Source organism: Candidatus Desulfosporosinus nitrosoreducens, assembly GCF_030954495.1.
Lineage (GTDB): Bacteria > Bacillota > Desulfitobacteriia > Desulfitobacteriales > Desulfitobacteriaceae > Desulfosporosinus > Desulfosporosinus nitrosoreducens.
Genome location: NZ_JAVHUW010000084.1, coordinates 57,672 through 115,342, shown reverse-complemented (window position 1 = coordinate 115,342; position 57,671 = coordinate 57,672). Strand labels below are relative to the sequence as shown.

Annotated in this window: 45 protein-coding genes (2 of these 45 cut by a window edge); 8 read left to right on the top strand and 37 right to left on the bottom strand. The window is 43.5% G+C overall.

Going from position 1 to position 57,671, the window contains the following annotated elements; all coding sequences use genetic code 11:
- On the top strand, positions 1–564 hold the 3' portion of the coding sequence (locus REC12_RS26215) for a DUF6385 domain-containing protein (RefSeq protein WP_308899367.1). It extends 459 nt beyond the left edge of the window; only the last 564 of its 1,023 coding nucleotides appear in the window; its start codon lies beyond the left edge, outside the window; its stop codon occupies positions 562–564.
- Between the two features lie 69 nt (positions 565–633).
- Here REC12_RS26215 and REC12_RS26210 read toward each other — a convergent pair whose 3' ends face one another.
- The 5 genes from REC12_RS26210 to REC12_RS26190 all read right to left on the bottom strand — a co-directional run bounded on the left by REC12_RS26210 (position 634) and on the right by REC12_RS26190 (position 6,957).
- Positions 634–2,325, bottom strand: coding sequence for a putative hexosyltransferase (locus REC12_RS26210; protein WP_308899366.1), 1,692 nt, complete (start codon positions 2,323–2,325; stop codon positions 634–636).
- Positions 2,326–2,455: 130 nt separating this feature from the next.
- Positions 2,456–3,373 (bottom strand): UTP--glucose-1-phosphate uridylyltransferase GalU, encoded by a 918-nt coding sequence (gene galU / locus REC12_RS26205; protein WP_308899364.1) that lies wholly within the window; start codon positions 3,371–3,373, stop codon positions 2,456–2,458.
- Positions 3,370–3,816, bottom strand: a complete 447-nt coding sequence (locus tag REC12_RS26200) for a GtrA family protein (protein ID WP_308899361.1) — start codon at positions 3,814–3,816, stop codon at positions 3,370–3,372. The genes galU and REC12_RS26200 overlap by 4 nt, the downstream gene beginning before the upstream one ends.
- Positions 3,809–4,777, bottom strand: a complete 969-nt coding sequence (locus REC12_RS26195; protein WP_308899359.1) for a glycosyltransferase family 2 protein — start codon at positions 4,775–4,777, stop codon at positions 3,809–3,811. Before REC12_RS26195 ends, REC12_RS26200 begins: the two co-directional genes overlap by 8 nt.
- A 17-nt stretch (positions 4,778–4,794) precedes the next feature.
- The gene (locus REC12_RS26190) at positions 4,795–6,957 is read right to left on the bottom strand and encodes a glycosyltransferase family 39 protein (protein ID WP_308899357.1); all 2,163 of its coding nucleotides are present in this window, start codon (positions 6,955–6,957) and stop codon (positions 4,795–4,797) included.
- Between the two features lie 607 nt (positions 6,958–7,564).
- On the opposite strand from REC12_RS26190, the gene REC12_RS26185 reads away from it, so the two are divergent.
- Positions 7,565–8,668, top strand: a complete 1,104-nt coding sequence (locus tag REC12_RS26185; protein ID WP_308899354.1) for a polysaccharide deacetylase family protein — start codon at positions 7,565–7,567, stop codon at positions 8,666–8,668.
- A 106-nt stretch (positions 8,669–8,774) separates the two neighbouring features.
- Here the strand turns inward: REC12_RS26185 and REC12_RS26180 are convergent, their stop codons facing one another.
- The 3 genes from REC12_RS26180 to REC12_RS26170 all read right to left on the bottom strand — a co-directional run bounded on the left by REC12_RS26180 (position 8,775) and on the right by REC12_RS26170 (position 13,348).
- Positions 8,775–9,098: a DNA-directed RNA polymerase subunit alpha C-terminal domain-containing protein gene (locus REC12_RS26180; RefSeq protein ID WP_308899351.1), complete on the bottom strand. Its 324-nt coding sequence runs from the start codon at positions 9,096–9,098 to the stop codon at positions 8,775–8,777.
- Between the two features lie 289 nt (positions 9,099–9,387).
- Complete coding sequence (locus REC12_RS26175; RefSeq protein WP_308899348.1) at positions 9,388–11,175, bottom strand: SulP family inorganic anion transporter; 1,788 nt, start codon at positions 11,173–11,175, stop codon at positions 9,388–9,390.
- A gap of 898 nt (positions 11,176–12,073) precedes the next feature.
- Positions 12,074–13,348 (bottom strand): M48 family metallopeptidase, encoded by a 1,275-nt coding sequence (locus REC12_RS26170; protein ID WP_308899346.1) that lies wholly within the window; start codon positions 13,346–13,348, stop codon positions 12,074–12,076.
- A gap of 285 nt (positions 13,349–13,633) precedes the next feature.
- Between REC12_RS26170 and REC12_RS26165 the strand changes: the two genes are divergently transcribed.
- Both REC12_RS26165 and REC12_RS26160 read left to right on the top strand, forming a co-directional pair.
- Positions 13,634–14,647: a G1 family glutamic endopeptidase gene (locus REC12_RS26165; protein ID WP_308899344.1), complete on the top strand. Its 1,014-nt coding sequence runs from the start codon at positions 13,634–13,636 to the stop codon at positions 14,645–14,647.
- 285 nt (positions 14,648–14,932) lie between these two features.
- Positions 14,933–16,078 carry a hypothetical protein gene (locus REC12_RS26160; RefSeq protein ID WP_308899341.1) on the top strand — a complete coding sequence of 382 codons (1,146 nt, stop codon included), beginning with the start codon at positions 14,933–14,935 and terminating at the stop codon, positions 16,076–16,078.
- A 70-nt stretch (positions 16,079–16,148) separates the two neighbouring features.
- On the opposite strand, the gene REC12_RS26155 is transcribed toward REC12_RS26160, so the two are convergent.
- The 12 genes from REC12_RS26155 to REC12_RS26100 form a co-directional block, all read right to left on the bottom strand.
- Complete coding sequence (locus tag REC12_RS26155) at positions 16,149–16,541, bottom strand: nucleoside/nucleotide kinase family protein (protein WP_308899339.1); 393 nt, start codon at positions 16,539–16,541, stop codon at positions 16,149–16,151.
- A gap of 347 nt (positions 16,542–16,888) precedes the next feature.
- Positions 16,889–17,950 carry an ABC transporter substrate-binding protein gene (locus tag REC12_RS26150; RefSeq protein WP_308899337.1) on the bottom strand — a complete coding sequence of 354 codons (1,062 nt, stop codon included), beginning with the start codon at positions 17,948–17,950 and terminating at the stop codon, positions 16,889–16,891.
- A gap of 23 nt (positions 17,951–17,973) precedes the next feature.
- Complete coding sequence (locus REC12_RS26145) at positions 17,974–18,741, bottom strand: ABC transporter permease (protein ID WP_308899335.1); 768 nt, start codon at positions 18,739–18,741, stop codon at positions 17,974–17,976.
- Positions 18,738–19,538, bottom strand: coding sequence for an ABC transporter permease (locus REC12_RS26140; RefSeq protein WP_308899332.1), 801 nt, complete (start codon positions 19,536–19,538; stop codon positions 18,738–18,740). Before REC12_RS26140 ends, REC12_RS26145 begins: the two co-directional genes overlap by 4 nt.
- Before the next feature lie 2 nt (positions 19,539–19,540).
- On the bottom strand, positions 19,541–20,311 hold the full coding sequence (locus REC12_RS26135) for an ABC transporter ATP-binding protein (RefSeq protein WP_308899329.1): 771 nt from the start codon (positions 20,309–20,311) through the stop codon (positions 19,541–19,543).
- A gap of 177 nt (positions 20,312–20,488) precedes the next feature.
- Positions 20,489–22,000 carry an NAD-dependent dihydropyrimidine dehydrogenase subunit PreA gene (gene preA, locus REC12_RS26130; protein WP_308899328.1) on the bottom strand — a complete coding sequence of 504 codons (1,512 nt, stop codon included), beginning with the start codon at positions 21,998–22,000 and terminating at the stop codon, positions 20,489–20,491.
- 42 nt (positions 22,001–22,042) lie between these two features.
- On the bottom strand, positions 22,043–23,407 hold the full coding sequence (hydA, locus tag REC12_RS26125; RefSeq protein WP_308899327.1) for a dihydropyrimidinase: 1,365 nt from the start codon (positions 23,405–23,407) through the stop codon (positions 22,043–22,045).
- Positions 23,408–23,475: 68 nt separating this feature from the next.
- Positions 23,476–24,864 carry a M20/M25/M40 family metallo-hydrolase gene (locus tag REC12_RS26120; RefSeq protein ID WP_308899325.1) on the bottom strand — a complete coding sequence of 463 codons (1,389 nt, stop codon included), beginning with the start codon at positions 24,862–24,864 and terminating at the stop codon, positions 23,476–23,478.
- A gap of 63 nt (positions 24,865–24,927) precedes the next feature.
- Entirely contained in the window at positions 24,928–26,244 is a 1,317-nt protein-coding gene (locus REC12_RS26115; protein ID WP_308899323.1) for a M20/M25/M40 family metallo-hydrolase, read from the bottom strand.
- Between the two features lie 22 nt (positions 26,245–26,266).
- Entirely contained in the window at positions 26,267–27,391 is a 1,125-nt protein-coding gene (locus REC12_RS26110; protein ID WP_308899321.1) for an iron-containing alcohol dehydrogenase family protein, read from the bottom strand.
- Between the two features lie 8 nt (positions 27,392–27,399).
- Positions 27,400–28,740, bottom strand: coding sequence for an aminotransferase class III-fold pyridoxal phosphate-dependent enzyme (locus REC12_RS26105; protein ID WP_308899319.1), 1,341 nt, complete (start codon positions 28,738–28,740; stop codon positions 27,400–27,402).
- 314 nt (positions 28,741–29,054) lie between these two features.
- Positions 29,055–30,212 carry a PucR family transcriptional regulator gene (locus REC12_RS26100; RefSeq protein WP_308899317.1) on the bottom strand — a complete coding sequence of 386 codons (1,158 nt, stop codon included), beginning with the start codon at positions 30,210–30,212 and terminating at the stop codon, positions 29,055–29,057.
- 426 nt (positions 30,213–30,638) lie between these two features.
- On the opposite strand from REC12_RS26100, the gene REC12_RS26095 reads away from it, so the two are divergent.
- Positions 30,639–31,034, top strand: a complete 396-nt coding sequence (locus REC12_RS26095) for a response regulator (protein ID WP_308899315.1) — start codon at positions 30,639–30,641, stop codon at positions 31,032–31,034.
- A gap of 103 nt (positions 31,035–31,137) precedes the next feature.
- Here REC12_RS26095 and REC12_RS26090 read toward each other — a convergent pair whose 3' ends face one another.
- From REC12_RS26090 to REC12_RS26070, 5 genes are all read right to left on the bottom strand, one after another.
- On the bottom strand, positions 31,138–31,356 hold the full coding sequence (locus REC12_RS26090) for an aspartyl-phosphate phosphatase Spo0E family protein (RefSeq protein WP_308899311.1): 219 nt from the start codon (positions 31,354–31,356) through the stop codon (positions 31,138–31,140).
- Positions 31,357–31,795: 439 nt separating this feature from the next.
- Entirely contained in the window at positions 31,796–32,347 is a 552-nt protein-coding gene (locus REC12_RS26085) for a hypothetical protein (protein WP_308899309.1), read from the bottom strand.
- A 500-nt stretch (positions 32,348–32,847) separates the two neighbouring features.
- Positions 32,848–33,198, bottom strand: coding sequence for a hypothetical protein (locus REC12_RS26080; RefSeq protein ID WP_308899308.1), 351 nt, complete (start codon positions 33,196–33,198; stop codon positions 32,848–32,850).
- 361 nt (positions 33,199–33,559) lie between these two features.
- Positions 33,560–34,114: a hypothetical protein gene (locus REC12_RS26075; RefSeq protein WP_308899306.1), complete on the bottom strand. Its 555-nt coding sequence runs from the start codon at positions 34,112–34,114 to the stop codon at positions 33,560–33,562.
- A 73-nt stretch (positions 34,115–34,187) separates the two neighbouring features.
- Positions 34,188–34,700: an acyl-CoA thioesterase gene (locus REC12_RS26070; protein ID WP_308899302.1), complete on the bottom strand. Its 513-nt coding sequence runs from the start codon at positions 34,698–34,700 to the stop codon at positions 34,188–34,190.
- 379 nt (positions 34,701–35,079) lie between these two features.
- Here REC12_RS26070 and REC12_RS26065 point away from each other — a divergent pair, with 379 nt between their 5' ends.
- On the top strand, positions 35,080–36,246 hold the full coding sequence (locus REC12_RS26065) for a glycoside hydrolase family 18 protein (RefSeq protein WP_308899300.1): 1,167 nt from the start codon (positions 35,080–35,082) through the stop codon (positions 36,244–36,246).
- Between the two features lie 790 nt (positions 36,247–37,036).
- Here REC12_RS26065 and REC12_RS26060 read toward each other — a convergent pair.
- Together REC12_RS26060 and REC12_RS26055 are read right to left on the bottom strand one after the other, a co-directional pair.
- On the bottom strand, positions 37,037–39,418 hold the full coding sequence (locus tag REC12_RS26060) for a transglycosylase domain-containing protein (protein WP_308899298.1): 2,382 nt from the start codon (positions 39,416–39,418) through the stop codon (positions 37,037–37,039).
- A 474-nt stretch (positions 39,419–39,892) separates the two neighbouring features.
- Positions 39,893–41,008: an alanine racemase gene (locus REC12_RS26055; RefSeq protein ID WP_308899295.1), complete on the bottom strand. Its 1,116-nt coding sequence runs from the start codon at positions 41,006–41,008 to the stop codon at positions 39,893–39,895.
- 555 nt (positions 41,009–41,563) lie between these two features.
- On the opposite strand from REC12_RS26055, the gene REC12_RS26050 reads away from it, so the two are divergent.
- Positions 41,564–42,043 carry a hypothetical protein gene (locus tag REC12_RS26050; RefSeq protein WP_308899294.1) on the top strand — a complete coding sequence of 160 codons (480 nt, stop codon included), beginning with the start codon at positions 41,564–41,566 and terminating at the stop codon, positions 42,041–42,043.
- A 180-nt stretch (positions 42,044–42,223) separates the two neighbouring features.
- Here REC12_RS26050 and REC12_RS26045 read toward each other — a convergent pair whose 3' ends face one another.
- The 8 genes from REC12_RS26045 to REC12_RS26010 all read right to left on the bottom strand — a co-directional run bounded on the left by REC12_RS26045 (position 42,224) and on the right by REC12_RS26010 (position 54,777).
- A complete protein-coding gene (locus REC12_RS26045) occupies positions 42,224–44,077 on the bottom strand; it encodes a sensor domain-containing diguanylate cyclase/phosphohydrolase (protein WP_308899292.1) in 1,854 nt (617 codons plus the stop codon).
- A gap of 171 nt (positions 44,078–44,248) precedes the next feature.
- Positions 44,249–44,416: a Spo0E family sporulation regulatory protein-aspartic acid phosphatase gene (locus REC12_RS26040; protein ID WP_308899289.1), complete on the bottom strand. Its 168-nt coding sequence runs from the start codon at positions 44,414–44,416 to the stop codon at positions 44,249–44,251.
- A 323-nt stretch (positions 44,417–44,739) separates the two neighbouring features.
- Positions 44,740–46,824 (bottom strand): methyl-accepting chemotaxis protein, encoded by a 2,085-nt coding sequence (locus REC12_RS26035; RefSeq protein WP_308899287.1) that lies wholly within the window; start codon positions 46,822–46,824, stop codon positions 44,740–44,742.
- A 349-nt stretch (positions 46,825–47,173) separates the two neighbouring features.
- A complete protein-coding gene (locus tag REC12_RS26030; protein WP_308899285.1) occupies positions 47,174–47,785 on the bottom strand; it encodes a response regulator transcription factor in 612 nt (203 codons plus the stop codon).
- A gap of 233 nt (positions 47,786–48,018) precedes the next feature.
- The gene (locus REC12_RS26025) at positions 48,019–50,049 is read right to left on the bottom strand and encodes a methyl-accepting chemotaxis protein (RefSeq protein ID WP_308899283.1); all 2,031 of its coding nucleotides are present in this window, start codon (positions 50,047–50,049) and stop codon (positions 48,019–48,021) included.
- A gap of 102 nt (positions 50,050–50,151) precedes the next feature.
- A complete protein-coding gene (locus REC12_RS26020; protein ID WP_374214252.1) occupies positions 50,152–52,311 on the bottom strand; it encodes a GGDEF domain-containing protein in 2,160 nt (719 codons plus the stop codon).
- 370 nt (positions 52,312–52,681) lie between these two features.
- Positions 52,682–53,836 carry a VanW family protein gene (locus REC12_RS26015; RefSeq protein WP_308899279.1) on the bottom strand — a complete coding sequence of 385 codons (1,155 nt, stop codon included), beginning with the start codon at positions 53,834–53,836 and terminating at the stop codon, positions 52,682–52,684.
- Positions 53,837–53,961: 125 nt separating this feature from the next.
- On the bottom strand, positions 53,962–54,777 hold the full coding sequence (locus REC12_RS26010; protein ID WP_308899278.1) for a methyl-accepting chemotaxis protein: 816 nt from the start codon (positions 54,775–54,777) through the stop codon (positions 53,962–53,964).
- A gap of 396 nt (positions 54,778–55,173) precedes the next feature.
- Here REC12_RS26010 and REC12_RS26005 point away from each other — a divergent pair, with 396 nt between their 5' ends.
- Complete coding sequence (locus tag REC12_RS26005; protein ID WP_308899276.1) at positions 55,174–56,664, top strand: B12-binding domain-containing radical SAM protein; 1,491 nt, start codon at positions 55,174–55,176, stop codon at positions 56,662–56,664.
- 245 nt (positions 56,665–56,909) lie between these two features.
- Here REC12_RS26005 and REC12_RS26000 read toward each other — a convergent pair whose 3' ends face one another.
- Complete coding sequence (locus tag REC12_RS26000; RefSeq protein WP_308899275.1) at positions 56,910–57,251, bottom strand: hypothetical protein; 342 nt, start codon at positions 57,249–57,251, stop codon at positions 56,910–56,912.
- Positions 57,252–57,602: 351 nt separating this feature from the next.
- Positions 57,603–57,671, bottom strand: the final stretch of a protein-coding gene (locus REC12_RS25995; RefSeq protein ID WP_308899273.1) for an MFS transporter. Its footprint extends 1,326 nt past the window's final position; only the last 69 of its 1,395 coding nucleotides appear in the window; its start codon lies off the right edge, out of view; it ends in the stop codon at positions 57,603–57,605.

Sequence of the window (57,671 nt, the reverse complement as noted above, 5' to 3'; positions counted from 1 at the left end):
ACAGTTACTGCCTCTGCCGATGGTTTAGCGATCACTCCGCCAACAAACGGTTTAACCATTACCAGCACCGGGCTCGCTGTGACGGCCCCGGTGAATGGCCTGACGGTTACTGCCTCTGCCGATGGTTTGGCGATCACTCCGCCAACAAACGGTTTAACTATTACCAGCACCGGTCTTGCCGTAACGGCCCCGGCCGACGGACTTTTAATAACCTCAACCGGACTCGCCATTTCCAGAGGAACAACCGATGTCTCGGCTACCCGGGCCAATATTACGGATACTGCAGGCAGTCCTGACACCACTTATGATGTCATTGGTGTACAAACTTGGACCTTTGGCGTAGTCAACGCCTCCACTGTGGCCAATGCCCAGGCCTTAGTCTCGCTGCAAATCAGTCCGGATTCTACAACCTGGATTAATGAAGCCGGACCGGTTACCCTCAGTCAAAACGGTTTGGCGACTTTGGTCTCCTCTATATTCCTCAAGTACGCCCGTGTTTACTATAGTGCGGTTAACGGAGCAAGTGCCGTCACTTTAAACATTTTCTTCCAGGGTGAACTTTAACCGCAAAAAAACCCCTACATTCTCTACTGAATGTGGGGGTTTGCGCTCTTTAAACATTCCCCGCGCTTGTCAGCCCCTGAGAGCAGAAGCCTTACAAGCGCGGCTTTTTTTAACTGAAAGCTCGACCATAATTTTTAACAAATATAGGAACAGCCCCACATTCAAAACCGACGTCACTAAGGGGATAAAGCTCAAGGCTGCCTGATTGCCGCCGTTGTTGCTTTGACAAAGAATACTATAGGTGTTGACAAAGGATGTTACACTAAAGCCTGCCGCGAGAAGAATTATCCTTTTATCCTGCAAATAAATCCAGGCCAGCATTGCCAAAGCCACTGCCGGAAACAAATAGCGTTCGTGCATTCTGGTCGAAAAAATAAACACGCCGGCTATCAGGATCAAAGCCGCTGCCGCAGCGAAGGTTTTACCCTTCCCTCGGGCAAAGACAAACCAAGCTATTAAGGTTGTGAGAACAATGAAGATCATGCCCCAAGCATGGTAGCTGAGCAGGAAGAACTTGGCAGAATCATTAGCATAATTGGCCCCCAGCAAATAAAAGAGGTTAAAGGCGTTCACCGAGGCGTAAGGGTATTCTCCCAAGGTACTTGTAAAGAGTTTAATGATCCAAAACACGTTTAGGTTGCTCGAAAATGGAAATACAATTAAAAGCGCCGCCAATGCCGACATTAAGAGAGCCTGAACAATAGTCTTTAAACTTCTGCGCTTTACCAGTTCAAAAAACAGAACAGGCAGGAAAATGATCCCCTGCGGCTTCATCAGGACCGCCGCTGTAAAAAAGATTGAGGAATAGACCGGTTTTTCCTCCGTTAACAGGACAATCCCGGCCATAACTATGAGCGTAAAAAACGAATCCACTTGCCCCCAAATCGTTGAATTGACAAAAACAGCCGGATTAAAAATATAAAAAGCCGCTGCCAGAATACTTAGTTCTGCGGAAAGGTATTTTCGAGCCAGCTTCGCTAAAAGAAGAGCCGTCCCCATATCCGCAAGAATTGAAGGGAGCTTCAACAATATCGTAAAATAAGGATTCAAGGCTGTAAAACTGCCGGCTTTGCCGATAATATAGAGCACGTAAATATACAAGGGAGGATAATCACTGGAATTGCGTCCTGAATAAAATTGCGCAAGATTATTCGCCGCGGAGGTAGCCCAGGATCTGAAAAGACTGAGGTCGGAAGAATGACCTGAAAACATAATACCCAGCGCAATTCTCAGCAAAAAGCCCACACAGAACAGAGTCACCACTAAAAGCTTGCGGTTGCCGGCAGGAATTTCCAACCTCTTCCCTGCTTTCCGGCGCGCCAGGGCAAAATAAACCGCAAGAACCGCCAGGAAAAACAGGAGAGAGTAAACTACAATTTGAACGCTGTAATTGCTGCCTGTACTGCTCCCTTTTCCGCCTGCCATAGGAAACCCGCCCTGACCTGAGGGCCGCCCCTTAAATCGGCCATTGCCGGGAACCCGACTACCGTCACCATTACCATCACCGGGCATCGACTTGAACTGATTTTGACCTTGTGGAGAAATCTGCCCTCCTGAAGATGGGCCCTGGCTTCCTCCCTCTGAATTTTGGCTGTTCAGAGAATTATTTTGGCCTATGTCCTGATAACCTTGGACTCTTGTGCTTTGAGCTGCCGCACCGCCGGTACCATGGCTGCCTATCACATAAAGACACCAAGAAAGCGAGATTATGATGGCCAGAGCCGCGCCTATTTTCAATACCAAGCTGCTTTTAAATTTCACTGTTCCTTCTCAACTCCTTTGCTCTAAAATGCCGGCGCTGCTGCGGCCATGTCTGCGGCCGGAAACTTTCTCCGGTCGCTAGACTTTCTGTTGCCTTCCGACACATCTTTGCCAATTTGAGACGATAGCCTTAAAAACTGGCACATAAGGTTTTGCTCTTTGTCCTGGCAGCTTTGCCCTGTCTTTGCGCTAGCAATTGCTCTAAATAATCCATGAGCTGCGGTTCCAATTCTTCCCGCTGCAGCCCCATTTCCACGATCGCTTTTAAATAGCCGAACTTATCCCCGATATCATAACGCGCACCGATCAATTCCCAGGCCAAAAGACCCTCCCGCTGACATACCTGCCGCAAAGCATCGGTCAGCTGATATTCGTTTCCCGTTCCTTTCTCCAGGGTGTGCAGGATTGAGAAAATGGATGGCTTTAAGATATACCTCCCCATAATTGCCAGGTTGGAGGGCGCCTGAAAAGGAGTCGGTTTTTCAATCAAATCTTTAACCTTATAAGTCTGTTTTTTATAGGATTGAGGTGAAACAATGCCATATTTTTGCACTTCATCGGTTGGCACAGGCTGAACACCAACGACCGTAGTTTGGTGTCTGTCAAAAACATTAATCAGTTGCCTCAAGCCCGGCGGATCAGAAACCATAATGTCATCGCCCAGCAAAACGGCAAAGGGTTCATTCCCCACAAATTGCTCGGCACAAAGTATGGCATGGCCTAATCCCAGGGGTTCTTTCTGGCGTATATAATGAATACTGGCCATTTCATTGATCTTTTGCAGCTCCAGCAATAACTCTGTTTTCCCTTTATCCTTCAAGGTTTGTTCGAGCTCAATGGATTTGTCAAAATGATCTTCGATAGATTTCTTGTTGCGTCCGGTAACAATAAGAATGCTTTCAATACCTGATTTTACTGCTTCTTCCACGATATACTGAATCGCCGGTTTATCGACAATCGGCAGCATTTCCTTGGGTTGCGCTTTGGTGGCCGGTAAAAATCTTGTTCCCAAACCGGCCGCCGGAATAACAGCTTTCCTGATTTTCATACCATTTCACTCCTTAATCTGGGTTGCCGAAAAACCCATAAGCGGCTGCCGGCAAAATTAATCACTAAACTTACGACTATTGCACATAGCCTGCTTACAAGCATGGGCCAGCCCCAATTTTCATGAAACCACAGTAACAGTTCGTAGGTTGCTATTAAGGTAACGAGATTTAAGACGGTAAACTGAAGCATTTGCCGGATTGGTTGGTTCGTTGGCTTTGCTTCGGCCGGAGATGAACCCTTTGCTGTTTTACGAAAGGTCCATTTCCGGTTTAGCCAAAAGCTGTTCAAAATACCGCAGCAATAGGAAAAGGTGTGGGCGGGGAGTAAAGGAACTCCCCAAGCAAACAGCAGCGCAAAAACTCCAAAATCAATCCCGGTATTAATTCCCCCAACCACGCAAAATCTAAAAAATTCCAAGTGCCGTTTTACTAGTTTAACCAACTTTGATCACGTTCCGTTCTTTCTCTTCTTTACGGTAGAATTCACCTACTATATAAAGAGGGCGGTTTCTTGCTTCATCATAAATGCGTCCCAGGTATTCACCCATGATTCCCATGATGATGAGCAAAAATCCCGTCAAGACTAATTCACTTGCCAATACCAGATTCCAGCCGCCGATAACTGTACTGCCGAAGACTTTAAACAGGAGTAAGAGAAGCCCGTAAACGAATCCCAAAGCCGTAAGCAGAACTCCCGAATAGCTTGCCAATTTAATTGGCTTAAAGGAAAAGGAAGTGAGACCATCAAGAGATAATTTAATCATTTTTTGCAGCGGATATTTGCTTTCTCCAGCTAAGCGCGGGTCTCTGTCATAACTGACCGCCGTTTGCCTGAATCCGACCCAGCTTACTAAGCCGCGAACATAACGGTTTTTTTCCGGCAACTCTTTTAAGACATCACACACCTTGCGGTCAATCAGGCGGAAATCGCCGGTATCAACAGGAATATCTATCTCCGTAGAAGCGCGCAATAAGCGGTAAAACAGATGAGCGGTTTGTTTCTTGAAAAACGTTTCGCCGTTGCGGTGGTTGCGTTTAGCATAGACAACCTCATAGCCCTCTTGCCACTTGGCAATCATTTTTAAAATCAACTCAGGCGGGTCCTGCAGGTCCGCGTCAATCACCACAACCGCCGCTCCGGCTGAGAAGTCCATCCCTGCTGTGATGGCTACCTGGTGTCCAAAATTTCGGGAAAAAGAAATCAGTTTGACAGACTTGTCTTTATCACAAAAACTTTTGATGACCGCCACCGAATGATCGGAGCTTCCGTCATTGACAAAAATCAGTTCATAGGTCTCCCCCGTCGAAGTCATCACCTGCTTCAAACGGCGGTACGTCTGTTCCAGGACAGCTTCTTCATTGTAGACCGGAATGACAACGGAATAACGAATATCACTGCTCATAGCTTTACCTCCTTTTTTTAGGGGTTGACTTCATATAAGGTTCCGGCTCCGTTCCGGCCCATACCATCAACGTTACTGCCGGTATCAACATTGCTGCCGGTAGCTGATTGCCACTCTGATTGGGGTATTTCAGTGCCATTTTCCTGAATCCAGGTTTGTATATCTGAACTGCCTCCACCGGGGCCGTCCCCTGAGAGCAGGAAATATTTAACTTCTTTGTTGGCCACCATTTGCTTTAATTTATCAACTGTCAGAATCGGATCTGAACCGGAGAACCCACCCATGGCCATGACAGCTTGACCGGTTTTAATGATATAAGCTTCCGCCGTACCGGCATTGGTGGTAGCAAACAAGAATTTCTCTCCTGTATTGTGTGCTTCTAAATAGGTTAAAAGCTGAGTATTGACATTTTCCTGCATCTGGCCTGCTCCCTGGCCTCCGCCTCCATCCCGCGCTTGCCCCAGGCCTGAGCCTTGTCCTGACATCAGGCGATTACTTGCGAAGGTCTCCTGCGGCCCTGCTGCCGGCATCATGGCATTGTCTCCATAGAGGAGAGGGGTAGCGGACCAATACAGCGGCCCGGCCAGTAACACTACTATCCCAGCCACAGTTGCAGCCTTTGCCAGCTTTGTACGAAGATTTGAGGTTTGCTGACCAGTGCTTTCTTTTTTTCTCAAGGGCAAGCTGAAATAGAGTGTAAGGAGACTTCCTAAGATTCCGATTGAAGCCGGCAAGGCCCATCCGATTTGACTGCGATAGGGTAGGAGAATATAAAGCTGAAATGCGGTTGTTCCAAGCATACCGAGGGGGAAGAGCCATTGTTTCCAGCCCTCACGGCGGCAGTTAAACCCTGACAACTCAACCCATCCCGCCCCTGTCAAGGCTGCTATAGCCGGGGCCAGCATAACAAGATAATATTGATGGAAAAAGCCTGCGACACTAAAAAATCCCATCATCGGCAATAACCAGGCGAACCAAAAGATACTTTCTTTTTGTTTGTCCGTTAAAGGCCGTTTTCTGCGTATCCCCACTAATAAGCCAAGTGTGGACAATAAAGCGAAGGGTAACATCCAACTAATTTGTCCGGACAGTTCCGATTGGAATAGGCGGAGCGGACCCGCTGTCCCCGTGTTGAACATACCGCTTCCACCCTGGCCGCCTCCGGGTCCTCCGCCTCCCATCATGCCCCGAAAATTGCCGTCGCTACCTGGCATCGACCTATTGCCGTCTTGCCCGGAACCGTCTCCTGAAGGCGGGGTAAAACCATTGGGGAATTGGCTGCTGCCCGTTTGCCCTTCTTCCGAGTTTTGTTGCCACTGCTGAACGTTGTTGGCATGATTCCCGTCAGCCTGCCCTTGTCCGAAACCTCCCTTGCCCCCGCCTCCCGGTCCGTTCTGGCCGGTCAGGCGGGATACGCCGTTATAGCCAAAAGCCAGTTCCAGAACCGAATTCGTCTGACTGCTGCCGATATAGGGCCGCTCTGCTTGAGAAATATTGTCTACAATCAAGGCCCAGGAAAAGGAGAGGGCCAGCATAACTGCCGTTGAAGCAGCTAAAACTGCAACTTTTTTCTTCCAATTTACTTTAAAAGCCAGCCAATAGAAGACATAAAAGGCGGGAAGCACCATATAGGCCTGAAGCATTTTGATATTAAAGGCGACACCGATGAGGGCAAAAGCTCCTATAAACAAACGAGTTTTGCTTCTTTTTACGGCTCTGAATAACATCCACGTCGCTAACAAAAGCGTAAAGACTAACAAACTATCCACGTTATTGGAGCGGCTGACTGCAGCAGCGATGGGGGTACATGCCATTACTAAAGCCGAAATTCGGGCGGCTGTTCGTCCGAAGCTTGGTTTAATCAGGAAATAAACCAACAGAACAGAACCGACTCCAGCCAGAGCTTGAGGTAAAATTACGCTCCAACCGTGAACCCCAAATACTGAGGCGAAAAGGGTCTGAACCCAAAAGGCAACCGGCGGTTTATCGACAGTTACGAATCCTCCCGGATCAAAGGAAGCGAAAAAGAAATTGTGAAAGCTTTGCAGCATACTTGTCACGGCTGCGGTGTAATAGGCGTTAGCATATTGGTCCTGCCAAATCCCGTAGATATTGAGAAACGCGGCCAGTAAGGCGATTCCAATGAGAAAAGGATCAAGGCGTTTTACCTTTAATTTCATAAATGGTTGCTCCTTTGCCATAGTTTTATAAACAAGGATAATTGCTACGTTCATTACTATAACCTGTGTTGCTGAATTGCATCTAAACGCCGGCTGAAAGTTTACTGAATTTCAAGCCTCAGGCACAAACGCTGCTATTCGCATTTATGTCACTATGTTTTGAAAATTATTTCATAAAAATTGCACTTCCTTGCAGGCAAAAAGCTTTCTTACAGCCAAACCATTTCACGGCCGCAAGAAAGCTTTTTGTCTTTTTATAAAAAGTCACCTAATAAAGAAAACTTGGCTGGGCGTCCGAAGACACTATCTTCGCACGGGTTAGCGGAGCGGGAAAGTGCCGACATGAATCTTCAAGTATCCCTGAAGCCAAGGATGGCGGGAAGGGCCCCTCGGCGAAGTCAACTGCCTGGTTACCCTTATAAAAAGTTCGTCATATTATGGCGATAAAAATACCCCGCATAATAAAAGGGTATTTCCATAATTTAGCGAAATAATTATCATTGTTATATTATGGAAGAAAAGAGTTGTATCACTATTGATGAGGAAACAAAACCAGGCAAAATCAAGCGTCTCTCATCTTAAATATCTTCAATTGGGGAGTTTTCTTTTGGTTATTATTCTTGTCAGTTCCCTTGGATTTTGTCTAAACACATCAGGAGTCAACGAACAAAAAACGATCGCTTCTCCTCCTTCAAGCAACAAAGCGCTGGATGACCAACGCTCCGAGTCCTTAAGACAATTAACGCCCTCTTCAGCTTCAGCGGGACCAATCAAGGTGGTTTACGATTTGCCGGTGAAGCAGCCGGTCGTCTTTATTACCATTGATGATGGCTGGTATCCCAATGAAGAAGTAATAAAATTAATGCAGCAATATCATTTACCTATTACTACCTTTTTGATAGAACAAGCTGCTCAGGAACATACGAATTTTTGGGATGAGTTCAGCAAAGCCGGCGGGCATATACAGGACCATACCATCAACCACCCTTATTTGACCCATTTGTCCCTAGCGGACAAGAAAACTCAGATCTCTCAACCTATGGATTATTTCAGCAAATACAATTCCCCCGTTGATCAATTGAGGCCGCCTTACGGCGACTTCAATACCGAAGTTGGGCAAGCTGCCTGGGATTCAGGAATTAAATATATTGTGATGTGGGACGCCGAAATGAAAAACTCCATTCTCAGTACAAGAAGCAGCCAAGGGTTAAAATCAGGCGATATCATCCTTTTACATTGGGTACCGGGTTTGGATCAGGAACTGTTAATGCTTTTGAACATCCTGCAGAAGCAAAATTTAGGTGTTGCGGATTTGACACAAGCCTTAAACGGAGAGCCTTTAACCATAAGCTGGTTAAAGACTCCTCTTCCTCTTCCTAAACCCCTGCCCACGGGAACCGCAAAAGCAGGCGAGCTCGCTGGAAGTTCCAACAATCCCGCCACTAAGAACACTCCTGGTACCACAGGCAATACCGAAACTACAACTGTTCCTCCTGCCACACCCTCCCCCGGCGGCACCGTCACTCCCGGCAATACTGCCCCATCTGGCAGCACTGCCTCTCCCGGCAATGCTGTCCCATCTGGCGGCACCGCCTCCCCCGGCAGCACCACTTCATCGGAGAACGCAAACCAACCTGGAAACGCAGGTACTTCCGGAACCTCAAATACACCTGAACCTTCTGATAATAATTCAAACCTTTCGGGCGCCTAACAGCCTTGATTCCTCTTTGCCACTTTAAGACGTGCAATTTGTATAAGATTGAAGAAGTATTCAAAAGCCGACAGGCAATAAAAATAGCCCCCTAAGGAGCTGGAGTTCAGGATTCACTTGAGGGATCGGCGTTAGCGTGTTGCCCTTTAAGAAGCTTCAGGCGATAATGTAAATCCTCCAGACAGGCCGGCCCAAAACCTTTAAGCTTTAATAAAAATCCGTCTGTTGTTTCCCGCACATCGTCGATTGTATCTATTCCGGCGATTTTAAGAATGTTATAAGTTCTCGCATTTAAACCCAAAATTGATATATCAGGAGATTTGAGTAACTTGCCACAGAGAGTTTCGCATTTTTCAGCGTCTTCCCTTCGGGTATACTTCCTCTGACATAGAGAACAGGCGTATGTGGTAGTTTGTATTTCCATAACCATTTTTACCCTCTCCTATTCCCTGTAAACTCATTCCTGTTTGGTTATATTTTCTCGACTTTAACTTTTTATGACCCCTATTTTCTCTAATTAAGCTGATGATCGCTTTAAACTTTAATTTAACGTATTATCGCTCTGCACTCTACGAGACATATCCCATCATCAACCGCTACATAATTACTTTGTCTGAGAGGTGAGATTTATAGAAAGACACTTTTCCCACCTCTCTTTAGTCTACATTAAAATTATTCGTTTCATGGATCAGCCAGCTCTGGGGCAGATTTGACGATTCTTAAAGCGGACTTACACCCGTAGTATTAACTCCTGAAACAGAATCCATTACTGTCTGAGCTGCTGATTTCAGACCGCCGGCACCGGCTAATACAACTCGTGCCCTCTCTAACGCATTCGTTGTCGATGCCAAAATTTCATTTTCTGCCATGAAAATATTTTCCGAGCCAATGTCGGACTCAAGACTCGCCTTTTTGAGAACCACCTCGAGCTCAGGACTTACACCGCTGATAATGATAGTTCCTCCGGCTTCTTTAACATTTCTGGCAAAAACCTTCAGAGAAGTAATCAATGTGAAATCAATCTTCGTCACATATTTCATTCTTACAATGAACACTTTAGATTTATTGGTTATACGACTAAGTCTATCATTAAAGTCTGCCGCAGCACCGAAGTACAAGTTTCCTTCCGGTTGGATGATTAAGATATCAAGGTTTTCATTGACGGATTTAATTTCTCGTTCAACAATTTGAGAATCGTTATTCTGGGCTGGAACAAGCAGTTTAAACGGTGCTTTGTTCGTATCTTTCAGATACAAAATAATGGAGAGGATTATTCCTGCATAAATCGCGTTGTCAAGATTCGGCAGTACAATTACTAAAATGCAGGTCACCCACATGGCAATCGAATCTGAAGTGAACATGCCCATTTTAACTATTTTTTTGAATTCTTTTTTGTCAATCAGACCGTAGCCGGTATAAATCAGTACCGCAGCAAGGCCTGCACTGGGTATATATTTAGCGTAGGGAGCAAAGAGAACAAGAAGTATAGCCACAAACACACCTGCAAGGATTCCCGAGAGCCTAGTGACTCCTCCGTTGATATAGTTGATCGCTGAACGTGTGAAGGAGCCGGATGAGGGAAAACATTGGAAGAAAGATGCTATAGTATTGGCTATCCCCTGTCCGATAAACTCCTGATTCGAATTAATTTCTTGTCGTGTGTTGCTGCCAATAGCCTTGGAAATCGAGATAGCTTCTACCAGTCCGATGATGGAAATTGCAAAAGCTCCGCTAAGCATATCCTTCATGGAAGCAAAACTGAATTTTACCATCGTAAAGGGAGGCAGAGAGGAGGGGATCGTGCCTGTAAGTTTTACACCTTTTTTATCTAAAGCAAAAGCTAAGATAAAAAAGATAGGAATAATAATCCCAAGGAGCGCTCCAGGAAGATTCTTACTAATCTTTTTGCAAATTATGATAATCGCTATGGTCGCTACCCCAACTCCCAGAACATAAGGGTTGGTGTGGGTTATATGAGTAATATTATAAAGAGTCTTTTCTAAGGTTGACATTGATGCCGAGTTGGGAATGCTAATACCCAAAAATCCGTTCACTTGTCCAAGGGCGATAATTATTCCCGCGCCGGCTGTAAACCCTACCAAAACGCTATGAGACACGAAATCTATAATCTTGCCCAATCTAAAAACTCCATAAAGTATTTGCAGGATACCAACCATAAACGTCATTAGGAAGAGCATCTCCATGGCATTAGGAAGTTTCATATACCGAATCATAGCACTCGCCGTGAGCAAACAGATGGCATTGGTCGGTCCGGTAATCAGTTGATTTGAGCAGCCAAACGCCGAACCAAGTATGCCGGCCACTATACCCGTATATAAACCATAAACCGGGTTGACACCCGCAATCAGTGCATAGGCCATATACTGGGGAAGTCCCACAACTGTTACAGTCAAAGCCCCAATAATGTCCTTCTTAAGATATTCCCGTTTATATCCTCTCATCATTTCCATAAAAGGAAGTAATCTTCCAATCGCTACGGTAGACATAGGAATCCCACCCTTCAGGTTTTTTGTAACAACTTGCCAAAGAATCGGTGAATTTAACATGCCTAAAACCTATCAAAGCAACACAGTAAGCTCAATAAGGCAGATCTTTTATCAGGAATTTCACTCACTGCCGGCAAATCAAGTGATTAATAGTACAAATATTGCGATAATAACGTGAACTATTTCACTAAGTTCACAGTCCCCACCGATCCTCTTCTGCCTTTTTCATTGTTAGATTTGATCTTGAATGAAAGGAATTTTGTGCACCTACTAGTACTCAAGGATGATTTCTAAATATAATTTCATAGTCACATTTTTTAGCGGCCTTTCAGGCTGCTTTTCTTATCTCTTTAGCATATATTTATAGTTGTATTACAAAATTAATATTTATTTGGGTTTCCATGACCTGACTTTAGAACACGGAGTTGTTCCCGGCCTTGTCATTTTCCTTCATCTCCTTTTCAAGATTTACTTTTTATTCACAAGTAAAGAGTAGCACCGCGGACAGAAGTGTGTCTATAGGAAATCAGTATGTTCACCATCTTTATTTTTTATGGTATAAATCGGAAATTACCCCTACCATTTAAGCCACTGTTTTATTGTGTCAAACACAACAACCAGTGGCTTAAATGCATTGTCTCTCCTCAAGCCTTATCCGCTGACTATCCGGGAATTAAATCAGGCCGGCAGCAGGCTTCCGGGAAAGACAACTGCCTAGTTTCGCTTATGCCGGAAGAAATGGGCAAGGAAATTAATACTTTTAGACTGGTGCAAAAAACATCCTCCACTTAGTAATTATCTAAGGTAGGAATAAAAGCTCCGTATCACTAAAACACGGACTAAATAATATTTGCAGCCCGGAAACTCTTTGGGGAATTTGAGCAGGAATAACTCCCGGCTATTTCTTAGAGGAAGCGGAAGATCGGTAGTACTCCGTCTCCAAAGCATGAATCCTGGTTAAGACAGGGGGATGATCATAACTGAACCAAACAATAAAGTTTGGAGGGGATAAGTCGGCTAAACTGGTGCCGGCCAAATCTTTCTGAAGTTGGATTTCCGCAGAGAGGTTTCCCGTTAGCTGCAGCGAAAAAGAGTCCGCACGCAGTTCCATTTTTCTCGATATGGCGTTCTGAATAGGGTTACTGACAAAAAGCAGCAGCAGCAAGGTCAATTGTAAAGCCGCCCACAGCTCGGGCGGTTTTTGGTTGATTTTGGGCAACCAAGGTTTCAGGAAAAAAGCGAGCAGCCCACAGACTATGAAGCCGCCTAACACCCCGGCGATGAGACCATGAATGACATCGCCATGTTTCCAGTGTCCCATCTCATGGGCGAGCACAGCTTGTATTTCCGACAAAGAGTAATTATGCAGAAGGGTGTCATAAATCACAATCCGTTTGCTGCTCCCTATCCCTGTGAAATAGGCATTGGCCAACGTTGTTTGCTTGCTGGCATCCATGACGAAAATGCCGTTGATATGTAATCCGGCTCGTTGTGCCAAAGTATTAATCATAGTTATAGTGCCAGGATCAGAGATAGGTACAAAATGATTAAAAAGCGGAGATATCAGAATGGGCCAGAACAAATATTCAACTACAAGCCATATGCCAAAGAAGGCAGCCCCGACTACCCACCAATAGCGTGAGGCCCGATTGACCAAAGCAAAAAAAATGAGTCCTCCCACTAGAGTAATGAGCAAGTCAATTCCCGCATTTTTCCCATAATCCATCAACCAGGCTCCCAGGCTTTGTGTACTGAAGCCCCAGATTTTCAACCAGTAGTACCCGTAATAGGAGAAGGGCAACGTAACCAGCTGCACTAATATCCAGACACTTATTACGGATAAAGCAGTAATTGACCAATAATGCCGTCCAACTTTGCGAATGCGGCTGTAAAGGCTCCGACCTTTGGAGCTTAAGAGCAGCCAGCCTAAAAGAGCGACCTCTAAAACAAACTGGACTATATACAGGACGCGGAGGGGAAAATTGAAGGCCCTTGCTTTCTCCGCCAAACTGAGGGGAAAATATTGCTTTACAGAAGGATCAATCCCCCCGGGAAAAAGGGAATATCTTAAATATAAAAATGCGAAAAGCAAGGCTAATCCCAGGAGGAGAAACCAACCGGCCCTAAAGCCGGGAGAACCTCCCTTGAAGTCAAACATAACATTCCTTTTCATAAAAAGAAGCCCTCCTTCACCTTCGATGCTGATATCCGGCACGATAAACTATATTACTGAAACCCTGATAACTTGTTACCACATTGTGAAGGTTATCTTAAGAAACTGTGAATAATCTTTTGGCATAAAGGATTATTTGATTTCGTAGAGAATATTACAAAGCAAATCATACTCTTAAATTGAGAGGGGGCATTCCATCATTCGATCTGACATAAAAGCTCAAAAAGATACTTTTACCGAAAAAGTTTTGGTTCTTTCAAAATAATATGGAAAGGAGAAACTATCATGCGAATCAAGCAACTTAAGATTAAACTGGTATCGCTGGCAACACTTTTAGTACTGGGAACCTGCTCTCTTGTCAATGGCATACCGGTAACAACTGCGGTCAGCAACCAGGTGGCTTCTAATTTTGTTTTCTCCAGGAACTTTCCCCACAGGCACTGGCCAATTCCACAAGTCCAGCAATCTCAGGGTACCGGCACGAATACAAATACGAACACGAATACAAATACAAGCCTTCCTGAAAATACTCAAGCGTCGGAAAACTGGGCCGGATATGTTGCCACTCCCACGTCAAGCAGCGGGTACACAAGCGTGTCCGGCAGCTGGAAGGTACCCAGCATAACTGCTGACCAGGACGATGCGGTAGCGGCCCAGTGGATTGGCTTAGGCGGAGTATCTTCATCCGATCTGCTGCAAATGGGAACTGTAGAGCAAATCGAAAATGGTCAGCCCGTGGCACAACTATTTTGGGAACAGCTGCCATCTCCCGCTCAGTACGTAATGACTGTTCCTATTGGTTCAACCATTAGCGCAAGTATTTCTCCGGCGGCAGATTCGAGTTCAACCTGGAATTTAACCTTTACGATCAACGGTCAAACCCAAACTCAAACAATTCCCCCTGTAGCTTTAGACACCTCTTATGCCCAAGGGATCGGAACATCCGCAGAATGGATCAGCGAAGATCCTTCAAATGAGAACAGTCAACTCTACCCATTAGCCGACATGGGAACTGTGACCTACCAATCCGCAACGGTAAACGGTCAGCCCTTAAACTCCAGTGCCAACAAGCTTCAGCCAATTGCTCTGGTATCAAGCACGGGCCGGGTTTTAATTGCACCGTCCGCTCTGGGAACAGATGGCGAGTCATTCTCGACAGAGGTTGTTAACGGAAATACCACTATCGGGTCTGGTCAAGGATATAGCCAACAAACTCCTAAGCTGAGACCTCCCTCCATTTGGAGACATATTTCGGATAACCAAGGTTATCAAGTTATTAGCATCAGCTGGAGTTGGTAACTAAAGTCTAAGGTCCCGGCTCCGACAGACATTACAGCCAGGCGTACACGCCTGGCTTTTGCTATTACGGAAAGTGTGGCTGCACCAAATACTTCTCGCAATCTAAACTCCGCTCAGCAGCGCTTACATACAGGTTAAGCCAGCAATTTCCTATTATTTGCTAAAAATTGGACTATAGACGAGCTTTAATTTAACTATATAATTACCTATAGACAGCAAAATTTGTCTAAACATAAAGATTTATACTAATTAGCTCAAATCTATTTTTAATTCGGGAGCTGAATTATGACAACAAGAAGGGGTTTCCTAAAAACGATTTTGGCCGTTGCCTCTGGTTCTTATTTTTTTAGCTTTTTCCCTTGGGAAAATGATGCCAAGCAGGTACCCAAGCCCCTCTCCGCTTCAGTCATTGAAAACAACGACAAAGCCTTGGACAAGCCCCATTTGACCCTCCCCGTGGAAAATAGACCCTTTATTAATGCTTTAAATCACATAGTCACTCCAACCTATGATGGTTCCGGCCAATCGGTTCACCCGAGTGTTCTTGATTTCAAAACTGAGCATGATATCGACAGCTGGGGAGGGTTTCGCTACTGGATGGCCCTCACCCCTTATCCCCTCTTTAATAGTGCTCTGGAAAATCCGAGCATTCTGGCCAGCAAGGACGGCTTAAACTGGATTATACCCCCGGGAATAAAAAATCCCTTGGCCGTAAAACCTGCGGGTTTCTTAAAAGATACCTACAATTCCGACCCGGAACTGGTTTATGATCCGGATCAAGACATCCTGATCCTATATTGGCGCGAATACCAGGGAAATGCTTTTGAGAAAATCTGGGCCAAGAAAATAAGCTCAAGTTGCAAACAAAGCGACAAAATCCTCTGCTTGGAAAAAATCTGGGACTACAAAAAAACGGGTCTGATCCTATCTCCGACAGTTTGGCGTAAAAGTGCTACGGAATGGTTTATGTGGACAACGGACGGCAGAGTGACGGTGCACCTCTACACCTCAGAAAATGGAATAACTTGGGGGCAAGGACAGCCTTGCAGCTCTCCTTGGAGTGCCTGGAACGGCGGCTATATTCCTTGGCATATAGCCGCTAAACCAAATCACACCGAGCAGACGATTGAGTTTCTGATTGCGGGCTGGTCTGAACAAAAAAGCATGAAAGATTGTCAATTGCTCTATGCCGCCGCCCCTATGTCTCAGCCGCAAGATCTTGTCATGCCCTTGCCCAAACCCTTACTTGGCCCAGGCACCGCAGGCCGGTGGGATGACGGATATATTTACCGCAGCAGTTTTGTACGGGAACCCGGCGACATGCCCAAATTCCGCATCTGGTATTCTGCCTGTTCCAAGAAAAAAGCCTGGCACGTCGGATATACTGAAAGCAGTACGGCTAATATCCCTTTAAGCACAATTCAGGCATAATGATTTCCTTAAGAGTTAAATATCCGGGGCACCCATAAGATACGCGGAAACTTCTCCCTTCTGAAAAACCTTACTTTTCCTTCGGATACAACACGCTGTTAGAATGATCATCCTCCCATATCTCTTTTTCACTCAGGGTTGTCTCAATTATTTCCACGGGCAGACCATCCAGTAAAATCATAGCAACTTTGTATCCCTTAAACGGCTCATATAAAGGCATAATAACTTCTTTGCCCTTAAGATAATCTTCAATATTTTTTGTTTTAAAGGCAACATGCACTGTTTCCCTTATTCTTTTGTCAAGGATAGAATCGTCATCATAACGATGAAACTGAATATGTATGTCTTTGTTGGAACCGTCGGACGTATACATGCCATAAAGACTGCTATATCGCTCATGCGGTCTTTCTTCCTTTACAGGCATACCGATATGATGAAACTCTAATTTTGATTCATTATCCATTTTTGTTCCTCCGTTCCCTTCAATACAATGTCAGTCGGGCATTAAGCGAAAGCATAAGTACCGACGGGATCTATGGAAATTTAGCGGTACTTAACTTATAGTACACCAATTTGTAGCTGGGAAACAAATATAATCCCTCAGCCCTCGCCTTAAAACAATTCATTGACCTTATTTAATATATCTCAACCTAAGCGCGGGGACGTTTTCTGAAAAATAGTTATGACGACTATTCCGCTAAATCCCTGCAGAATTGAAAAAGACCTCCTGCGATAACTTTTCCAGTTATCGAAGGAGGTCTTTTTGACTGTTATTATCCGTGAGACAAGGCGAGGGGATTCCTCATATAATTATTTGCCCGTTGCTTCTTTCCAGTACTTGCTGTTGATTGTATTGTCGGAAATCACCGCAGGCTTGGAAAGCAACCCATATTTATAGGCTAAATCCGCAGTCTGTTTGATTGCGTTCATGTCAATATAGCCGATATTAGCCGGGTCAAACCCCTGGGGAGCAACGAGCTTGGCTACTTCCTTAGCCATATAAACCTGGTGGGCGAGGGATACACTTTGGTCAACGTTATAAACAATTTTCCCTGCTGCTTCCGGATCGGCGCAAGCGTCAGCCCAACCTTTGATCGAGGCTTTCAAGAAACGAACATAGAGATCTTCATTTTTGGAGATCCAATCGGAATTTACGAACAGGCAGTCTTCCAGCATGGCCACACCGGCATCATTCATATTGATTACATGCAGGTCGCTGTCTTTAAGCCCCGATTCAAGCAAGAGACCATATTCATTATATGTCATGGCCGAGGCGGCATCGATTTGATTATTTAACAGCTGATTCATCGTATAGTCTTGCTGCACCAGTTTTAAATCTTTATCTTTGTTAAGTCCGTTGGCTTCTAAAAGAGCATAAATCTCGTATTCATTGCCGCCAAACCAAGAGCCAACTTTCTTTCCTTTGAGATCTGCCGGACTGTTGATGCCTGAAGACGCTTTAGAGACAAGCAGCATAGCGCTTTTTTGAAAGATCTGTCCAACTTCAACCAGCCCCCAGCCTTGGGATTGGTACTTCATTAAACTTGAGACCCATGTGACGCCGATATCGGCGACACCGTTATTGACCTGTTGTTCCGGAATAATGTCACTGCCGCCAGGGAGAATCTCCAGATCGATTCCTTCATCTTTGTAATACCCTTTGGCCTGAGCCACATAATAGCCCATGAACTGAGATTGCGGTAACCATTTGAGCTGGAGTGTCACTTTGTCGAGTTTACCCGAGTTTGCCTTTCCTGTGTCCGAAGTTCCCGTCCCCTGGGTTGTGCTTGTACCTCCGGAACCGCAGCCTGCTGCCACCAACAGGATCATCATGATTACCGCCAAGAGACTTGCCAATTTGCCCTTCTTCATAAATTTCCCTCCTGATAGTTTGTTTATTTTTGTGAAGCGTGCCATTTTAGGGCATCGCGTTCTACCAATAAAATAAGACAGTACAGAATCACGCCTACCACAGACGCTACCACAATATAAGACCAGCCCATGGCCATCTCGGCCTTGCGCAGATGATCTTTGATGCCGAATCCTAAACCGGAAGTCGAGGAAGCGAAATATTCACTAATGATAGCGGCAATAATCGAGGAGGCAATGTTAATCTTAAAGGCTGTAAAAACATGGGGTAAAGAATTCGGCAAGCGCAATTTGCGAAATATCGTCCACTTATTGGCAGCTGCCGAATACATCAAGTCTAGAGAAAATGGTTTTAAATTATTTAAACCACTATAGGCATTGATAGCCATCGCCGCCATGCAGACTATGGTAACCACGCCGATTTTTTCTGCCATCCCTGTGGAAAACCACAAATTCATGATTGGCGAAAGGGCTACAATCGGCACCGCATTGAGGGCCGTAACCACGATCATGCCTCCATATCCCCATTTGGGAAAAAAGGTAGCAAAAGCCGCAATCATAAACCCTAAAAACGAACCAATGAACATTCCGATCAAAGCCCCGGAAATCGTAACTCCACAATCCTGCAAAGCTTTGGGAAGATTGGCCGCCAAAGTAGAAGCAATTTCTGTCGGAACGGGCAATTGATAAGGCTTTAAATCCAACAACTTATGGACAAATCCAAATTGCCACATCAGGATTAAAGCTATACCAAACCCTACGGGCAATAACAAATTGGCTGCTTTGTTTTTCATGCCCGCACACCTTCTTTCCTTGAAGCCGAATTTTGCCAGGGCAGGCAAAGCCGCTCGGCAAAAACGACAATGTAAAAACTGACAATTCCCATGAAAGCGCTGGTAAATACTGAAGCCCAAAAGATATTTGAGGAATTGGAATACAAGGAATAGAGGATCTTAACTCCTATGCCGCTTTTTGAGCCCAGCATGTCAACCAAAATAGAAGCTGTAACCGCCATAGGGGCGGCAATTTTGAGTCCGGTAAATAAATAGGACATGGAGAAAGGGAACATGAGCTTTTGATAGACTTTGTACTTATTGGCAGCTATGGAAAAGAGCAAATCTTTCTTTTCCTGTTCCACGCTTTTTAATCCGCTCAGCATATTAACGGCAACCGGGAAAAAAGTAATATAGGCGGCAATTACAATACGCGATACATCCATATCCCGGACAATGTTAAAAATGATTGGGGCCAGCCCTAAAACAGGAATCATCTGGGAAACAATCAAATAAGGAAAGGCGATTTTTTCCACAGCCTTCGACAGGCTCATAACAACTGCCAGCAAAATCCCAACACTTGTGCCCAAAACAAAGCCTATTGATGCTCTCGAGAGAGTCACAGCGCCTGCTTCCAGCAACACTTGCCAATTCTCCATCAAAGTTTTGGCAACGGTATGGAGATAGGGCAGTTTCGAGGAAGCCATGGGATCATGAATGACATTTTTTAAAAAATAGGCCGCCAATTCCCAAACCACTATGATCCCTATTGCCCACACAATAGCCACCGTTCTTTGGTCTCTTTTGCTTATCGTCATACTCACACCCCCTCAAAGCTCCTTCTGATGGTTGTCACATATTCGTAAAACTCCGAAGTTTCCCGAAGAGAGTTTTCTCGCGGACGAGGCAATTTAATATCAACAACAGCTGAAATTCTGCCGGGATGTGGAGAAAGAACAACAACCCGATCCGAGAGGAATACGGATTCAGGGATATTATGGGTTACAAAAATAACTGTTTTCTTGGTTTTGCTCCAGATATTCAATAAATCTTCATTTAACTTTTCTCGTGTAAACTCATCTAAAGCCGAAAAGGGTTCGTCCATTAATAAAAATTCCGGATTCAAAGCTAAAGCTCTCGCAATCCCTACTCTCTGCTGCATTCCTCCGCTTAACTCAAAAGGATATTTATAGCCAAAGTCCTGCAGTCCCACCAATTCCAGCATCCTATTAATCCGAGCCGTTCGCTCTTTCTTGGGAATCCCCGTGATTTCCATCGGCATACAAATATTTCTTCTCACAGTTCTCCAGTCATAGAGAACCGGGCTTTGAAAGACAATGCCATATTTTTGCTGCCTTCGTATGTCTCTGGGGGATTGACCGCGAATAGATATACTGCCCGAAGTAGGCTGTAATAAATCGGCAATAATCCGCAGCAACGTGGTTTTCCCGCAGCCGGAAGGTCCTAAGAGGGAAATGAATTCTCCCTCTTGGATGTCAAAGTTGACATCCGTTAAAGCAACAATGTCTTCACCATTGTTGACCTGATAGACCATGCCGACATTTTTAATCTGAATTTCAGGCGCACTCATAGATAGACCTCCTTGTATGGCTTGCGCCAATTTTTATGGTGAAATGAAGCCTTAGGGGTTCAAATCGTATACAAAACCTGGCCATCAAAAAAGGGTATAAAATTTTATCCGTCAAATCGATAAAATCTTATCCCCTGCGCCGTTGCAGTCTATTGTCAATGGGCTAACGCTTAAGCCTTAAACCTCCACACGTTTACCGGAAGAAATTGCTCCCACAGGACAGACAACCATACACAACTGACAACCCACACACTTTTGGGGTGCTAATATGGGTTTACCGGCTGCCTCATCCATCACCAAAGCCTGATGCCCGCCGTCTAAACAAGACAAATAACATCTGCCGCATCCCAGACATTGCTTGCGCTCAAACTTGGGGTAGGAAATAGAATGACGGTTTAGCCTATCCGCCGGTACTAAATTCGGCAAGGCCGCTCCCACCATTTCCCGAACTGAAGAAAATCCCTTTTCTCCCAGATAGGACGAAAGCCCGTCTTTTAAATCATCAATCAGCCGATAGCCATACTGCATAACCGAAGTTGTGACCTGGAGATTGGTACAGCCTAAGGTGAGAAACTCAGCAGCATCACGCCAGGTCTCAATCCCTCCCATCCCGCTGATAGGTACATCCTTTAAGTCAGGATGCTTTTTCAGATCATGGATAAAGCGCAGGGCAATGGGTTTTACCGTTTTACCGGAATATCCTCCCACACAAGATTTGCCGTCAACCTGAGGTTCCGAGCTGAAATCATCCAAATGGATATTCATAATGCTCTTAATCGTGTTAATAGCCGCGATCCCCGTCGCGCCGTTTTTCATAGCCGCCATGGCAGGAATCTCCATGTTTCCTATATTCGGTGTCATTTTGGCCAATATGGGCAGGTGAGTTCCCTTTCTCGTTGCTTCGGTATAAAGAGCAACCAATTCGGGATTTTGCCCGACATCCGAACCTAATCCCTCCCCTGTCATATGCGGACAGGAAAAATTGCATTCAATAATATCAACCCCCGCTTCTGTCACCCGGCGCGCCAAAAACGTCCATTCGTCTTCATTCTGGCCTAATATTGAAGCAATCAAGACTTTGTGTGGAAACTCCTGCTTAAGGCGGTGTAAATACGTTAGATTTTCTTCTAAAGTGTGATCGGATATCTGCTCAATATTTTTAAAACCAATAAATGAGGTGCCTTCCTTGCGGATAGTAGCAAACCTTGGAGATACTTCTTGAGGGACAAAGGTTCCAATGGTTTTAAAGGCTGCTCCGGCCCAGCCCAGTTGAAAAGCCCTGGCAACCATTTCGTAATTACTGGCAACAACCGAAGAAGATAGAAAAAATGGATTTTCACAGGGCACACCACAGAACTTAATTCCTAAGTCAACCCTTGCCGCCTTGAGAAGGCCTTTTTCTTTTCTACAGCTCCTGACATATTGCATAAGTTCCGGAATTCTGACCGGACGATCGACCTTACTCTTTATACAGGCCTTAGTACAGCTTTTTTCCGCACAATCCTGGCAAACCACGCTTTCTCCGACTAACTCTTCAGCACCGCGGATATTTTCAAATCTCAGCGAGCGTATGACTTTAGCCGGATCTAGTCCGTGAGGACAACTTGTTGTACAGGAGGCTGTGTAACAAAGCAGACAACCGTCCGATTCATTTTTGGCTGAAAATTCATTGAGTGCTTTTGCCTGCAAGCGACATCCTCCTCACGTTTTAATGCTCTAACCATCCTGTTATCATCTTCCGGCTCGCTTAATAAACTTGCCCCAGCCTGGTTTACCCACGAATTTCCCGTCTTGGTAAACCAATTGGCCTCTTAAAAATGTCATCACAGGATAACCGTGCAGCTCTTTGCCTTCCCAAATAGTATGATCATAGTCGGAATGCATAGCAGCCACTGTAATTTTAAAATCTTTTTGCGGATCATAGATGACAATGTCGGCATCCTTCCCGACAGTAAGGGAGCCTTTTTTCGTACAGCCGAAGATTCTGGCTGGATTAGCCGAACATAACTCTACCACTTTATTAAAAGAAAGTTTGCCTTCATTGGCTGCCGCCAGCATATAGGGATACATAGTTTCTATCCCGGCACAGCCATTGGGGATTTTAGTGAAATCATCCTTTCCCCAATCCTTTTCATAACTTTGAAACGGACAATGATCTGTGGCAATTGTGTCAATTCCGCCGCTCTTGATGGCCTTCCATAAAGCCTCCTGGCTTTCCTGACCTTTCATGGGAGGAGAACAGACAAAGTTGCGGCCATCCTCCCGCTTGTAAACTTCGCTGGTAAATTCCAGATATTGAGGGCAGGTTTCCACATAGATTTCATGCCCCTCTCTTTTGGCATCAATCGCCGCTTCCAGACCTTCTTTATCCGCCATATGCACAATATAGAGCGGAGATTGAAAATTTTTAGCCCAGTGGATGGCGCGCTTGTCCCCCTCTGCTTCGACATATTCAGGACGGCTCAAATAATGATACCAGGGAGACATTTTTCCTTCTTTTTTAAATTGTTCAATATTCAGGTCAATTAAATCCGGGTTTTCAGCATGAATATTGATGACGGCACCAACATCTTTGGCCCGCAGAAGCAACCTGGCAAAGGTGGCGTCATCCACCATCATTCCTTCCTTTTTGTAAACAAAGAAGCATTTAAAGCTGGTGATGCCTTCTTGCACGGCCTGTTCCATCTCTGTTAATATTCCGCCGTCGTTCAAATCTGTGATACAGCAATGAAAGGCATAGTCGACACAAGCCTCAGCTTCACAGATGCTTTTCTTCTCTTCAATTAAACCGAGTATGGACATCCCTTTTCTCTGCACCGGATAATCAAAAACCGTCGTCACCCCGCCACAAGCAGCAGCTCTCGTTCCCGACATATAGCCATCCGCCGAAACGGTGCCGCCAAAAGGCATCGCCAAATGGGTATGCACATCAAGGGCTCCCGGCAAAACCAGTTTATCCCGCGCATCGACCACAGTCGCTCTTTCCTCCGGAAAATCCCGGCCAATAGCCGCTATTTTGCCTTTCGCTACAGCGATATCCGCTTGATACGTCTCCGTGGGAGAAATGATTGTACCATTTTTAATAATTAAGTCCATTCCCTATACCCTCCTTACTAAAAAACTGGCAACATTGCGGCTCGGAGCTCCACACTCAGCCATCCGGCTTACCACTCGACTTTGGCAAATGCCTCCGGTCCTTGCAGCGATGTGTTAAGATAAATCGCCGTATTGCCCACTAAAGCTGTTTTCATGAAGTCATTCCGGCACTTGTCATAAGGGGTATGGGCATATTGCTCTTGCATGGGAGAATACCCGATAGTAGGTTTCCTGTCGATCCCGCAGGTTTTGCTGGCGTCCGTCCCAAAATCCCAATACCCGTAATTAACCGTCTGCCCTACCGCTTCCAGAGCTTCCGCCGCCGCTTTCACAAAGCCATGCTCTTTGCTGATTTTCCAAGGGCTCATATCCTTGGCCACTTCATAGGTTACGCCGGTATAAGATGTCTCGACTGCACTCTTAACGACAACATCGGCTTTAAATTCGGGATCTTGGGCTGCCAGGTCATCGATAATCGCCTGGATTTGAGCTATCGCTGAGGCTGCAGTCTCCCCGGGCAGGGTACGGCGATCAAGGGAAAGCAGGCATTTATCCGGAACAATGGATAGGGCTCCGGGCGAGCACTCAATAATGTTCAAAGATACTGACGCCTGTCCTAAATCTGGATCAGTGGGAAGCGACGGGTATAACTCGTCTTTAATTCTCGTAATTAAGGGAATAGCTTTATAAATGGCGTTGATTCCTAGCCAAGGCGCACTTCCATGGGACGTTCTGCCGTATACGGTAATCAGCATCTCCACCCGGCCTCTGTGGCCGCAGTAGATCTTTAAAGAGGTTGCTTCCGAAGACACCATGGCATCATAAGTCAGCCCTTTTTCAGGTAAGGTTTTATCCACTAAATGCAGCATGCCGACCATTTCCGCCGGTTCTTCCTGAACAACACCGGCAAACATAAACGTGCCTTTGATCGGAAAACCCTTTTCCCGCAGCCTAAGCAAAAGCCCCCCCGTATAAATTTGTACGGCTTCGCCGCATTTGACATCCGAAGCTCCCCGGCCATGGATGCACTCCGCTTCATCCGGTTGTTTATCTTGAGTATCCACCCGGCAAACATCAATTTGTCCCCCGTAAGGATCGTATCCCTGCCAATTGGCGACATCGCCGGGACTCACATGGTCCATGTGGGAGTTATACATGATCGTTGGACCGGGCTCCGTGCCTCTGACAAGCCCCACAATATTGCCGTGGGAATCGCGAAACACGTCGTCATAACCCAGTTTTCGCATTTCTGCCAAATCCAGATCGGCCAACATTTTTTCGCTTCCGCTGATACTGGGGGTTTGCACCAGCTTCTGTCCAAAAGCTACCATCTCCGGGTAGAGCTCCTCTGTGATTTCCCGTATAGCTGTAATCATTGTTTCATTCAGACCGAACATCAGACCTTCACAACCTTTCCCGGTAAATTCGCGGCGCCCCGCTTGATATTTGAAAGCCAAGAAAATTCATTTCCGCTCTCAGAATTGGGCAACAATCAACTAAGAGACCTTTTCAAATCAACTTTAAGACAAGGCGAAATCTTTTTTCTCAAGCTCCGTCAGCTCCCGGAAAATTGCCACGTTTCCCGCTAAGGCCTTAATCATGTAGTCAATCCTGACTTTATCAATCGGCCTGTGGCAATAGAATTCCTGCATGGGGGAATAACCGACTGCCGGCTTTTTTTCCCGGCCGCAAATCACTGAAAGGTCAGTACCAAAATCCCAGTATCCGTATTTTACAGGTTGCCCTATAGCCCGCAAACCTGCCGCGGCCGCTTTCGTAAAGGGATGTTCCGGGCTGATTTTCCAGGCCTCTTTCACATTAGGAACGGTAACCGTCAGGCCGGTATAGGTCGTTCGAGGGACCGCGGCGATCTCCACACTGGCCTTAAAATCAGGGTCTTCCGCTGCCAGTTCATCTATAATCGTCTGAATTTCCGCCACACACCCGTCGTAGGTTTCACCGGGCACAAACCTGCGATCATAAGTGATCTGGCATCTGTCCGGAACAATACACATTGCCCCCGGAGTACAGTTAATAATCGTCAAGGCAACACTGGAGTTGCCAAGCTGTTCATCCCTTTTACGCGCTGCCCCCATATATTCTTCAACCTTGTCAATAAATTTCGTTGCTTTATTGACCGCATTGATTCCCAGCCAAGGTGCGCTTCCATGGGACGTCAGGCCGGAAATCGTAACTTTTAGTTCAACTCTGCCCCGATGCCCCAGGTACAGTTTCAAAGAGGTCGCTTCACAAGATACAACGCCATCGTAAGAGATTTTTTCTGCCGGAAAGGTATCTTCAAGCAGTTTAATCATTCCCAGTTGTTCGGCCGGCTCTTCCAGCACCACCCCCGTGAAAATATAACGCCCCTTGAGCGGATACCCTATTTTTCTGAGTTCAAGAAGGATTTTTCCCGAGTAGATCTGACAAGCTCCGCCTGCTTTTACATCTGCCGCTGCCCGGCCATGTATAACTTCAACACGTTCAAAGCCGTCTCTGTCCTGGTTTTCCATTTCAGCAAAATCAATAGCGGCTCCATAGGGATCGTATCCGTTCCATTCACTGTAATCACCGGTATCAACGTGATCTAAATGGGCATTGTACATGATAGCCGGTCCCGGCTCAGTTCCTTCGATGATCCCTATAACATTCCCCCAACGGTCACGAAAACAACGGTCATAACCCAGTTTTTCCATTTCCGTTAAATAAAGATCAGCTACCCCTTTTTCATCCCCAGAAAGAGCGGGGATTCGAATAAGTCTTTGACAAAAATCCACAACGGCAGGCTTGAAATCTTCCGCCAATTTGTTGACTGCCATTTCTATAGCTTCCATCATGCTCCCTCCCGCAGGTATTTAATCATTGTCTAAAGGCCTGTATAAACATTGTTCTGATATCATCTTCTGAAGGTTTCACCACACAATTAGCAATGTTTTTAGTTTGGACGGCCATTTTGCTGTATTGCTCAAGATCATTCCTGCTGATGTCTTCTTTGGGGCCTAGGAGCTTATTCATAAGCTCCAGAAACTGTTCCGCCTGGGAGAAATTCATCGCATTCAGAATCTTAGCGGCCAAATCCGGTCGCACTTTCTCCACAAGTTTCAGGTATTCCCCTAAAAGCAGCCCGTTGGCCCGGCCATGGTCAATACCCTGAAAGTAAGTCAGAGAATAGCCCATAGCGTGAACAGCCGTCGTCCCGGTTTGAGCAATGACTATTCCGGCCATAAAAGAAGCTTGCAGCAATTCTTGCCTGTGCTGGAGATCGAAAACTCTTTCTCTCCCGCTCCGAACTGCCTGCAACAGGATGGGGACACAAGCCATAATCCTCTGAATGCCGGCTGCAGCTAAAGCATCGGAAATCAGCGAAGCTTTCACAGACAGCATACCTTCAACAACGTGAGACAAAGCGTCAATGGCTGTATTAATGGTGGTAGCAACCCCCAGATACTCGGTATACCTGGCATCCAAGAAAGCAATCGTCGGAAATATTAAATCCGAGGCAATACTTGTTTTAGTCTGAGCTTTATCGTTGGTTAAAATCGAATACTGTGTCACTTCCGAGCCTGTTCCGGCCGTCGTGGGCACAAAAGCCATGGGCAATACTTTATCCTGATAATTTCCGGAGAAGAGGTTCCCCTCTTCAATAGTTTGGGCGGCCAACAAGGCAATGGCCTTCGCGGCATCCAGCGGTGAGCCTCCGCCAATGGCAATTATAAAATCCGCACCGTTTTCCCGGGCCGCGGAGGCACCTTCATAGACGCAAGAAATCGTCGGATTACTCATCACTTTGTCAAAGACCTGATATTGGATACCTACGGAATCCAAAGCGTTTTTGACATCCTTTTCCGAACCATTTCTTTTGGCCGATTGAGCACCGGTCACGATCAGTGCCTTCTTTCCCAGCGCTTTAAATACCTCACTGTTCTCAAGGATGCACTCATCACCCATAAAGACTTTGGTTGGCATATAATACCTGTTTGTCATAACTCCTCCTAGTCGAGCATTTTATCAACGTCGTTGAGTACATCGTCCATAATCGACAAAGCATCTTCTAATTCCTGATCCGTAATTATCAGAGGTGGTGCCACCAGCAAAGAATTTTCATGAGAATAGGTATAAAAGCCTTTGGCATCTAACATGCCGATAACTTTTTTCATCGTTTTGTCGGGGTCCAGGCCATATTCAACGAAAGGTTGTTTGGTCACTTTATTTTTAACCAATTCAATAGCTGAGAATAACCCGATATAACGCACGTCACCGACACAATCATGTTTCTCTTTGAGGGTTTCCAGAAGTTTTCCTAAAGTAATCCCTCTTTCTTTAGCTTGCCCAATCAGTCCTTTTTCTTTGTAATATTCAATAGTGGCAATACCTGCAGCGCAGCCTAAAGGATGGGCAGAATAAGTCAAACCACAGCTAAGAAAGTGTTCGTCAAAATAAGCGGCAATGGCTTTGCTTACCAGAACGCCCCCCAAAGGCGCATAACCACAGGTAATCCCTTTGGCAAAGGTTATAATATCCGGTTTTACAGCGAAGTTACTGACTGCAAACCACTCCCCGGTTCGTCCCCAACCGGTCATTACTTCATCACAGACCATTAATATCCCAAACTCATTGCAAAGATCACGAATACCTTTTAAATATCCCCGCGGCGGGATAATCACACCATTGCTGCCAGTAATGGTTTCTAAAAAAATCGCAGCGACAGCGTCCCGTCCTTCATAAATAATCTGCTCTCTCAGTTGGCCTAAATAATAGCTGCAAGCCGCTTCTTCGCTGGGAAAAGGCAAAGGAGCACGATAGACATAAGGATCAAAGAATTTAATAAACCCTGGAATGCCCGGCTCGCAGGTATAACGCCTCGGTTCCCCGGTTAAATTAGCCGCGCCATAAGTAGATCCGTGATAAGAACGGTATCGGGAAAAGATTTTATAGCGACCGGTAACCATTTTGGCAATTTTAAGAGCATTTTCATTAGCATCCGCCCCGCCGAGGGTAAAGAATACTTTTCCCATATTATCCGGCGCTAATTCAACCACCATTTTGGCTAACTGGGACCTGACATCGATGGCAAAAGACGGCGAGGAATAAGCTAAACGTTCCGCTTGATCTTGTATGGCTTTAATAACCTTTTTATTGCCATGTCCAATATTCAGATTTACCAGCTGAGAAGACATATCATAATAGCGCTTTCCTTCCCCATCCCAAAAATAAACACCTTCTCCCCCGATCATAACCTTAGGCTTTAACTGCCCTTGCGCACTCCAGGAGTGCAAATTGTACTTTCTTGACGTTTCACTAATTTCTTTAACTGTGGTCAGTTCAAATTCCATGCTGATTTCACTCCAATTATTAAATAAAATAATCCCTTTAACCCACTCATCTCTGCGCCGGTGACCTCTTACACCATCTTGCGCATCAGGTAGACACAGAGCAATTAATCGTTTAGGCTGCGTACCTGGTGAACACCTCCAAAGGACCATTGTTAACCGCTTTCGTCTGGAACAGGCAAAGGGACCTGCTCTTGCGAACAGGCCCCTTTGCCCTCAGCGATCATTGATTAATTCATATCATACCAGCTTTTAAAGTCTATTCAACGGATTTCAGCACAAAATATTTTGTGCCCGTGCACATATGCCGCCTTACTCTACAATAATTCCTTGATATGGAACGCCAATAGGAGTTTCAAGCCGTCTTGATAATCCAAATCGCATTGCAAAATTTCTTTGATCTTTTTTATTTTATAATTAATCGTATTTCTATGAACATAGGTTTCTTTAGCAACCTCTTGAACACTGGCGTTGTAATCTAAATAGTATTTCAAAGTGACAAGATAATCTGTCTGATTCTTTTTGTCATAGTCTTCCATTTGCCCTAAAGTTTCTTCATAAAAGCGTTTTAAGACTGTTGTATCCTCTATCTCAATCAGCAGTTTAAACAAGCCGCTGTTGCGATAGGATAACTTGGTTTGACCCTGTCTTTCGGCAATACGCAATAAAGCTATAGCTCTTTTATAATTTCGGGCAAGGGAGTGTATCCCTGAATCATTAACGCTGATTCCCGCACTGATCCGGCAATCCGGATAGCCATACTTGCATACTTCAACCAGCTGGTCCAGGGCGTCTTCCACAATGTCCTGCGGAAAACTCTGCAAAACGACGATCAAGTTTTTATCCTGACGGAAAATATTAAACCTGTCACTATAGTTAATCAACAGTTTTGTCAAATGCAGCCTGACGGCTTTGTCATATTCCAAGAACTTTTCACTGGAAGGTATTTGAAAAGATAAGGCCATAAGGCAGAATTCGGCCTCCAGATCAAATTCCTTGCGCTCTAAAAGGGGGCGATACTCGGAAATCCTTTCCGGAAAAAAGATGGCGTTACGTAAAGCGCCTGCTACAGTTATTTCATTTTCTTCCGCTTTGATAATTTTGCGGCAGAAATCATTGGTAATATCTACTATTCTCGTCTTCCAGGGTACCGTGAAAAGCGGAAATTGCACTTCCCGGCAATAAGCAATGAGATCTTCAGGCACAGATTGAATATAAGGACCTATATTGAGTACCAAACCGCTGGCTTGATGCTCAACCAGTCCCTTAGCAAAACTATAAAGCCAAGCCGTATCCTTATGCCCAATTCCAGTCGAGAAAATCAGTTCCTGACCATGAAGAAAACTTGCTGTTTCCGGATCTTCAAGCATATGAACCCAACTAACCAGGTTGTTCATATTACTTTCACCACAGATAAGATTCATTCCGTAGTTTTCCCTGGCATATTTGCATAAATACCTTAACGTGATCGCCATGCCGCACCCCTTTGCCAAGGAAAATAATATTCCTTATTCCTTATTCCTTATCCTTGACCCTTTGAATTCCCCTATCCTAGTCTGCACACCTTTTCAGATCTTACCCTATCCCGAAAACCCGGAGAAGGCATATCTTTAGCCCTCGCTAGCTCATATGTCTTGACAAAAATATGTTGCCTCAGGGACATTTTGTCTAGCTAATTTTAGCATTTGCCCCGCTAAATCAACCAACAATGTGAATATCCTCGTCGCGGGGAACCGGTAACTTGCAACACCTCCAGGTCTGCATCCTAAAGTGCTAATACAATCCGGGCATGAGAAGCCTAATATATTTTCCGAATAGTAAGAGGATTTAGAATTAATTTAGCGAACTAGAAATAATGCCCATAATAAATGGAGCCGATTTTGCCAAAGGAGATGGTTTCTTTGAATTATGATTATCTTCTCGTAGTTGATGATCATGCAGGTATACGTCGACTTTTGCGCGAATTTTTGACTCAGGAAGGGTTCTGCATTAAAGAAGCGCCAGATGGACAAACAGCTTTACAGCTCGTGAAAGAAAGAAAACCCAGACTCGTATTATTAGATTTGAAAATGCCCGGCCTAAATGGCCTGGAAACTCTATCTAAATTGAAACAATTATGTCCGCGAACCTTGGTAATTTTAATGAGTGCCTATACCCGAGACAAGGCTGTCATGGCGGCTGTTCAGAATGGCAGTATTCAGTACTATATTTACAAACCCTTTGACTTAGAAGAATTACGTCTCATTTTACAACGTTTGCTAAATAACGTTGGCTCTAATATTCTCCTTAAAACCTAGAATTAAGTACCGAAGCGTTTAAGTTGATAACGTTCACATCTGTTGCTAAAAAGACTCCCACCTTTAAGGATGAGAGTCGTAAAGTAATGCCTTTTGTCAGAATTTATCCCTCATTATTCAAGCCCCATAATTTCACCTTACTCAAATTATCAAGAGCAATATCTTTCGTTTTCCTTTTTTGCCCGAGATAAAAGTCAATAATCATGGTATCAAGTTCTTCACTAACCCTTAGTACCATCGGGTCCGTAAGATCTTTGTCGGCAGCAGTTAAATGCATCTGTGATCTTAATTTTTCAAGAAGTTCAAGAGTCCCAGGTTTCACTTAGAAAAACCTCGTTTCATGGCAAATTTCACACTTAGATATATTAGCCCAAAATTGTCCTGAAATCAATCGGACAAAAGGGTAAAGTTTTTTCAATATTATTGAAAACAATACTTTATTATAGATAGCAATACTTTTAGAAACTTAAAATGAGTATTGTTATCTCTGCTCTAAAACGGATTCAGCTATGACTAAAACTTATACTGACGTAATTCAATAGTTAATCCACACCGGTAGCTTCATGCAATTTATAAAGCTGCCGGTGTGGATTTCTTATAGTTTTCTCCAAACTGTTGCTTGATGGTTATTCGATATTCGAGTTCCGCGAAGGTATTGGCAGATCAGCCATAGGACAGACATTATAGGCGGCTAATTTTTCCTGAGCAGAGCTGGCAAGGGCCGCCTGAAATTCGACAGGCGGCCCTGATATCTCTCTGTTTTAAACAAGCAAACTATTTATATAATTGGAGCTCGCCGTGGGGGGACTAGTCGGGCTCTCTGCCTTAATTTTCGCTTGGGCTTCTTCGTTTAAGGCCGTTTCTATTGAGGTTTCCTGTCCTTGAGTAATTGCGCCGCTTGATACCAGGCTGTCCAGAGCACTTCCCCAATCAGTGCTGAGAGCACCTGTAGGACTTGCCGCGCCGGAAACACCCGCTACGCTTCCGGTCATGGCAGAATTTGCTTTATCCGCAATGATTTGTAAAAAAGGTTGCGTTGACACTTGCATGGAACCGGCGAGAATGCTTTCCAACGCATCATCATTATTGGAATCATCAGGTGACAAGCTGTTTACCATACTCTCTTGCAAAGCCTGATAGGCCTCTTGTGCCTGCCGGCTGATACTTACACTGTCCGTTGCCTGGGCAGCCGTGGCAGCAGACGGCGCCGAAGGCGTTGTGTTTGACGTGGCAAGCACTTGAGTACTTAAGGCTTGACCGACGTTTTGATTGTAAGGGTTCAATAAAACAGAATAACTATTAGTTATGTTCATGCCACTCACCCCTCTAATAAACTCTCACTTTAACACCTTGCTGACGCCCTGTATTGCCGGCTAAGGAAGCTTGGACTTTGCAATCATTATTTTTGAGAATCCGCTTCTAAACTAATAGATCAAACCAGAGTGCCTTTCCTGATTTAAGAGTTCTCCATGAATTGCTAAGTTCCTTCAAGCTATAAATAAAAAAGACACTTATTCAGTGTCCAATGCCCCTTATTTTCAAATATTGTTTGCTGTTTATCACCCCTGCTTTCTTTTAACCTTTCCTTCTGTTTAAATCGTAGCATCGCTGCATCTCTGCGTCTATAGAGAACCACTATTTAACCAAGCAATTATATTAATAGCTAATTGAACTATGCACCACATATCCCTAAAAAATATCCTACACTCGTTAATAATCCGAGTGTCGGAATAACAAAAGGGTTTATATTCCGCTTCTTGACAAAGGGAAAGGGAAATTCTCAAGCCGTGTTCTACTAGCTGCGCTGGACCGCTTAGGATGACAGCCTCCTTTCCAGCTTAACATCATAATTGGACGGTAACTGAACCTTTACCCCTGAAGCACTCCTCCACCTTGACTTATCCACTCTTCTGGCCGCTTCAGCCTTAGGGGAAATACAGTCAGCTACGGCAACCTCTCTCTCTTTAAGAATCCTGGCGAGGAAGAAAAACGATCCAAGAACAAGCAGGAAGATTGTCAAAACAAAATAAACGGTTGCTAAAGATACATAAACCGTATAATCAGTCATAGCCCAATTTAAATTCTTGAGAGCTGACATTTTCCAAGACCCCAGCCCATAACACAATAACGAAAAAAGATAGCAAATAACTGTTATTTTTGGCACTGTCATACCTCCATGCATAAATTTCACAATACACGATCAGAGACTTGCGATAATCTTTAGGATCACTCAGATAATGCTTTGGGGGCCATATTCAGCCTTCTTTCATCTTAGCTGGTTTCAGTACATGTATTTGGTTTTAAACAGAACCTTTGTTCTATTATAAGGGCATTCTTTGTAAATATCAATCCCAAAAACAGACATTTTAAATTATTAAGTCTCTGCAACAGATTGACAAAGCGCCGGGGCGGCAAAACGTTTACCCTACTTTACTCACTAGTAAAAACAGGCCCGGCAGATTTTGATTACTGCTGAGCCTGTTGCACACATCCTATTGAACAAGGGAACACGGTATTTAGTTGCGCTAAGTTGTTTGCACTGAGCTGTCAAATTCTTTTTCTTGATTATCTTGAGTAACATAGTCAATTTCAAGATTAAATGTTTGGCCCTTTTCGAACTTAAAAGTATCTTGACCATTTTCACCATTTAACTCGGAGAGATATAAATCAAAATCTGTCAGACCATTGACACTGTACCCATTGTCAGCCTGCGGCGGTATAAGTTTGCCCTGGGAATCAAAAACAGCCATCTTGTAGCCGGCTTGGGGAAGATTGATGTTGTATATCCATCCCCATTTAAGGGATTTGCCAAACTCGGAATATCGAATCCATATAGATTTTACCGCTGACGGCTGACTAAAAGGTATAGTTATATGGAAATGTCCGTCCTGTTTGCCGTCTGGCTTTAATTCATTGGGGCTTAATTGGTCTTTGTCCAATCCCAGCCATTGGAAAGCAACGGCAGTCGATTGCGACGGATCAATTGCCGCTGTCTGACTTGGCGGTGCCGTTGTCTGTGACTGGGATACTGGGGATGCCTTAGTTTGAGTACTGGGCGCAGCAGCGCTTTTAGAATTCACTTTGCTGCATCCCATAAGCAGAAAAACAACAATTATAGGCACGAAAAGTTTAAAATACTTCATCCGATTCACCTCAGAATTTACTCACATTAACATGTTCGCTAATATGTTCGCTTTCTTTTTTACTAAGTTGTTTATAAGCCAGATAACGCTGCCGGCCTTCTTGAAATAAACGGCGTTCTTCTTCATTGGCAAGCTCCAGCGATGGTACCGGCTGAGACTTGCCTTTCTCATCTATAGCAACAAAGGTGAAATACGATGTCAAAGCCGTTTTAGCCGGCTCGTCTTTTGTCACATCTTCAACCGTAACAGTTACAGAAATCTCCATCGAGCTTCTGCCTACAAAAGTTAACTTGCCATAACAAGTTACAACGTCCCCAACATGAATGGGGTGATGAAATTCAAGCCTGTCCACTCGGGCCGTAACAACATTTGTTCGGGCATGCCTTCGAGCTACTACACCGGCAGCACTATCCATCAATTTCATAATTTCACCGCCATGAACATTGCCCGCCGGATTGGCATGCTGCGGCAACATGACATTTGACATGATTACCTGCGAATGATCAACTGATTTGCCTGCCATAATAGCCCCCCTGCTTAAACGTACTTTTTTCTTCCTCTGAGAAAATTGCTTTACCCAATATTTTAACCCAGACTACAAGCAAATAATAGATCTTTACAAGTAAATTAGGAATATCTCCAAGACTCTTCCGCAAATTCTGCTCATAACCTTCCCGCCCGATTAAGTCTTGCCTGATCTACCCCCTTTCGATCCACTGAAGATGGCCCCCAGTCAGGCGGACATGATGCTATCCATAAAATTTTCTTATTATATGCTGTGTCTTGCCAATTGAAGAAATACTCTGCAGCAGCCTCTAAAGCCAAATATTCCCTTTAGCGAATAACCCTCTGATACATACATTAAAGCAAATTAATGTATTTTAAGGCAGAGGAGAATCAAGATGAAGATTCATATAGTCAAGACCGGTGAAAGCTTATGGAAAATCGCCCGAATATACGGGGTTTCGCTGAATGATATTGTTTCGGCCAATCAGGTACCGGACGAGGATCGTTTAGTTGTCGGCCAAACTTTGGTTATCCCTTCAAGCCAAAAGCCACAGCAAGCCTTTTCCGCACAGGAAAACACTAAACCAAGGATTGATGTCAGTGCTTACTTAGACCCCAGAATAACCGGAAATCTCTCCGATCGGGCGGTTGACCGGGCAGGTCCTTATCTGACCTACCTGGGAATCTTTAGTTATGCCGTGAATCCCAACGGAAGTCTTACCCCCGTAAAGGACCAGCTCCCCTTAATGGCGGCCAGGCGTAATCGGATCGCCCCCTTATTAGTGCTCACAAATTATTCCGGAGGACAGTTCAGCAAAGATTTGGCCGGCTCGATTTTTAATAATGAACTTTTGCAGGAACAAATTCTGGAGCAAGCCCTTCGGGTAATGGAAGCAAAAGGCTATGCCGGACTAGATTTTGATTTTGAGTACTTGGGCAAAGAGAATAGAGAAGGCTACCTGCGTTTTTTGCAGAGAGCGGCTGCCAAACTAAAACCACACGGTTATTTTCTTTCGGCGGCAGTGGCTCCTAAAATAAGCGGAGATCAAAAGGGGGTTTTGTACGAAGGTCACGATTACCCCGCTATCGGACAAATTGTGGATTTTATGTTTATCATGACCTATGAATGGGGGTGGTCCGGAGGCGAGCCGATGGCCGTCTCTCCTCTCAATCTCGTGCGTCAGGTTATGGAGTACGCGGTTTCGGTTATACCCAAAGACAAAATCATGATGGGGATACCTCTATATGGCTACGACTGGACTCTCCCCCATGAGCCTGGCAAATGGGCACGCTCCATTAGTCCCCAGCAAGCCCTGCAAAGAGCAATCCAATATGAAGTCAGCATTCATTACAATAAAACGGCGCAAGCCCCTTGGTTCAGATACACCGATGTTCAAGGCCGGCAGCATGAGGTCTGGTTTGAAGATGCCCGCAGCATCCAAGCAAAATTTAATCTGGTAAAGGAACTGGGAATTCGAGGTTTTTATTACTGGGTGTTGGGGCATGAGTTTCCACAAAATTGGCTCTTGATTGAGGAAAATTTTACAGTACGTAAATGGTAAATTAACATTTCCGGACTGTAAAATGTCTGCGAAATTCTGCCCCAAAGGGCTGTCCTGAAAACTGTCTGTGTGAAAACTCAGTCCCTAAAATTCAAAATGGTTGCAACGCTCAAAAAGCGTCCTCCTTTCACTGTCAAAGTGAACTGAGGACGCTTTCCCATTGCTGACTATAGAGTCAAAAGCGGGAATGTGAAAACAGCATAAACAAGTTTTAGCACAATCCCTTGATTAAAAAATTCTATAGACATAGTAAGGCCGACATGCTCAAAGCAGGTCGGCCTTGTCAGACTAAGGTTTACTAGTGGCTGGGGTTCAAATCGCGTCTTAATATGAAGTCAGGTTTGGCCGGGAACCGGAAAACAATCTTTAAAAGCCTATAACATGAAGCGGCAATAACTACAGCACATGCCCCCAGAAACATACATAATATTATCATTGAAATCCACGCTAACATAAGAACACCCCTTTCCTGCATTAATCTATCTTTTCTAACCAAATAAAAAATTATTGTTATTTAGCACTGCAATCCTTAAATTAACTAACTAAATAGTGTTTATTCTAACATTCACAAGATCGCTTACTTTGCGACGTTTTGCTTTGTTTGAACACTCCCCCCTCACTTCTTCTTCCTTGTTAAAAGTTTAACATAGTAGCAGTCTTATGTCTATAGACGCTCACTATTCTAGCAATCAATAATATTAATTACAGATTTAGCCCGAGTATTTCCGTCCGGACTAAATCTGTAACCTGAAATGAAGCCATGTTCCCCGCGTTCATTGCTTGTGTGCCGCTAAAAAGAACCACTTATCCCTAATGCTTTTTGGGCGGTGGTTATTCGCTTCAAATACGAAGAGCGTTTATCTTCGTCAAATACTTCAGATGCCTTATTCTGAGCATCTAAAAAGGCTGAATCAAGCGTTTCCGACGGGCTTTTTGCGGATAGCGATTCTAAAACCTCAATAGCTGCTTCGGCATCTTGTTCAGCCTTTGTCTCCTTAGCTCCTGACTGAAGAACCTGTTTTTCGAAAGATCCGGCAGTATAAGGCGGGTTGGGAGTTAAACTGGCGGAATTCCCTGAAGCCAAATAGTCATCAACCTCTTGGTCAATGTAAGCAGCTTTATCTAAGTAAGCCTTGGCAAACATGTCTTGATTTCCGGTGTCAAAGTAGGTAGGGTTGCCCTGCCAATCAATATTCGCAAAAACAATGCCTGCCGGTTGGGGAAAATCCGATTCCGGCAGCCCCTCATGTACTTTTTCCATATAGTCCTGCCAAATATGTCCGGGATAACTGGAACCGAAAAGATTGCCGACTTCCGTAGGCATATCATAGCCACACCAAACTACGGTTGTATAGTAGGCCGAATAACCGCAAAACCACCCATCTTTGCTATTTTCCGTAGTTCCTGTTTTTCCCGCTATTATTTGACCATCAATTTTCAAATTATGCCCCGTGCCATAATCGCTGCTGATAACTCCTTTTAAAATGTCTGTCATCATATAGGCGGATTCAGGTGAGTATACTTGCTTTCCCTGGCGATTGTTCATATAAATTGTTTTTTCACCCAAAAAATCAACACTCGTGACACAACTTGGCTGTATATAGTTCCCGCCATTAGCCAAAGTATAATACCCGCCGGCTTGCTCGACAGGAGATACTCCTTCTGTAAATCCTCCAATACTGGCAATTGGGTTGTTGTCCTCCGGATGTATCCCCGCGTATTTCATTTCTTCCAAATAGGTCAGCCCTGTTTGAGGTTTTATTTTGCTTAACACCTGGTAAGCCACAGTATTAAGGGACATTTCCGTTGCGAAGCGAAGCGATACCGGCCCGTAATATTGATTTTCTTCATTTCTGGGTCCGTTAGGAATGTATTGGTCATTGATCTGAGACATTGGGTGATAGCCCAATTCAAAAGCAGGAGCATAATCCAATAAAGGCTTAATGGACGATCCCGGTTGCCTGAAGCTCAGGAAAGCGCGGTTATAAACATCATTATCACCCCTGCCGCCTACAATGGCTACAACGTAACCTGTTCTGTTATCGATAGACACGGCGGCACCTTGCATGCAATATTTATTGTTTGAGGGATCTATATCCCCGAAATCACTTAAGCCATTATCAAGAGCTGACTGCAGTAAAGCTTGTTTAGCAACGTCAAGAGAAGTGTGAATCGTATAACCGCCACTGCGCACGCGTTTATCGTATTGAAAATAAGTTTCTTTATAGTTATCTTCGTAAGCCTTTCTTTCCTCTTCGCTCTTAAAAGCATATTGAAATTTAAAGCCGTCTTGTTCCATTAATGCTCTTACAGTACAATCTATGGCATAACTTGTCAGATAATTTTCTGGTGTCGCAACAGGCTTTTGGATTGTAAGCTTTAAGGGCGTATTTTTAGCCTCATCATACTGAGCTTGGGTTATTTTATGTTGCTCCAACATGGCGGCAAGCACAATATTTCGTCTTTGCGCTGCCTTTTCCGGATTTGCAACCGGATTAAACAACGAAGGATTGTTGGAGATGCCACAGAGAGTTGCAGCTTCCGCCAAGCTTAATTTTGCAGCCGGCTTGGAAAAAAAGTATTGGGCGGCACTCTCTACTCCATAGCACCCTTCGCCGTAATAGCAGTTGTTAACATAAAATTCGAGGATTTGCGTCTTCGTATATCTTTTGGCTAAATCCAAAGCCAATAATATTTCGGTAAATTTACGGGAAACCGTTCTATCCTGCGTCAACAAGACATTTTTGGCAACTTGCTGAGTAATCGTTGAGCCGCCTACCGTTACCTTGCCTCTGTTTTTTATATATAAGACGGCCGCTTTTATTGTTTCTTTGTAATCGATACCGCCTTCGGAGAAAAAGTTCTTGTCTTCAACAGCAATGTATCCTTGGGAAATGTAATTGGACACCTGGGACAGGTCTAAATATTTATAGGTGCTAAGCCCCAGCTTAGCTATTTGCTCATCGTCTTTATCCAAAACTATGGTATTTCCCGCCCTTTTGAAAGTAGTATCGTTAATGCTGTTTTCTTTAGCCAAGGCCTCTTCCTTGGCGGAATTTATTGTCGATTTGTACATTAAATACCCCCCGCCAAGGATACAGACCAACAATACCAGGATGGACAACAGTGCTGCCAGGAATAATTTGATAATTCGTTTTACTCGATCGCTCATTTCGTTTCCTCTAATCATTCACAAACCCTCTCTGCGGTATTCTTCCTGCCGTAAATGCTTAAATGGTTTTACTTCCGGATTTATGCTCTTCTAGGCATAACTATATCACTCGCGGCTAACATTATTTGGCGCAATATGTTATATATTTCCATCAGAATAATGTAAGATTTTGCGCCCCTAATAGTGAAATTGCTCTATTTCAATCAACTGCTCCAAGGTATTCATTTAATTCCACTATCTCGACAGGGTGTGAGATTTTAAACCTAAAAAATGATGATTGCCGGAGTACATTAAAAATACTCCGGCAATCATCACTTGTTTTTTAAAAACGAGTTGCACCGCTCGCTATATCTACAGGCTAATGGATTAAATTAGAAGAATGGAAAGTTGCCCGACTGTAAAAATTTCAGGATCAATTCCAAGCTAATTCCTGCTCTGAATTCAACCGAGCATAAATCGCAGTTAAAAGCTCATCTAAACAAAGTTTTTCATCGTGGCATTCCCCCGCATATCAACTTTAATAAGCTTTTCTGCGCTATCCCCTCTGCAGCCAATCAAATAACTAGTGAGGTTTGCAGTTGAACAGGCATGATTGGGAATTATTTCTACCATATCACCCACTTTCAAGGTTGTGGAACCCTCGGCCTGAAACTTGGAAACTTCTTCGGAAAGGCTGCAAACCGTAAGCTCAGGATGTCCCTTGACAAAGCCAAATCCCTTTAAAGCCGTATTGCCATGGGCACCCTGATCAAGCCCCAGACATTTGGCACCGGCATCGCAAATAAACAAGTTTTCCGAAGGATGGGAAATAACTGTGGTGAGAACGCTAAGCGCGCACTCGGATTCTCCGGCAGTATTAGTTGACATCTGGATACAGTCATTAAATACATAATTGCCGGGATGGAATACATTGATAGTTTCAGCAGAAACAGCACCGAAAAAAGTCGGTGTGGAACCGCTGGTTATCAATTCCGGGCTATAGCCTGCAGCCCTGAGAGCATCTGCGGCTTTTTTTAGTGAGGTTCTTTCTTGATCAACATAATATGGGATATCTTCGGGCTTTGCCGCGGAATAAACATGGCCAGGGTGCGTGGAAATACCTTTGAATAGCAAAGCATTAAATTCCTTAAGAGAATCCGCAAAGACTTCCGCCTGATCCGGTGCAATTCCGAAGCGATGCAAACCGCAATCAATTATAATTGTATAATTCACTTTGACGCCTGCCGCCTCAGCCGCGTGGTTGAGCATTTGAGCGCCAGGATAACTGTCAATCCGGGCAATAAAGTGACACTTTTGCGCCAACTCAACGACCCTCTGAAGGTTAGCCTGGTTCGCAACCGGGTAGGCATACATAATAGTTTTTACACCCAGCTTGCAAATACCTTCACATTCGTCAAGCGTGCCGCAAAGAAACCCGGTTGAACCCGCGTCTTCCTGCAGTTTTACTATTTCCGTACTTTTGTGCGTTTTAACCATCGGCCAGAGTTGTTTGCCATGGCTATTACACAATGACTGAACTCTTTTAATATTATAGTCCAGAATATCAAGATCAACCAAAATTGCCGGTGTTTGAAGTTCTCTCTTTTTCATGCGAGGCTCCTCCCAGTTTTAAAATACAAAGGTAATTGCTTGAGCTTAACGGACGAAGTTTGCAAAGCTTTACTCACTCCAGCTGGAATTACTCTTGTTACTAATATAATCCCTTTCTGTCTTCTTTAAAAACAAAATTCTGCTATTCAGGTTCACTCAGCACCTCATGCCAAGACTCCGAGACAAAGCTCTTAGTTATGTGTAAAGTGGGAAAATTCAAATGACCCGAACAATTAACGCCTAGGGCAGATATTGCTCCTTAAAACCTCCTCAAAGTAAAAAATAGCCATTGAAATTTGTTATCTCCAAGTGGTATAATGATAAAAATCAAACTAGTAAGAATATTTTAGAATTAATTTTTTAAGACTTAAAATTTAAACTTTAAATCGCAAACAGCCTTTTTAGGAGGTTCTCAATTAAGATTTATAATTCTATTAAGAAAAACCTTGGAATTTTTATCTATATTCTTCTATTTAGCAAGGATTCGCCAAGTATTTTTAATATGGAAAGTAGATTTTGTATATAAAAAAATATTATGGCAAGGAGTGGTAGTAGATGGAGAAGAGAGCTATAGTTATTGGTGTTACTCCTGTAGAATTCGACAATATGCCGGAATCATTAGTGGGTAAGTATACGCTTGCGGTAGAAGGAGTTCGCGATCTGTACAATAAAATGTCCAACGAATGGCTAGAGCAGCGCAACAAAGATCCGAAATTTATGAATACTCCGATTTCTAACAAATGTAATATGCAGAAAGCCATATCGATATCAATGACTAACAAATGTGTTTCTCTAGAGGCTTTAAGTATTCTCATGAGGATCGGCAGAAAACCTGTTTTGGTCTCACTGGCGAAAAAGAGTGAAATACCTCACGTTGCCTATCGAGTTAACAATAAAGTATTATTTAGCTATACCCTGTTAATTTTTGACACTTTAGAAGACGCCGCCAGGATGGCTAAGTTTTTTGTCGATAAGGCCAATGCTCATTCCAGTGTTCTGGAGCGCTGCTCTTATGAAGCAACCGGATTAATCTAAGCTCACTCTCTAAGCTAAAATTGGCCTTATCCTTATAATGTTTGCCGGCCAGTTAAATTCCGCGCTTTCGTGAAAAGACTGTTGGACATCAGCCAACAGTCTTCTTATATTTATTTAAGTTTCTGCATTTAGGAAGCCCAGTGACAAGAGAATATCCTGAACATGAAGAAATATTCACAGTCAAAAAGGAGGAAATCCGTCCAACAGCTTTATGAATACTTTTGCAAGTTCAGGGTCAAATTGAGTGCCCGAATTTTTCAGAATTTCTGCCCGGGCCTCTTCTTGCCGGAGTGCCGGCCGGTATGGCCGCTTATTGATCATGGCGACATAACTGCTGACGAGGGCAATAATCCTTGCTTCAAGAGGAATGACATTCCCCTGTAACCCTTTAGGGTAGCCTTTCCCATCCCATCGTTCATGGTGAGCCAATATATAATCAGCCAGTTCCGCCATTTCATGAGCTGAACTTAATATGCGATAACCGATTTCCGTATGCCTCTTAATTTCACTCCACTCTGGCTCCAAGAGCTTTTCCGGCTTATTGAGTATATTTTCTGCCAAGGAAATATTGCCGATATCATGAAAAAATCCCGCAACTCTCAACTTACATAGTTCCGATTCAAACAACCCAATTGCCCGGCCAAGATCCTCGCATAATTCGCTGACTTTTTGCGAATGCTGTCTTGCCTCCGGATATTTTTCATGCAGACTCTCTATAAGCGCATAAATCGCTTTGAGCTTGATTTTTTCAGTCTCAAATGTCTTAGTTTTATACATCATATTTTCAGCATTTTTTAACGTCTCTGACAGATCTTTTTCCCCGGAATACTTAGTATCCCAGCCGAAGGAAATACTGCCGTTAATTGAGTTTACATAGTCTTGAGAAAAAGTCTCCCTGATCCTCTGCACAATTTCCCCGGCCGCCGCAGATTCTGTTTTAGGCAAAAGAATAACGAACTCGTCTCCGCCCCAGCGCGCAATAATGTCATCCGACCTACAGGAATTTCGTATTGCCAAAGCAGCTTTTTTTAAAAGTTCGTCTCCTTTTAGATGCCCAAATACATCATTGATCAGTTTCAACCCATTGACATCCCCAAAAATTAAAGATATCGGGAGATTCCTTGCAGTATTTAATCTTTTAATTTCTTCTTCGTAAAACCTTCGGTTATATAACCCGGTCAAAACATCGTGATAATTCCAATAGTCAATATCTTTTTCTTTCTCTAAACGTCCCGTGATATCTCTTAAAACAGTGGCAAATTCTTTAAATGATGGACTATAAGCTCTAATTTCCAAGTATTTATTCAGCGCAGAGGAGAAAGTATTGAATAAGAGCGGCTCACCGGTCAAGGCAACCCTCCCGCAAATTTTAACTATAGCTTGGTTAACACCCGGGAAAACTTCAGTAGCGGTTTTTCCGACAATATCCTTTAATTTAAGGCCGGTCATCTTTTCAAAAGAGCGATTAACGTTGATAAAGCGAAAATCGACCGGATTTCCAAGCTCGTCGCAAATAATACTCTGATAGGAGAAAGCGTCACTCAGTTCTCTAAAAAGTAATTTATACTTTTGTTCGGATTTTCGCAATTCCTCTTCCTGTGCCTTGTGTTCGGAAATATCCATCATAATTTCCAGCAAGCAAGGCGTCTCTCCCAGCATTAGAGGCATTGCACTTCTAATGCAGGTGTGCATCAAGCCGTCCTGCCCTTTGACAGATATTTCAGAGCTCGGCCCCCTTCCTCCTGCCGCCAAATTGTCTCCCGCACCAGCGAATTCCCAAGCATATATCTTCAGATCTGCAGATTTTTTCCCGATAACTTCCCCTCTCTCCAAGCCCAGAGTTTTTAAGAACGTTTCATTGACATCCAGATAACGACAATCCTCAAGCTTTTTAATAGCCATCAATACAGAAGCTGACTTGAAAACCCGGAAAAACATCTCATCTTGACCGGCTGAGGCGGGCCTTACGCGCTTATGCAGTTTATTTTTTTCTTTGGAACACCAGACTTTTAAAGCATGAAATAATGTCTTCATGATGCCCCTCCAGACTTTATTCTAAGTCCAAATTCCCCATAACTTAAGATGGGAATACAGCATCGTCATCTTAAGAGACTTAGACAGTTTGCCAGCCTATGGTCATGAGGTTCATAATGGCATCTGAAAATGATCAAGCCGAAAAAGCGTTGGCAATCAAACTCAAATTTATTAGTCTCTAATTTTCATTAATTCCTCCCTGTAGTTATTGAGGACAATGTCTAAGATTTGACTTTCAATAATGACTCCCAAATCTATAATCGATTTACCGCTTTTTATATCGACCATGCTCTGATGCAATTCCTCAACTTGTTTTAATAAATCTTCGATTTCCGTCATAACTATCCCTCCTGACTAAACGAAATCATATTTTCAGCGTGTAGTTCATCGTTACTATGAGCCTACCACTGTTTTAGTATCCTGTCGATAGGATATTGATATACTATCGATCAGTTTTATCAATGAAAAAACTTTCACCTTGGGCTACCCAGATTACAAGTTTCAGCCATTAAAACCTAGCAAAAGAGCAGGGCATTCTTGCAGCTGACTTAACTTCTAAACTATTCAAGCCCCACTCATTGACAGCCTTAATTCAGTTGTCCGGAAAAGTTTAGGATTAAAACTTCCTGTGATTTTCAGACAGATAGCCTTGCTTCTATTCGCTAAAGCAGAAAAATTTTGATACTATCCTGAAGTTCTGAGGACATTTTGGCTAAAGCCAAGGAGGAGCTGCGAATATCTTCCATCGTAGCGTGCTGCTCCTGAGTCATTGCCACGATGCTTTCCAAGCTTCCGGCCACTTCCTGAGGAATGTTTGCCACTTGGTTTATAGCGGTAACCATCTCATTAATCTTGGTCCCGATTTCATGCACAGCTTCCGAAGCTAAATCTGTGACTGTTGCAAAATCATTAACCCCCTGTGAAATATCCATAAAAGACCGGCTGGCCAAATCAACGCTTAAAATCCCTTCTTGGACAGCTTCCTGGCCTTGTTCAACTATATTTACCGCCTCTTTCGTCTCACGCTGAACCTCATTAATCAGAACACCAATTTGACCGGCGGCATCATTGGATTGTTCCGCCAATTTACGCACTTCCTCTGCCACCACTGCAAAACCGCGTCCTTGCTCACCGGCTCGGGCGGCCTCAATCGCGGCGTTGAGGGCCAACAAATTAGTTTGCGCGGCAATGTTGGTAATAAGGGTCAAAATAGTATTGATCTCTTGAGATTTCTCGCCTAGACCGCTCACAACCTTGGAGACGTCCGAAACTTTATTGCGAATGAGGTTCATCTGATCAATTGCTTTCCTGACAACAAGGTCGCCGGCGGCGGCTTTAGACCAGGCATCCTGAGATCCATTTCTGACCTGGTCAATATGAGAGTTGATCTTATCGATTTGCCCGGCAACCTGTTCCGAAGCCTTGCTCGCTTGTTCAAGTCCCTCTAACTTTTGATTGATATTTTGAGATACATCCGAGACAGATAAGGTAATATGCTCCGTTGCCTGACTGGCTTCATCAGCGCTGGCGGTAAGCTCTTCTGACGAAGCAGCAAAAAGTTCGGAATTACTGGCTACTCCTCCGATAATCGTCTTTAATCGTTGGCTCATGGCATTCAGATAAGTTGTCATTTCTCCGAACTCATCCCTGGAGTTGGTCGTTATCGAACTTCGCAGATCCCCGCTAACAATTGCTTCGGCAAACCGGTTGACCTTGCGAATATTGCTCACGATGAAGCGGCTATATAGTAAGATAGCCAGCGCAGCGATAATAACTGCCAAAATAACCACAATCAGCATCCGGTAAAGCAGGTTATGAAGCGGCGCCAACAGGTTATTTTCCGGTACATCGGCCGCCAAGATCCAGCCGAAATCAGGAACTTCAGCATAATAAACCCGGTGCTGTTCGTGGTTATTTGTTTGATAAACAAATTCTCCGGAACCTTTTCCCAACATAGTTTGAGCTGCAGCTTTAAGACTGGGATTGGGATCGTCGGTTATTTTAGTTTTCATAATTTTGCTGGTATCCGGATTGACCAAATAGCTGCCTTGCTTGTTGAGAAGGTAGAGGCTTCCGCCCTCGCTGATGTGAATACTGGTAATCAGCTTCTGAAGAGTTACAAAATCAAGGTCCCCGGTTACTTCACCCTGAAAGTTTCCTTGACCGTCCATAAAAGGAGCGCTGACAGTAATCATCGTTACTTTCGTCGTCGGGTCATAATAGGGGTCAGTCCAAACCGATTTGTTTTTGGTTTCCTTGCCAAGTTTATACCAGTCCTGATTAGGGTAGTCATATTGGGGCGTTGCATAATCTTCTGTGTAAATCAGCTTCCCCTGATCTTTATAAACATAAGGGCCAAAATACTTTTGATCCGGTTTATATGTATAAGGTTCATACCAAACACCGGTTCCGAAGGTCACGTCACTTGCGGTTACAACATTTGTCAGCAAACTTTTAAATTGTTCAGGAGCGAGAGATGTACCCTCAGCCTCTATTGACCTTGCCAGACTTTGTACGAGTGTATCGTGGACGGTAAGCTGTTTCTCTATATCTTGAATTGTGGAATTTAATTGAGCATTCATTTGCCCTTCAATCTGTTGATTTAATGTCGATTCGGAATAATAGTAACTAATTGAGATCATTGCAATTAAGGTGAGAAGAATACTTGGAAGTATGGTGAGCATTGTTTTTAAGCGGACCCCAGAAAAGTATTTGTACTTAGTTATATTCTTCTTATTCCTGCTCATTATTTTTCACTCCCTCAAGAATTATAGGTTGCTTGCCGGTATTTTTGCTCCTTCCTCAAATAGTCTCTCAGACTCGCTCGGGATTTCACCGCACACATTTTTCAAGCTTTATCCCCTCTGTTTCTACTTAACTTGACCTAAATATACAATATTTTTATTACGCTTGTTATTAACTCTGTGTTAAAAGATTGTTACTTCTAATTAAAATCTGTGTCAGCTTGTTTCGGCTTAACCAGCACTTCAATATTTGTTAAATCTTCCCCGCTGATAACAGTAAGGAGTATTGTCGATTTAACCTTTAATCAAAAAGCGAATACTCAAATGTTCAAGTATTCGCTCTGCTTAGGGTTTAACTCGGTATTAAATTTTCTCTTATTGCTTTAATGACCGCTTTTGTACGGCTTTTTACACTCAGCTTTTTATAAATTGCCGTCAAACGATTTTTCACAGCTCGTTCACTCAGAAACATATACCGGGAAATTGAATAGTTGGAAGCCCCTTGGGTTAAGAGAAAAAGAATCAGTGCTTCCTCTATTTCCAGGCCATAACAACTACTTTTTTCCGTCCAGGTTGACACCGGCAAATAATGATGTTCTAAAGAAGTAGACCCCCAATAAGAACTAATCCGAATCGACGTCAATAACATATTGGAATCTACATTGTTGGGCAGTACGATGACGTCATTAATGATGCTATTTATATTTATCGTGTTTAAATTGTCTGAAGGAAATAACAAGATCTTTACCTGTGGCTGTTTACGCTTTATTTGCCTATACATTTCAAGTGAATAGACCGATGTTCCAATCAGTAAAAGATCAAAAGCTGCAACCCGGGAAAGCCTGATTGTCTCCAACCAGTTCTCGCAAGAGCCGATTATTTCAATATCTTCTTCCTGCTCAAAAAGTGCAGCAATTCCTTCGCGTAAAAGAGTAAGGTGTTCCGCAATTATTAATCTTATCATTATTAAAGCAAACTCTCCTAATAGTAATAAGCTTCCTGTATGAGATAAATAGGAAAATCCCTTTATCTGTTTTTCTGCGCATAGTTTGTTATTACTACAGTTAAGTAACAAGGCAAGTCCTTAATTACAGCTTTATTATACAGTTCAAGTATTAAGTCTTAATTAACTTCGTGTAAATTTAATTAAAAATAATTTTTATGATAACTGACCGCAGGTCACATCAGAGATCATTATCAACTGACTCTAAATTCTTGGATAGCCGTTAACAGCTCTTGAGCTGTTGCGGCCAAGTCTTGAGTTGCCATAACCATGCGGTTTATAGAAGTCGCTTGTTCTCTGATATTGTCTGTGACAGATTGCACCCGTTCTACAGTGACCTGACTGAAACCGCTGATATTATTAATTGAGGCGACAACTTGTTGATTTCCTAGCGCGACTTGCTGAATTGACGTGGAAATTTCTCGAACTTGGGTTGAAACCTCTTCAATATGTCCATAGTTCGTGGCAAATGCCTGGCCGGCCGTCCCTACAATTTTAATTCCCTCTTGAACATCATTAGAGGCTTCGTTCATAGCAGATACGGCAGAGATAATATTTTCATGATTCTTAGTGATTAAAGAATTAATTTTCTTCGAGGCATCCTGAGACTGCTCAGCAAGTTTTCTCACCTCTGCGGCAACCACTGTAAAGCTTCGTCCATGTTCACCTGCCCGCGCGGCTTCAATCGCCGCGTTAAGGGCCAATAAGTTGGTTTGAGCAGCAATTCCGCTAATAAATTGCGTAATATCGCTAATCTGGTGATTACTTAATGTAAGATTATCAATAGCTTGCTGAATTCTCTCTGTCCTCTCGTTTATGACAGACATCTGTTGAACGACTTTGTCAATAGCTTGCTGCCCATATTTTGTTGTTACCGCTGTTTTGTCGGTAAGATCGGCGACGAGAATACTGGTCGCGGCAATTTGCTGGGCACTTGCTGATACTTGCTGAATGGCAACCGAGGCTTCATTGATGGAAATTGCCTGTTTCTCAGTGTCGGCTGAGGTTGCGGCCATGGTAACTACAATTTGCTCGGAAGCATTGGAGTTTTCCTTAGTGATCGACTGAATAGCCTGGGCGTTTTCCGATACCAACTGACTGGAGCGAGAAACCTCACCTACCAAATTGCGCAAAGTATCCCTCATGGTATCGAAGGCGGCAGCCAATTTACCTGTTTCATCTGTTGAATGAACTATCTGTTCGCCGACAACCAAGTTTCCCCGCTCTACCTCCTGCACACTTTTTAACATTACCTGCATCGGTTTAGCCAGGAGACGGGCTACAAACAAACCCAGCAGGGCGCTTAAGAGAACTGCAACGATGGGAAATACAAGCAGAATTCTGCCGGCCTGCAGAAAATCCTGATTATTCTGAGCCATAGTTTTTTCCATTAAATTTTCGTTGTATGAAATAAGGTAGGACAACACGATATGTATCGTATCCACATAAGTTAAAGCGTTATTGGAATAAGCGCTGTAAGATTCTTGTTTAGTTCCTTGCGCACTGATATCAAATGCCTTTTGCCGCTCATGGCGATAGTTGCTGAGGGCCTCTTTTAAGGCAGCTAGTTTTGTCGTTTCATCGGAACTGAGTTTAAGAGAGGCATAGTCATTGAGAGAGGCATCAATTGTGCTGTCTGTGTTCTTGAGATTCTTGTCAAGCTCTTGTTTGCGGATTACGTCAATGGGAGCTAAGATCATCTCCATAGACAACGCTTCCGATACCCCGGTATTAGCTCTTACCTCATTAAGGAACTTTACTGCCGATAAAGAACTTGCATACATCTGATTGTAACCATTATTTTGTTTCTGATAGTAGATATAACCTGTATAGCCAATTCCGCCCATTAAAATTGCCATAGTTACAACTAAAGAATTAATTTTATAAGCAATTTTTAAGTTGCAAAACTTCCTTAAAATAATGACTATCATTTTTAAGCTGGAGAAATATTTAAACGTTGACTTGATTTTTAATCTGGATTCAATGAACTTAAAATTACTTTTACTGTCATCTCTGTTTTTACTGTTTTTTCTTTTGTTTATTTTTTGGCCATTATCTTTAGTATTATTTCCAGTCTTAAATTTAGACCCCAAAATATTTGCTGCAAAATTAACGCTCAACTTATTCTTACTATTAATCTTCTCTTTTTTAACAACCTTCTTTGCCGATAAAATGGCTTTCATCGTTTTAATAAAACTTTTTATTTTATTTATAAGCTGTAACAATTAAAACTCCTCCATTTTTTAGTTTTGTGCTGCTCGTCATTTTCCGGCAACAACTTTTTCTCAGCCCATGAAAAATTACACGAGCACTGCAATACCCGTGAATTATCGCAACAAAAAAGAATTTCCGCCTAAGGCCTTTACTTCTTTCTTTATTTGAGCGGCTCGCTCGGAGACACGCAACGGAGTCCAGGTTTGTTCAATTGTATTGATGATAAGTCCGGCCAGAGCTACGCTTAAATTTTCTTTACCCGGTAAATTTTCAACTGACTGTTTAAATTGATTCAGGATATTAAGCGCTAGTTTTTCCAAATTCGCGGGCGGGGCGATGACAATAAAATCGTCGCCCCCAATATGTCCGATAAAGGTTTCTTGACCTGTTACATTCATTGCTTTCTGCAGAACTTCGCTCAAAATCTTGATAACGACATCTCCTTGCTGAAAACCATATAAATCGTTATAATATTTGAATTTATTAAGATCTATATATAGGAGTCCGAAGGGTACCCCCCGCTCTATATGCTGGCGGATTTCCTGGTCTATGCGCAAGTTTCCCGGCAGCCCTGTCAGTGGATTAGCTCCTTGAGCAAGCTGAATCTGTCTTTCAGAAATGGCCTTCATTAAATTTGCCACAGAAACCATGCCAATCGGCTTTCGCTGATTAGCAACGATAATGCCGTCATACAACTGAGCGTCAGAGCGTTGCATCGCTAAACTGGAGACCACTTCCAAAGGAGTTGTGTCTTCTACGATGAGTGGATTCGTATCCATCAAAATAGGAACAGTGCGTTCTAAATAAAGGGGAACACCATAGCGAGTGCCTAAAGCGGCAAAAAGCCTGTCCCGCTGCATCACTCCAACTAAGCGGGAGTCTTCCGTTATTCCTACGAGCCATTGATGTGGATGATCACGGAAATAAGTTCCAACAACGCTTACAAGGGTATTGCTTTCAAAAATAGATAAGGGTTCCACCATAGATACAATAGGTTTATCCTCGATGTATTTCAGGTGCCGTTTGGAATTTAAGATTTCTTTAACGGCAGGATTTATACTTTTGCGCACAAAGTCAGGCCTTGAAACAAAAAAGCCTTGAACATAATTTACCCCTAACTGGACTACAGTGCGCATTTCCTCTTCCGTTTCCACTCCTTCCGCAATGATCCGACAACCTATGCGCTGAGAAAAAGTGACAAAGGTCTCCAGCAAAGCCCACTTTATCGGATCAGCATGCACTCCCGAGATTAAAGATCGGTCCACTTTAAGAAAGTCAGGATGGAGCTCCGCCACAGATTGCAAAGAAGAATAGCCGGCTCCTAAATCATCTAAAGCAATTAAATAACCCTGACTGCGGTAATGATCCAGAGCATCTCTAAAGGTGGAGAAATTGTCTATGGCGCTTCTTTCCGTAATTTCAAGTACAACATTGGATGGAGCTATTCCCTTTTCATTGAGCATTTTTCTAGTTTGGCCGGAGGCAAATTCCGGGTCAACCAGGATTTGGGGGTTAATATTGAGAAAGAGAAACTCCTTGTTTTGCAAAACGCTTGGATAAGCTGTTATTGCTTGACGCCGGCAAAGCGTTTCTATGGGATAAAGCTGACCTATTTTTTCGGCAAAAGGGAAAAGATCTGAAATATTGTTAAAGCATGTGGAACCCGGAATACGAGCCAATGCTTCAAAACCAAAAATCTCACCGTTTTGAGTTTCAATGATCGCTTGAAAGGCCGTCTTTAAGTATTTGTCCGGCTCATTAAGCAGATGAGTAATTTCTTCGCGGCGGGCAAAAAACTGGGGATCAGGTTCGGATTTATTTAAAAGAAAGGCTTCTTTCACAGCCGCATAGAGCAAATAATCAGCGCTTCGATTGACTACGTTAAGACAGCGGGCAATTCCGGTACGCAGCTTGATTTTCTCTTTAACCAGTTTCCTTAATCTGTAGTTAAAACGCTCTTCCAGAGGAAGAACCCATCTTTCAACAAGCTCCGGCATTTCCCAATGTATGTTTTCTCCCGGCACAAAATAAACAACGAAATCGTCCCCACCTCTGCTTTCTGATTGAGAGAAAAGGAAGAGATTACGTTGTTTTCTGAGGGTAACGTTAATTTCATTTTCAATCTCAGCAAGAATCTCCTGGCAAATTTTATAGCCATACCTAAACTCCACTTCATGGAAGTTGACAATATCCAGATATACTACCCAAATTGTTTTATCACCCTTAAGTAGACGGTATAGTTTTTGTAGGCCTCTAACTTTTGACATAAACATTCAAAAACTCCCTTTTGCCAGCCCAACAGGAATGTTTAGATCCCCGGTAAATATGTCCCTCCTACAGAATAATGTCTGTTTGTAAAAACCTTATGAACTAAATGTAAATTTAACGTTAAATTTAGCCAACAGCTGCATATCAGGGCGCAACCGGTTAAGCCACAACAATCTTGCCTGGGCGGCCGCTAAGTTGAAGTTGCCTTTACATTTATAGAAGAAAGTATGAAAACGAAATTATACTTTCTTCCTCTATAAAAAAAGCGTGCCCTGCTTGGACACGCGCTCTTGTTCCCTGAACATGCTGTATAATTTTGCGATCACTTTTTTAACCTTATATAAAGATCTTGTCGAAGAACAGTTTAAGCAATGCTTACGGCTCTGTTTTCTCTTTTCCATAGATCCTAAATTCCAAAGTATTGTTGTTGACACTGCTGCGAATAAGAAGATAACAGCCCGAATTATTTCTGAACTTAAAATCCAACTCCGGATAAGCCACCGTTGCATCCTGACCGGGAGGGACATAGGCAATCGGCAAGCTATGACGCGCGCGTTCGACCACACTTAAGAACGGAGAGGCTAAACGAACGGCATTGTAAAGAGTACTGGAAACCTGGCAGACTCCTCCGCCCAGACCGGGCACAAACGCATCCCCTTCAATAATCAGGGCCTCCTGATACCCAGCCTCGGCTGTTCTTGGACCTACCGTCGCATTAAAGGAGAACACTTCTCCAGGTTTTAGCAATGTTCCATCGATAGCTTTAACGGCAAGTCTGATATTTACGGTGCGTCCTCTGAGGCTGGGATCAAAGCTGGTAGTATAGCTGCTTAAAAGACTATTCACTTTCACCTTCTCAAGGTCCGCTTTGCTGATAGTTGGTTTGACTGTCTTGAAAGGAACAGGAATTATGACATCATCTTTAAACGACTGTTTTTTTAGCGTCGTCATCAGGGAATCAAAGTCAACTTCTTTCCCGCTTTTTTCAGGAACTATCTGCATCGAGTTATCCCGGTTAATAGAAAAACGGGCATCCTCCGCGGGAACATTCAAAGCCGCTAAGTTTTTTCTCAAAGTCTCTTTGAGAACTTGATCATTCCATTGACAGTCGGGTTTGAAGGTAAGACCCCAGCTGGTTCGAAATTTACTGCTAGCTCTGTTAAAGATGTTTCCCTCTCGCCCGATGAGATAAGCTTGTCGGAGTGGTTCAGCGTAAGAATAAGTCAAGCCCAGCTCTGCCACTTTGATTGAAAAATTTTTCCCGCCGGATATAAAATGAACGGGGCGTCTGTAAATTTCCTTTTTCAGCTCATCAAGCTTTGACTGAGCTTCCTCAAGAGTGAGGTGCCCCAAGGGGATTTCTACACTAACCCCTGGGGCGATCTGGCCTCTATCCCAGGTATACAAAACAAGGGTAAGGGTAAAAATTCCGGTCAAAGTCATTAGCACGGCTACAATGATTAAGACTTTATGCCTTATCGATAATCTTCGAGTGCTTGAAGTATCTTTAAGGCCGGCATCTTCTTCCAACGTTAAAATTCTCCCTTCTCGCAGTAACGTTTAACTATATGCGAGGAGGGAGAAAAAGTTCATCGAATTCCGTTGGTTATTTCTGGGCTATAGGCTAAAAAGTAAAGTTCCGGTCTAATGCAGAACTATAGCTTTTCGGACAGTTGCTTTAATCTTTCTGTCGTCTGGTTAAGAGACTCAATGGAAGCTCCGATCTCTTCAATAGCTGCCGAAACTTCCTGAGTACTTCCTCCAAATTTCCCCAGCTCATCAACCATTGCGACTATGCGATCTCTAATTCCCTGGATAATTTTCCGGATTTCTTTCGCCGAGTCCGTACTGGAGACAGCCATTTTTTGAATCTCGGAGGCTACTACGGCAAACCCTCTGCCTAATTCTCCGGCCCTGGCAGCTTCTATCGATGCATTTAGTCCTAAGAGCTTAGTATCCCGGGCAACAGAGTCAATATATTGAACTACCTTTTCCGTACTTTCCGCTTTTTCGTGGATATCTTGTGACGACTCTGAGACGGCACTGCCGCTATTCGCAAGTTCTTGAGCCGATAGCGATATATTTTCAATGGCCGCCGATATTTGTTCCATAGATGATGCAAGTTCCAAAGCCGTTCCTTGAAGTTCTTCACTGATATGCATCAACTCTGTCGGAACCCCTACGGCCATTCCTCCTATAACTTCTCCATCGACAGTAATCGGATAGGCCGCTGCAAAATAGGGAATACCAAGGACTTCAGCGCCTATTTGCTGAATAAATTTCTTTCCGGTCAGGATTACATTCTGAGATGAGGAACCTGGGGCAAGCTTGCCGCCTTTTTCAACAGGTAATTTGATCCTGGTCCCTTGTTGTACTTCCAGGTACTTTTCTTTATCAAAGACTACTATTGTTCCTTTCCCAAATATAGCCTCATGAATCATAGGTACAATTTGGACAAACATCTCAATCATATAATGACCACCTTTTCTCCAGTTTTAAGTAAAATGATTAATGTCATCGTTTGCACAGCTTTTAGATTCGGCAAAACAAAATTGACTTTTAATTCTATCAATTCTCCCAATTAAGATAAAATCCTTCAAATTTTGCACTTGAAAATTTCGATATTTTTCGACTTTAAACTACTTATCAAGGCTAGCGTTAAAGCAGGAAACTTAAGAATTATAAGCAAGTCTATGGAGCAAATTTTTACTCGGGGACGATTATTTCAGTAATTATAAAGATATTCCATTTTTTGATTTTTATCTCTTTTGGGTATATAATCATTGAAAATAATGTAAACCTTTCCCAATCAACTTCATCAATAACCTAACTTACATATCTAAAATCTTATTAAAAAGGAGATTGCCATGAAAATTCTTTTTGTCTATCCCCAGTATCCGGTTACTTATTGGGGATTTCAGTATGCTTTAAAATTTGTTTCCAAGAAGGCCAGTTTCCCGCCGCTCGGCCTGGCAACCGTTGCCGCCATGTTTCCGGAAAATGATGAAAAAAGACTAATTGACCTGAATGTGGCAAAGCTGAAAGACAAAGATTTGCTGTGGGCAGATTACGTGATGATCAGCTCTATGGCTGTTCAGAGAGAATCCGCAAGAGAAGTAATTGACCGCTGCAAAGCTCTTGGCGTAAAAACAGTTGCCGGAGGACCTCTCTTTACCTCAGAGCCGGAGTCCTTTGACGACGTCGACCATCTGCTTTTAAATGAAGGAGAACTTACCATTCCCGATTTCATCCGCGATTTAAAGGCCGGCAAAGCCTTACATGTGTACACTTCCGATCAATGGGCGGATTTGCGTGAAACCCCTGTCCCCTTATGGAAACTCATCGACCAGAAGAGGTATTCAACTATGAACATTCAATATTCCCGCGGCTGCCCCTTCAACTGTGACTTTTGCAATGTAACAAGCTTATTTGGTCACGTTCCCCGAACGAAAGATACCCCTCAATTGCTTAAAGAATTAACCGCTCTTTATGAATCCGGCTGGCGGGGAGGAGTCTTTTTTGTTGACGATAATTTCATTGGCAACAAAAGAAAACTCATTCAAGATGTCCTGCCCGCTCTCATTGATTGGATGGCAGAAAAAAATTATCCTTTCGCCTTTTTAACAGAAACCTCAATCAATCTTGCCGATGACGATAAATTAATGGGCATGATGGTTAAAGCGGGCTTTAACACTGTATTTGTCGGTATTGAATCTCCTAATGAAAGCAGTTTAGCCGAATGCAATAAAACTCAAAATAAAAACAGAGACTTAATCCTCAGCGTGAAAAAAATACAACACTCCGGTCTTCAAGTCCATGCCGGTTTTATTGTCGGGTTTGATAATGACAATACCACGATATTCGACAGCCTAATTGATTTCATTCAACAAAGCGGGATTGCCGCAGCTATGGTGGGATTGCTCAATGCCCCCAAAGGAACTAAATTGTACCAGCGTTTAGCAGGAGAAGGCAGGCTCTTAAAAGGGTTTACAGGTGATAACACAGATTTCAGTATGAATTTTATCCCTAAAATGGATCGGGAGACTCTTGTCAAGGGATATCACCGGATTGTCAATACAATTTACTCTCCCAATCGCTACTATGAACGTATCCTTGTCTTTCTCCAAGAATACAACCCTATTGCCTCCTCGACGGGCCCCATAAGTTTCAATCATATTATGGCCTTCTTCAAGTCCATGATTCGTTTGGGAATTCTTGAGAAGGAGAGGCGTTATTATTGGCGGCTCATCTTTTGGTCCCTGGTTAAACGTCCTCAGGTCTTTCCTCTGGCAGTCACGCTATCTATTTACGGCTATCATTTTCGAAAAGTCTTTGAAAATGCCGCTTTAGAAAGTTGATAGCGACCCTCCTAATTGGTTAGTTACGTTAATTGTTACAAAGTTTATCAAATCCCATGGAAATGACAATGGGATATCTTTCAAACCAGACAGAAATAGCAGAATCAGGCGCGAAGCCTGATTCTGCTATTTCTGCCGTTCCGCTCTAAGGTGCTCGTCTGTGCTCCCCAATGTTCAGCAACCGAACACTCAGGGAAAAGCGCTTTTTTACATGCTTTAAAAATTTTATCCACTTAACTTAAAAGTTAAGCGGATAAAATGCCGGAAAAGCTAAATAGATCAGTTTTCCCTTCCTCATAGACCTGAGAAAACAGATACTTAAAGCCAACTTCGGATTCAGTGCATTCAAAAATATAAACGTCTTCTTGAATCTGTGAAAAAGAGTCCGGTAAGAATTTACTCGCAATCAGAATCCAGGTAAGTCCATCACGAAAAAGTGCAAATTTAACGTTGCCATTTAGAGGATCATGAAACACTAGGTTGTCGAGCTCAATATCTTTGCAAGCATGAACAAGGGTTAATATTTTCTCTTCGATGCTATCGCCAATTTCTAAAGGACTATTCTCATCTTCAGCAAGTCCTGCCATAGCTACACCCTCCGTTAAGTTTGTTCCGCCTTCGGCACTTGAGCATTTGGGCACTTTACAATTTACAGTTCATTTTAGTTACTCATACTATTATTTTCAATCTGATCTAAAAAATACCTTAAACCAAAACAAGGAACTAATATTCTCATTTTTAAAATTCTTAGCTCATTTAGTTGTTTAACACAATTAATATATTTCCACGTTTGTTCGCAAATTCCTTCCAATTCTGAAGAAATAATCCAAAATCAATGTAGAAAAGCCAAACCGTCATAACGATCTGGCTGCGGAGCTTCTCTTAGCTTTTCAATAGCTCTGTAATATCTCTAATCTAATTGACAGCCGCCTAAACTTTTAGCGCTGAGGAGATTCAAGCTTTCCTCCTCTGGCTAAAGAGGCAAAGGTGCCGATTAAGCAAAGAAC

Bases quoted from the DNA above. Each gene is read 5' to 3' on its own strand.
- REC12_RS26135 (WP_308899329.1), bottom strand. From the start codon at position 20,311: ATGAGTGCGCCTGAAATTCAGATTAAAAATGTCGGCATGGTCTATCAG.
- REC12_RS26065 (WP_308899300.1), top strand. From the start codon at position 35,080: ATGAAGATTCATATAGTCAAGACCGGTGAAAGCTTATGGAAAATCGCC.
- REC12_RS26050 (WP_308899294.1), top strand. From the start codon at position 41,564: ATGGAGAAGAGAGCTATAGTTATTGGTGTTACTCCTGTAGAATTCGAC.
- REC12_RS26170 (WP_308899346.1), bottom strand. From the start codon at position 13,348: ATGAAAAGGAATGTTATGTTTGACTTCAAGGGAGGTTCTCCCGGCTTT.
- REC12_RS26190 (WP_308899357.1), bottom strand. From the start codon at position 6,957: ATGAAATTAAAGGTAAAACGCCTTGATCCTTTTCTCATTGGAATCGCC.
- REC12_RS26085 (WP_308899309.1), bottom strand. From the start codon at position 32,347: ATGAACATAACTAATAGTTATTCTGTTTTATTGAACCCTTACAATCAA.
- REC12_RS26195 (WP_308899359.1), bottom strand. From the start codon at position 4,777: ATGAGCAGTGATATTCGTTATTCCGTTGTCATTCCGGTCTACAATGAA.
- REC12_RS26145 (WP_308899335.1), bottom strand. From the start codon at position 18,741: ATGAAAAACAAAGCAGCCAATTTGTTATTGCCCGTAGGGTTTGGTATA.
- REC12_RS26045 (WP_308899292.1), bottom strand. From the start codon at position 44,077: ATGAAGACATTATTTCATGCTTTAAAAGTCTGGTGTTCCAAAGAAAAA.
- REC12_RS26155 (WP_308899339.1), bottom strand. From the start codon at position 16,541: ATGGATAATGAATCAAAATTAGAGTTTCATCATATCGGTATGCCTGTA.
- REC12_RS26070 (WP_308899302.1), bottom strand. From the start codon at position 34,700: ATGGCAGGCAAATCAGTTGATCATTCGCAGGTAATCATGTCAAATGTC.
- REC12_RS26110 (WP_308899321.1), bottom strand. From the start codon at position 27,391: ATGACAAACAGGTATTATATGCCAACCAAAGTCTTTATGGGTGATGAG.
- REC12_RS26180 (WP_308899351.1), bottom strand. From the start codon at position 9,098: ATGGTTATGGAAATACAAACTACCACATACGCCTGTTCTCTATGTCAG.
- REC12_RS26105 (WP_308899319.1), bottom strand. From the start codon at position 28,740: ATGGAATTTGAACTGACCACAGTTAAAGAAATTAGTGAAACGTCAAGA.
- REC12_RS26035 (WP_308899287.1), bottom strand. From the start codon at position 46,824: ATGAGCAGGAATAAGAAGAATATAACTAAGTACAAATACTTTTCTGGG.
- REC12_RS26055 (WP_308899295.1), bottom strand. From the start codon at position 41,008: ATGAAAAAGAGAGAACTTCAAACACCGGCAATTTTGGTTGATCTTGAT.
- REC12_RS26030 (WP_308899285.1), bottom strand. From the start codon at position 47,785: ATGATAAGATTAATAATTGCGGAACACCTTACTCTTTTACGCGAAGGA.
- REC12_RS26040 (WP_308899289.1), bottom strand. From the start codon at position 44,416: ATGACGGAAATCGAAGATTTATTAAAACAAGTTGAGGAATTGCATCAG.
- REC12_RS26060 (WP_308899298.1), bottom strand. From the start codon at position 39,418: ATGAGCGATCGAGTAAAACGAATTATCAAATTATTCCTGGCAGCACTG.
- hydA (WP_308899327.1), bottom strand. From the start codon at position 23,407: ATGGACTTAATTATTAAAAATGGTACAATCATTTCTCCCACGGAGACG.
- REC12_RS26160 (WP_308899341.1), top strand. From the start codon at position 14,933: ATGACAACAAGAAGGGGTTTCCTAAAAACGATTTTGGCCGTTGCCTCT.
- REC12_RS26115 (WP_308899323.1), bottom strand. From the start codon at position 26,244: ATGATGGAAGCTATAGAAATGGCAGTCAACAAATTGGCGGAAGATTTC.
- REC12_RS26020 (WP_374214252.1), bottom strand. From the start codon at position 52,311: ATGTTTATGTCAAAAGTTAGAGGCCTACAAAAACTATACCGTCTACTT.
- REC12_RS26005 (WP_308899276.1), top strand. From the start codon at position 55,174: ATGAAAATTCTTTTTGTCTATCCCCAGTATCCGGTTACTTATTGGGGA.
- REC12_RS26165 (WP_308899344.1), top strand. From the start codon at position 13,634: ATGCGAATCAAGCAACTTAAGATTAAACTGGTATCGCTGGCAACACTT.
- REC12_RS26100 (WP_308899317.1), bottom strand. From the start codon at position 30,212: ATGGCGATCACGTTAAGGTATTTATGCAAATATGCCAGGGAAAACTAC.
- REC12_RS26175 (WP_308899348.1), bottom strand. From the start codon at position 11,175: ATGTCTACCGTAGCGATTGGAAGATTACTTCCTTTTATGGAAATGATG.
- REC12_RS26140 (WP_308899332.1), bottom strand. From the start codon at position 19,538: ATGACGATAAGCAAAAGAGACCAAAGAACGGTGGCTATTGTGTGGGCA.
- galU (WP_308899364.1), bottom strand. From the start codon at position 3,373: ATGAAAATCAGGAAAGCTGTTATTCCGGCGGCCGGTTTGGGAACAAGA.
- REC12_RS26150 (WP_308899337.1), bottom strand. From the start codon at position 17,950: ATGAAGAAGGGCAAATTGGCAAGTCTCTTGGCGGTAATCATGATGATC.
- REC12_RS26000 (WP_308899275.1), bottom strand. From the start codon at position 57,251: ATGGCAGGACTTGCTGAAGATGAGAATAGTCCTTTAGAAATTGGCGAT.
- REC12_RS26010 (WP_308899278.1), bottom strand. From the start codon at position 54,777: ATGATTGAGATGTTTGTCCAAATTGTACCTATGATTCATGAGGCTATA.